Genomic DNA, 56,041 nt, shown 5'->3' with positions numbered 1-56,041 from the left:
CGCGAAATCACCAAGCCGGTGCTCGACTACGTGAAGCGGGTGCGGCGTGACTCACCGCGTGACGTGGTGACGGTGTTCATTCCGGAGTACGTCGTCGGTCACTGGTGGGAGCAGATCCTGCACAATCAGAGCGCATTGAGGCTGAAGAGTCGTCTGCTGTTCCAGCCCGGCGTGATGGTGACGTCCGTTCCGTGGCAGCTTCACTCTTCGGAGAAGGCGAGGCGAGAATCGATCGAGAACGCACCAGGTGCCTCGCGTCGTGGCTACGAGCCTCCATCGGGAAAGTGACCATGAGCGAGAGTTGGTTCGGTCAGACCTTCGAGGTGACACTCGGAGCTCCTGGCCACGGAGGATTCTGTGTGGCCCGGCACGACGGGCGCGTGATGTTCGTCCGACACGGATTGCCGGGGGAGGTAGTGCGTGCGAAGGTGACCGAAGACCGTGGCGGCTCGTTCTGTCGAGCGGATGCGGTCGAGATTCTGACGGGATCCGCGGACCGCATCCAACCCTTGTGCCCGATTTCAGGCCCCGGCGGATCCGGTTGCTGTGACTACTCGCACGCGACCCTTGCTGCAGGTCGGGCTATGAAGGCCGCCGTGGTGCAGGAGCAACTGCGCAGGGTCGCGGGCATCGACCGCGATGTGAGCGTGGAGGCACTTCCGCTCACCGAAAACGGAACCGGTTGGCGCAGCAGGATTCGGCTGGCGGTGGACGGTGCCGGTCGAGCTGGATTCCATCGTTATCGAAGTTCGACGATCCTGCCCGAGTTGGCATGTCCCCAGGCCGTTGCTGGTTCGTACGACGGTCTCGGCGACGCACAGTGGCGACCGGGCTCGGAGCTGACCGTCACCGTCGATGGTGCCGGTGAACGACATGTTGTCGAAATCGCCCCTGCAGCGTTGTCGCGTACCGGTCGTCGATCCCCTGGGCGGCGCGGCGCATCCGCACGTCGCGCGGCCTCGGTGCAGCCGAGAGCCGAGAAGGCCGTGATCGGTAGTGGGCGAGCACACGAGTTCGTCTCGGGCCGTGAATGGGCACTCGACGCCACCGGATTCTGGCAGGCACATCGAGGTGCTGCACAGGTGTACAGCGATCTTGTGGCCGAGTGGTCCGATGTCGGTGACGGCGACGTCGCCTGGGATCTGTACGGCGGCGTAGGGGTTTTCGCCGCCAGTCTGGCCGACGGTGTCGGGCCGAGTGGCCGAGTCGTGAGTGTCGAGTTCTCACGGCGAGCGGCCACCGATGGTGCACAGGCACTCCATGACCTGCCGCAGGTGCGGTTTGCGCCGGGGCGGGTCGAGCGCAGTGTCGAGGCATTACCCGTCCCCTCGGTCGTGGTCCTGGACCCGCCGCGCTCCGGGGCGGGCAAAGACGTCGTCGCGGCGGTGGCTGCTCGTGGCCCGGAGCGGATCGTGCACATCGGGTGTGACCCTGCCTCGTTCGCGAGAGATGCGAAGCTGTACGCGGACGCAGGGTTTCACCTCGACGACGTTCGCGCGTTCGACGCATTTCCGCTCAGCCACCACGTCGAGTGCATCGGACGTTTTGTCCGCTAGCCGGCTTCCACGACTGCAAGAAGGTTCTCTCCTCGTAGGGGCGCGAGAATTCGCTGCGCTCCGCACGAGCAGTGCTGGTAGCTGATCGTTCCCTCGCTCGTGCGATGGTGGCTCGCCGTCGTCCAGCCGTGTTGGTGTGTGTTTGTTGTCTCTGTCGTCGATGTGGGCATGTACACACTGTGATGTAATGGTCTTGTGCATATCAACCCTTACGGAACATATGCGGTGCAGTTGGGCGTGGACCTGTTCAACTCTCCGCCGAGCTCGGCCGCTGAATTGGGTCGCCGTTGTCTCGATGGGGGACTGGTGGTCGATACCGTCCCAACCGATGCCGACTTGACCGAGGCGGCGGCCTTTCTCGCCGAGTGGGTGAGGGTCGTGGACGCGGAAACCGACGAAACACGAGCGGATATTCTCAACGACCTGCTTGCGCGCGCGTCGGCCTACCCGAGGTTGACCAATCACGCCGGAGATGGCTGGCACATGCACTATCGCGATCCCAACATCCCGCTCGGATCCGTCATTCGAGCGTTGGTCAGCGTCGGGACCGCCCTACATCTGACCGGTCGCGGTATGAACCGACTCGGTCGGTGTGCAGCCGAGGATTGCGTGAAGGTGTTCGCGGACGTGTCGCGAACGGGCCGTCAGCGCTACTGCGGAACCGTGTGTTCGAATCGAGACGCAGTCCGCAGGCACCGGGCGCGCGCAAGCGCGGGATAGCCAACAGCTCCTGCTACGTCTTGCGGTTGTACAGCCGCATCGTGATCGGACCGAAGACGACCAGGAAACCCGCACACATCGCCGCAGTCACAACCAGCTTCGTAGCGTCGGGATCGCCGGCCATCAGCGACCTGATCGACGTAACGAGGAAGCTGACCGGATTGACTTCGACGAATGCTCGTAGCCATCCGGGCATCGTCTGTGGGTCCACGAAGATGTTGCTGGCGAAGGTCAGCGGGAAAAGTATGAACATCGACACGCCCATGACGGCTGCCTCGGTGCGCACGATCATTGCGATCATCGTCCACACCCACGACAGGCAGAACGAGAACACGAGCAGCAACGCGATCGACAGTACGACGCCGACGATGCCTCCGTCGGGCCGGAACCCGATGACGACCCCAAGGACCAACACGATCACCGACGCCAGCGAGTAGCGGACCACATCGCCGAGTAGTGCGCCGACCAGAGGTGACGGCCGCCAGATTGGAAGTGACCGGAAGCGGTCGAACACACCCTTCTCGATGTCCTTGTTGAGGGTCACACCGGTGTACATCGTGATCATCACGACGGTCTGAACCAGGATGCCAGGAAGCAGGAATTGGATGTACGCGCTCGTCGAACCTGCGAGCGCGCCGCCGAAAAGGTACGTGAACAACAGGGTGAACATGATGGGGAACATCGTGACGTCGAACAGTTGCTCGGGGACGTGCTTGATCTTCAGTAGCGCCCTCCAACCGAACGACAGCGAGGTCGACAGGGCATTCGGCTTCGGGGGACGCGATGCGCCGCTGACGAGTACATCCGCGACCGCGGCCGTGGCAGCCGCTTCCTTGGTCAACGAGGTGGTCATGATGCTGTCTCCGTCTCGATGTTCGATTCGTCTTGTGCTGTGTGCCCGGTGAGTGCGAGAAACACTTCGTCTAGGCTCGGTTGTCCGATTGCGAACGAGGCCACCGCAATGCCCGCATCCTCGAATGCCGGAAGCGCTGCAGCCACCGACGACGCCTGGTCCAACCGTGCCGACAGAGCGACCGGGTCGGCTTCTTCGATAACCGACTCGGAGAGGAGGGTTCGAAGGATCGCGGCGGCGTCGGCACGCCTACCCGGGTCCACGACGCGCACATGCAGCGATCCAGCGCCGACGGACGCCTTCAGTTCACCCGTGGTCCCTTCGGCGATCACCTTCCCTCGATCGATGACAGCGATTCGCCCGGCAAGCTGGTCTGCCTCGTCGAGGTACTGGGTTGTCAGAAGCACGGTCGTGCCGCCTGCGACGAGGGCACGAACGATGTCCCATACCTGATTACGGCTTCGTGGGTCGAGCCCCGTCGTCGGTTCGTCGAGGAAGATCAGTTCTGGTGTGACGATGATGCTCGCAGCGATGTCGATACGACGACGCATACCGCCGGAATACGTCTTGACCTGACGGCCGCCGGCGTCCGCGATGCCGAACGCGCTCAGAAGCTCATCGGCGCGTGAGCGTGCAGCCGGGCGGGAGTAGCCGTACAACCTGGCCAGCAACACGAGGTTCTCGGTGCCGGTGAGGTCCTCGTCGAGGGAGGCGAACTGGCCGGTGAGCGAGACCTTGCTTCGAATGCGGTCGGCCTCCGAGACCACGTCGTGGCCGAGCACCCGCGCGGAACCGCCGTCTATCGGGAGCAGCGTGGCGAGCATTCGGATGGTCGTGGTCTTGCCTGCTCCGTTCGGCCCGAGCACGCCGTACACACCACCACTCGGTACCGAGAGGTCTATTCCGTCCACTGCGACGTTGTCGCCGAACCGCTTGATCAGCCCCGATGTCTCGATGGCAGGCATGTGTCCCATTCCTCAAAGATTGTCCGAATCGGTCCTGAGGTGCAAATTCATTTTCGCGCGTAGCCATCCGTTACGCACCGTGTACCGAATATGTTGTGCGGCGGGAAAACGCGGAGGTTTCGGTGTGAGAGCGAGATGAGCACTACTCTCTTGATCAATGAACGTGATCAGAATCGAATCTGTTGGGACCTTGTTCCGGTGAGTGCCACCCCGAATTCGGGTTCGCCGTACGAAGGAACGCCGGATTCAGAAGTCGACCCGTCGGTGTCCCTTGGTGCGAATGGGTCCCTCGGTGAGGATGGCTCGGCATCGGACGGCGCAGCGTGCGCGGTTCCGAGCGCCCAATTGCGAAACTTGCGAGCGGACGAAGCGGAGAAGCTACGTCGGCTGATGGCTGCCGTCGCCTCCGGGGATCAGCGCGCTTTCGGTGAGTTGTACGACGCCACGAGCGCTCGTGTCTACGGCATGGTTCTTCGGGTACTGCGCGATCCCGGATACAGCGAGGAGACCACCCAGGAGGTTTTCCTTCAGATCTGGCGATCGGCTCCGAACTACGACCCGAACCAGGGAAGCCCACTCGCCTGGATCATGACTCTGGCGCATCGTCGCGCGGTCGATCGTGTGCGGTCCGAACAATCCGGTACCGATCGTGAAGCGGCGTACGGGGCGATCAGTCATTCCCCCGAGCACGACGAAGTGCTCGAGGCCGTGACGCAGCGACTCGAGTCCGACGCCGTGATCGCATGCCTCGACACATTGACCGATACGCAACGTGAATCGGTACGAATGGCCTACTACAGCGGTTGGACCTACCGCGAGGTGGCGGAACGGCTCGGTGTGGCGGTGCCGACCATCAAATCGCGAATACGGGACGGATTGATCAAGTTGAAGACATGTCTGGGGGTGACACCCTCATGAGCGAAGCATCGCGACAACGGTTGCTCGACGCCGCAGAGGTGTACGCCCTCGATGCCCTGAGCGCGGCCGAGTACGCCGAGATCGAGCAGGACCTCGAGTCGGTCGATTACACCTCTCGTGTCCAGTTCAACATCCTGGTCAGTGAGATCCAGGAAACGTTGGCCCTGGTGTCGGTCCTGGATGCGATCGAACCGCCGGAAGACCTGAAAACTCGTGTGCTCGACGAGATCCGGGCTACGACGCAGGTGACTCCACCGGCACCGCCCGCATCCACCGTGTCGAGCCTGAAAGGGCATCGCGATCGCCGAAGCAACCGATGGCGAACGACCATGATGGCCGCGGCAGCTGTGGTGGTCGTCGCAGTCGGCGGTGGCGTCGTCGTCGATCAAGTCCTCGGCAACGACCCGGTCCCCACGCAGGCCGAGCAGATCGCGGCTGCACCGGATGCCAGGACCACGACGGTTGACTTCCCGGGCGGAGGAACCGCAACCGTCTCCTACTCGCGCGAATCGGATTCGGTTGTCGTCACGCTCGACGGCGTCCCCGAACCCGCAGCCGGACAGGACTATCAGATGTGGTTCGTGGACGGCACGCCGCGATCGGTGGGTCTGGTGACTCCCGATCAACTCTCCGGCGGTGACGGTACCGTCATCGACGGCATGGGTGCGTCGACGAACTTTGCGTTCTCGCTCGAGCCCGCAGGCGGATCTCCTCAGCCCACCGAGGTGCTGACCATGCTGACCCTGTCGACGTAGCAGCAGTGCAGGACGTAGCAGCAGTGCAGTTCGTGCGGCCGTGCGGTTCGTGCGTCGGGTGGCCTACCTCCCGACGTCGAACTGCCCGAGGGACTTGATCGCCGTGTTCATCTGCATGTAAGCGCCCGTTGCCAACGACGTCAGCAACTGAAGCTTGACCTCCGGTGCGTTCTCGGTGAGCGACTCGAAGTCGTGCACCGAAATCACTGCCACCGACAATGGGGTGTCGGCACAGAAGTCGAGAATGAAGCGCGTCTTCGCAAGCAGCGGCATCTCGCCGAAACTCATTCCGGGGGACAACGTCGAAATGCGGTGGCGAGAACCGCCGGGCGCAATGAACGTCGAAGACACCTGTCCGGCAAGCACGAGAAACAACCCTGCTGCGGGCTGGCCACTCGCGACTACGACCTCGCCGCGGGCGTACCGTCTCGTGGTCAGAACGGACGCCACTCGCGCGTATTGCTGTTCGGTCAGCCCACTGAGAACCGGATGTTGTTGCGGCTCGATCACTTCCGGTTGACGCGGGCCGACGCAGTAGCGGTCGAGGAGAAGCTCTTCCGCCCACTGAATCGCAGATCCCAGATCGCCGAAGACCCGGCCGGCGACCGCGTCGGGATCGATACTCGAGGCGGTCTGACCCATCACCGCCCGGGGGTCGACGAGCGAGGCCCGGCATCCGCGGGCGGCCAGGTGACTGCGCAGACTGTCGAACATCGTCCTGGCGATATCGCTGACCTCGTCCACCCCACGGACATCGATGACGAGGGCATCGAGTTCCTCGTCGAGGTTGCCGATCTCGCGCACCGCTGTCTCGGCGCCGGAGAACAACAAGTCCCCGTGCAGTTCGTACACACGTGCCCGGGGACCGAACTGGGCGAGCGCAGCCTGTTCGACGTCCCCACGTCGTTTCCGGGAGGGGGCCTCGCCGACGGTGTACTTGCCTCGAATTGCCGATCGGGCGGCGCGGGTGACGTGGAGAAAATGCAGTTCGAGCTTTTTCGAGAGCTCACGGCATGCCGCGACACCGCGGACACTGTTTCCGTGGTGATCGAGCCGAGGTGAATAGACCGCAATACCCATCTGCCCTGGAAGCACCGCGAGAACCCCGCCGCCCACTCCACTCTTCGCAGGCATTCCGACCCGGGCGACCCAATCGCCGGCGCCGTCGTACATCCCGCAGGTGGTCATGACACTCAACACGCGCTCGACGAGGGCGGGTGCCAGCGCACGCTCCCTTGTCCGGGGGTTCAACCCGTTGTTGGCCATGGTTGCAGCCATCATCGCGAGGTCGACCGCCGTCACGTCGATCGAGCACTGTCGAAAGTACAGGTCCACTGCAGCTTCAGGATCGCTTTCGATGATGTCGAACGAGCGCAACATGTATCCGATTGCCCTGTTGCGGTTTCCGGTCCGGGCCTCGGACTCGTAGACGGCGGTGTTGAACGTCAGTTCGCGCCCCGCGTACCGCGAGTAGGCCCTCCGGATGCGTTCGAATCGTGCTTCCGGTGACGGGCCCGCGACAAGCGAGGCCGACGTGATAGCACCGGCATTGATCATGGGGTTGCGAGGACGCTCTGTGATCGGATCGAGGCTGATTTCGTTGAACGGCTCGCCGGACGGCTCGATGTCGATCTTCTGTGCAACTGCCGTTTCGCCACGGTCGGCGAGAGCGAGCCCGTAGGTGAACGGCTTGGAAATCGACTGGATGGTGAACGGAACTGCGGTGTCGCCTACTTGGTAGACGTACCCGTCGCTCGTTGCGAGCGCAATGCCGAAGCCGTCGGGAGTGACGTCGGCCAATTCTGGGATGTAATCGGCAACGCTTCCGGACTTGTCACCCTGACAGGCGTCGAACACGTGCTGAAGGATCTGATCCACGACGGTCGTCATGAGGGAACCCTATGCTCCGACCTCGGGTTTGACACGAAGTCGGCGCGGGTACCAGAGGGGCCAGCGGAACCAGATTTCTGGCGTGGTCCAGTTGTTGGGACTGGCAGCGTCTTCACAGTATTGTCGATCGGAAGGCCCCCGAACAGCTGTCACGGCAGCCACCTACGACAGACTACGTAGACTGAGGGGATCGAGAAGTTCGTGTCGATCGGCACAACTGCACGCAAGAAGATTTCCGGCCGGAGGGAGCGATCTCGTTGGGTGTTCTAGCTCGCGTTCAGACGCCCGAGGACCTGCGCCGTCTGGCCCCGTCCGAGGTAGTGGATCTCGCGGAGGAGATTCGCGAGTTCCTGGTGGAGACCGTGTCCGCGACAGGTGGGCACCTCGGTCCCAATTTGGGTGTCGTCGAAGTGACGCTGGCGGTCCACCGCATCTTCGAGTCGCCTCGCGATCCGATCATCTGGGACACCGGCCACCAGGCATACGTGCACAAGATGATCACCGGTCGCGCGGGTGCGTTCGATTCACTTCGAAAACAGGGCGGGCTGTCCGGCTACCCTTCTCGCGCCGAGAGCGAGCACGACTGGGTCGAGTCCTCGCACGCGTCGGCGTCGTTGTCGTACGCGGATGGACTGGCGAAGGCTTTCGAGCTCACCGGTCAGAAGGACCGTCACGTCGTGGCCATCGTCGGCGACGGCGCTCTTACCGGCGGCATGTGTTGGGAGGCTCTCAACAACATCGCGGCAGGCAAGGACCGTTCCCTGGTCATCGTCGTGAACGACAATGGCCGTTCCTACGCGCCGACCATCGGCGGCTTGGCCGAACACCTTGCCGCTCTTCGCCTGCAGCCGGGCTACGAGCGCATTCTCGACAACGGGCGACGTATCGTCCGCAAGATTCCGCTCGTCGGGAAGACTGCCTACGCGATGCTGCACGGCATGAAGGCTGGAGTGAAGGACGCGATCAGTCCACAAGTTCTCTTCACCGATCTGGGCATCAAGTACCTCGGGCCGGTCGACGGGCACGACGAGCAGGCTCTGGAGTCTGCACTTCGGCGTGCGAAGGCGTACGGCGGCCCGGTGATCGTGCATGCAGTCACGCGCAAGGGCATGGGATACGCGCATGCCGAGAACAACGTCGCTGATCAGATGCATGCCACGGGCATCATCAATCCACTCACGGGATTGGCGCGATCGAAGTCCGCGCCGGACTGGACGTCCGTCTTCTCCCGCGAACTCATCGATCTGGCAGCACAACGAGAGGACATCGTCGCGATAACCGCTGCGATGGCAGGTCCTACCGGTCTTGCGGCGTTCGGGGACAAGTACCCGGACAGGCTGTTCGACGTCGGTATAGCCGAGCAGCACGCGATGACGTCTGCCGCGGGCCTCGCGCTCGGTGGGCTTCACCCGGTCGTCGCGGTGTATTCGACCTTCCTCAATCGCGCATTCGATCAGTTGCTGATGGACGTAGCGTTGCTGAACCTGCCGGTGACGCTCGTTCTCGACCGGGCCGGTGTCACCGGGGCCGATGGTGCAAGTCACAACGGTGTGTGGGACATGTCGCTACTCGGGATAGTGCCGGGCATGCGGGTGGCAGCTCCACGCGACTGTGCGACGCTCCGCGAGGAATTGGCCGAAGCTCTGGCAACAGACGACGGGCCGACTGCACTTCGCTTTCCGAAGGGTGCTGTCACCGAGGACATCCCGGCACTCCGGCGCATCGACGGGATCCTGGACGTTCTTGCCGAGCCGGAGTCGACCGAGCGGGACGTCCTCATCGTCGCGGTTGGAGTGTTCGCGGCCTTGGCTCTCGACACAGCTGCTTCCCTGACACAACTCGGCCTGTCGGTTGCCGTCGTCGACCCCAGATGGGTGTTGCCGGTGCCCGAGTCGCTGCTCAAGCTTGCCGAGGACTACCAACTCGTCGTCACACTCGAAGACTCCGGCGTCCAGGGCGGCATCGGGTCCACCGTGTCCGCAGCAGTCAGGGCGGTCGGGGTCGACACCGTGTGCCGTGACGTGGGCGTGCCGCAGCAATTTCTCGACCATGCGTCACGGGATCAGATTCACCGCGAATTGGGATTGACGTCGGCTGACTTGACGCAGCGCATCGCAGGGTGGGTCAAGGCCCTGTAGAGCGTCAGGCGGGCGTCTCAGCCGCTGAATTCGCCCATCGCGGGCTTCCATTCGGTAATGCGGACGTCCTCGACGAGACCTGCGCGCGCGAACGGATCGTGGGCGAACACCCGGGCGACCGCGCCGGCATCGGATGCCGACACGATGAACATCGCTCCGCTGTGGTCGGCAAGAGGACCCGAGGAGCGGATGGTTTTTCTCCGCACCATCTCCAGAATCCATGCGCGGTGATCGGTGCGGTGATCGTCTCGGCCGCCCGACGTCTCGGCAGTGTAGGAATATTCGACGACGAACATCGGCATGACGGTTCCTCCTCGTACTTGTCAGGACCCCGGCCCTGCAGGAGCCCAGCTCTACAGGATCATGTCCTCGAGTTCCATGCCTTTGGTTTCGCGAATCTTGAACTTGACGAAGAAGAACGACAGCAGCGCGAAGAACGCGAAGAACGAGTAGATGAATCCCAGTCCGATCGACTCCGTAAGCGGTGGGAACGCAAGAGTGATCGAGAAGTTCGCCACCCAGTTGGCAGCGGTGCTGATCCCGAGTGCCACCGCGCGCATGTTGTTCGGGAACATTTCGCCGAGCATCACCCACATGATGGGACCCCACGTCGCCGCGAAGAAGATGACAAAAAGATTGGCGCCGATCAGGGCCACGGTGCCCCAGGGGGTGGGGAGTGTGAGCTCGTCACCGGATCCGACTGCCTGGGTGAACGCCACCGCAGCCATCACGAGTCCGACGAACATGCCGATCGATCCGATCTGAAGCAGGTTCTTTCGGCCGAACCTGTCTACGAACAGAATTGCGACGAACGTCATCGTGACGTTGATGACGGACGTGATCACCGAGGTGACGAACGACTGATTCTCGCTGAACCCGACCGACTTCCACAGTGTCGTCGAGTAGTAGAAGATGGCGTTGATGCCGACGAACTGCTGCAGAATTGCCATCGTGATACCGACCCACACGATCGGCTGAAGGCCGAACTTCGGGCCACGGATGTCGCTGAACGACGATTTCGCCTCACGTCTGAGGGTCAGTCGAATCTCCTTGACGCGTTCCTGTGGATCGACCTCTCCGGTGATTTCGCCGAGAACGCGGGCAGCCTCCTCGTCGAGGTGCTTGCCGACGAGATACCGAGGTGACTCGGGAATCAACGTTGCGAGGATGCCGTAGACGAGTGCGGGCACGACGCCGACGAGGAACATCCAACGCCAGGCTTCCATCCCGAACCACAGGTCGTTCGAGGGCCCGCCCGCCGCATTCTGCAGGACCGCGTCCGATAGCAACGCCGCGAAGATGCCGATCGTGATCGCGAGTTGTTGCAGGGATGCGAGTCCGCCGCGGTATCGGGCAGGTGCGATCTCGGCGATGTAAGCCGGCGCGATAACGGACGCGATACCGATGCCGAGGCCGCCGAGCACGCGCCACAACATGAGGTCCGGGATGCTGAACGCGAAACCGGAGCCGACGGAGGAAATGGTGAACAAAGCGGATCCGAGCAGCATGACGCGCTTGCGACCCCAGCTGTCGGCAAGTCGACCTGCGAACCACGCCCCGACAGCGCAGCCGAGCAACGCAATGGCCACCGCAAACCCGGTGACGAAGGAACTGAGGCCGAAGTTCTCCTGGATCGAGTCGACCGCGCCGTTGACAACCGAGCTGTCGAAGCCGAACAGGAAGCCGCCGACTGCAGCAGCGATGGTGACGCCGATGACTTTCGCGGTGTGATTGTCTGCAGGCTGCGTCATGAGAACCCAGCTTTCCGAGGTCGATACCAGCAACGATGATGGTCTTCGACATCATGAACCTGGGAACGCATGTCGGTGGTGGGAATTGCGGGATTTCATCCGAAGAGTTATGGGTGCCTGCTCACGCCCGCCGCGGCACGAGTCGAACGTTGACTGCGGATTGGCTCATGTGTGACGATAGCGTCAGTTTTCGGCATCTGTCGGGGCGGGTGAACATCGAAGAAGGACGCACACACCATGATCGATCGTCGCACCCTGCTCGGCGCGCTCGGCGCAGCAACGGTGTCCGGAGTCGCTTTGTCCGCCGTGACGGCCACCGCGGCGCCGCTTCCCGCTACAGGCGGGGTGGTGGATATCCACTCCCACATGGTGCCGGACTTCTATCTACGGGAGGCGCTGGCGTCGGGCATCGTTTTTCCCGACGGAATGCCGAAGTGGCCATCCTGGTCGGTCGGCGAGCACGTGCAGATGATGGATGGCTGCGGGATCGACACTGCGATCCTGTCCGTGTCCTCACCGGGCGTGCACTTCGGCGACGACGACAAGGCCGCCGAACTGGCCCGACGTGTCAATGATTTCGCCGCGGGTGCGGTCGCAGGGCAACCCCGACTCGGCTTCTTCGCGTCGTTGCCGCTGCCGAACGTGCTCGCATCCGTACTCGAGGCGGCCCGTGCGCTGGATCAGCTTGGGGCGGAGGGCGTTACGGTCATGTCGAACGCTGGGGGAATGTACCTGGGTGACGTCGCATTGACCCCGCTGCTGGCGGCGCTCGATGCTCGATCTGCGGTGGTGTTCGTGCACCCGACTTCGCCGCCGAATTCGTCGGCGGTGTCACTCGGTGTGCCGGCACCGATGATGGAATTCCTTTTCGACACAGCACGCACGGTGGTGAATTTGATCCTGCTGGGTGTGGTCGATCGGTTCCCGAACATTCGTTGGGTCTTCACCCATGGCGGCGGAGTGCTTCCGCTGCTAGCGGATCGAGTGGATTTCTTTCGGTCTCAGGTCGGCGTCGGTACCCCGACGACCCCGGACGTGTTGCGGCGGTTGTGGTTCGATCTCGCAGGTACGCCGGTTCCACGGCAACTACCAGCCTTGCTGTCGACCGTCGGCCAGGACCGGCTGGTGTACGGCAGCGACTACTGTTTCACTCCTGTTGCGGCCGTGCAGGAGCAGATGCGGGCCCTCGATTCCGGCGCTGCGCGCGGCGGATTCGAGAACTGGCGAGCTGCGACGTCGGACAACGCTCGACGATTGCTCGACCGCGCCTAGCGCCGAGATCGAAGTTGTGCGCGGTATTCGTTCGAAATCCGTGCACAACCTCGATCTCGGCGATCGGACGGGCTAGACGCTCGCTACGCCCGGGGCCAGGAATCGCTTGCCCGTCACCGCTTCCGAGGCGCCGGTGCGATCCAGGTACGGCGTTATGCCACCGTTCCAGAAACCGAAACCGCCACCGAGAAGCAGGCAGAGGTCGATGTCCTCTGCTGCGGCGACGACACCTTCTTCGAGCATGATGTTGATCTCGTCGGCGAAAGCTCGACGAGTGCGATCGAGGACCTGTTCGGCGGTCGAGGGTGAATCACCCTGTGGCCACAACGCAGCGACCTCGGGATCGACAACCTGGCCTTCGGGGCCATAGGTCCAAACGCCGGGCTTCTTCGCCTCGACGAGCGCACGGAATCCGGGAGAGTCCTTGAACCGCTCCGGGTATGCCTCGCCGAGGGTCTCGGCGGTGTGCAACGCCACGGCCGGGCCGACGAGTGCCAGCAGAGTCAGCGGGCTCATCGGCATACCGAGTTCGCCCACTGCGCCGTCGGCGATGTCGAACGGGGTGCCTTCGTCGATCGCGCTGATGATCTCGTTCGACGCGCGGGTGACGAGGCGGTTGAAGACGAACCCGGGAAGATCCGCCGACAGCACGGCCGACTTCTTGAGGGTCTTCGCCGTCGCAAATGCCGTTGCGAGAGTGGCGTCATCGGTCTTCTCACCTTTGACGACCTCGAGCAGGGGCAGAACTGCGACGGGGTTGAAGAAGTGGAAGCCGACGACGCGCTCGGGGTGCTTCAGATCCGCGGCCATCTTCGTGATCGACAGAGAGGAGGTGTTGGTCGCGAGAATCGTCTCGGCGGAGACGAATTCCTCGACCTCGGCGAACACCTTCTTCTTGACGTCCAGGTTCTCGAACACGGCCTCGATGACGAAGTCGGTATTCGCGAATGCGGACTTGTCGATCGATCCGGACACCAACGCCTTCAACCGATTTGCGGCGTCGGGGGACAGGCGCTTCTTGCCGAGCAGCTTGTCGATCTCGCTGTGAACGTAGCCGACACCCTTGTCGATGCGCTCCTGATCGATATCGGTGAGAATCACCGGCACCTTCAGCTGGCGCACGAACAGCAACGCCAGCTGGCTGGCCATCAGACCGGCGCCGACGATGCCGACGCCGGAGATCTTGCGGGCGAGCGACTTGTCGGGTGCACCGGCGGGACGCTTCGCGCGCTTCTGTACCAGATCGAAGGCGTACAGGCCTGCACGCAGCTCGTCCTTGACCAGCAATGTGGACAGGGCCTCATCCTCGGCGGCGAAGGCCTTGTCGAGCGATGCCGAGTCGGTGATGTCGGTGTTCTTGGCAAGCTCGAGCAGCTCCACCGCGGCGACGGGGCCAGGGGCGAAGTTGTTGGTCTTGCCCGCCACGATTCCCTTGGCGCGGGCGATGGCGTCGTCCCAGGCCTGGCCGCGGTCGATCTCGGGACGATTGGGGACGATCTCGCCCTTGATGACCTGAGCGGCCCACGCGAGGGACTGCTCGAGGAAATCGGCTCCACCGAAGAGGGCGTCGGCGATACCGAGGTCGAGTGCCTGCTGCGGCTTGAGGACGCGGTTCTGATTCAGTGCGTTCTCGATGACGACGGTGACGGCGTTCGAGGCTCCGATGATGTTGGGCAGCAACTGAGTTCCGCCCCAGCCGGGTACCAGGCCGAGGAAGGCCTCGGGCAGGCCCAGCGCGGCAGCGTTCTCTGCGACGGTCCGGTAGTGCGAGTGCAGGCCTACTTCGAGGCCGCCACCGAGTGCGGCACCGTTGATGAAGGCGAACGTCGGGATGGTGGACTCACGCAGACGCCGGAAGACCTTGTGGCCGAGCTGCCCGATCTGCAGCGCCTCGTCCTTGGTCTTGATGTTCGGCACACCGTTGAGGTCGGCACCGACAGCGAAGATGAACGGCTTACCGGTGACGGCGATGGCCACCGGGTTCGCTGCGAATGCCTCGTCGAGTGCGGCGTCGAACTTTGCGAGACCGCCGGGGCCGAAGGTCGACGGCTTGGTGTGATCGAAGCCGTTGTCGAGTGTCACCAGTGCGATGGAGCCCTCGAGACCCGGTACGGACACGATCTTGGTGAACGCGTTCGTGACTACCTCGTCGGTGAACGCCGTCGTGATGTCGCTCATGCCTTCGCTCCTGAATAGTCAGCGTGGTTGGGGTTCTCCCAGATGACGGTGCCGCCCATGCCGAGACCGATGCACATGGTCGTCAGGCCGTAGCGGACGTCGGGTGCCTGGGCGAACTGGCGGCTCAGCTGGGTCATCAGACGAACGCCCGAGGACGCGAGGGGGTGGCCGCACGCGATGGCCCCGCCCCACTGGTTGACGCGGGGGTCGTCGTCGGCGATGCCATAGTGCTCGAGGAATGCCAGCACCTGGATGGCGAAGGCCTCGTTGATCTCGAACAGACCGATGTCTTCGATACTCAATCCGGTTCGGCCGAGCAGCTTCTCGGTCGCGGGGACCGGTCCGATGCCCATGACCGCCGGGTCGACGCCGGCGAAGCTGAAGCCGACCATCCGCATACCGATGTTCAGGCCGAGCTTGTGGGCGGTGTCCTCACCAGCCAGGATTGCGGCGGTCGCACCGTCGTTGAGACCCGCGGCGTTGCCGGCGGTGACTCGACCGGCAGGCCGGAAAGGCGTCTTGAGCTTGGCCAGGTCTGAGGTGGTGGTGCCGGGACGCGGCGGCTCGTCCTCGGTGGCCAGGCCCCACCCTGCGGCGGACTTCGTGGCGACGGGCACGAGAGTGTCGGCGATGAAGCCGGCCTTCTTTGCGGCGTCGTACTTGTTCTGGCTGGCGACGGCATACGCGTCGGTGCGGTCCTTGGTGATGCTCGGGAACCGGTCGTGCAGGTTCTCGGCCGTGTTGCCCATCACCAGTGCGCTGGGATCGACGAGCTTGTCGGCGAGGAAACGCGGGTTGGGGTCGACGCCCTCACCCATCGGGTGGCGACCCATGTGCTCGACGCCGCCAGCGATGACGACGTCGTACTGCCCGAAGCCGATACCCGATCCGGTGGTGGTCACCGAGGTCATCGCGCCTGCGCACATCCGGTCGATCGCGAATCCGGGGACGCTGCGGGGGAGTCCGGCGAGCAGGGCGGACGTGCGGCCGATGGTCAGGCCCTGGTCACCGGTCTGCGTGGTCGCGGCGATCGCGACCTCATCGATGCGCTCGGGAGGGAGGTTGGGGTTCTTGCGAAGGAGCTCGCGGATTGCCTTGACGACGAGGTCGTCTGCGCGAGTGTCGGCGTACATGCCCTTGGGGCCTGCTTTGCCGAACGGGGTACGGATGCCGTCGACGAAGACAACATTCCTCTGTGAGCTGGTGGACGCGGGTACAGACACGCTTTTCGATCCTCCCGAGAAGATGCGGACTTCCAGCCCGGCCGACGCCGGGCTCTCGCCCACTGTAGTCGCTATTACCCGCCGGTAACTTGAGGAGGGGTCAAAGCGTCGGCGAGCACCGGTACGACCAGTTCACGTTGCCAGGTTCGCGCGCGTCCCTCGGTGAGTCTTGCGTCGATCGACACAAGCGCATCCGCCGGGGCGACTGGCGTCCAATCCCACACGAGGCGGCGTAGCACATCCGGCATCAACAGGTTCTCGACGGGGACGGACACTTTTTCGCTCAACTCGGTCATCGCAGCTCTGACGACTGTGAGTCGCTCGGCTGCGTCTGGGTCTCGACGCGCCCAGCGGTTCACCGGTGGCGGGCCTTCGAACGGCGCGGTCTTGGGAGGGAGCTCTGACGTAGGAAGTGCGCGCGCACGTTCGAGCGCGGACAACCAGACCGCCGCCGAACGGCGTTGCCGGGGTCCACCGAACACCGGGAGTGCGCGCAATTCGCCCTCGGTCTTGGGGTCTGCCGATGCCGCAGCGACGATGGCGGAGTCCGGTAGCACCCGGCTCGGTGCGATGTCGCGCCGCTGGGCCAACTCGTCACGGGCGTGCCATAGCTCGCGCACCGCGGCCAGAACTCGTTGGGACTTGACCGCGTGAATTCCCGATGTCCGACGCCAACGATCGATCTTCGGTTTCGGCGGTCCCAGCGTGAGGATGTGGGCGAATTCCTGTGCTGCCCACTCGGTCTTGCCCTGGCTTTCGAGTTCTGCGGCCATTGCGTCGCGGAGTTCGAGGAGTACCTCGACGTCGAGTGCCGCGTAGTTGAGCCACGTGTCGGGAAGTGGGCGGGTGGACCAGTCGGCAGCGCCATGGCCCTTTTGCAGCGACAGGCCGAGGGTGCGTTCGACGATAGGGCCGAGACCGACCCGCTCGAAACCGGCGAGCCTGCCTGCGAGCTCCGTGTCGTACAGCGTCGCTGGGACCAGGCCGAGCTCGGCGAGCCCCGGCAAGTCCTGGTCCGCCGAGTGCAGCACCCATTCGAGCGGGTTGATCACATCGGCAAGCGGACCGAGTTCTCCGGTGACCGGAATGGGGTCGAGAAGCACAGTTCCCGCGCCGCGCCGTCGGAACTGCAACAGGTATGCGCGCTGGGAGTAGCGGAACCCTGATGCGCGCTCGGCATCGACCGCGAGTGGACCGTAGCCGTTGGCCAGCAGCGCAGCGGCCTTCAATACGCCGTCGAGCGTCTGGGCGATCGTGGGGACGCCGTCGGCCGGCGCGAGAAGCGGTATCGCCGACGGTGCCTCGTCCGTTGCGTCTGAGGATGCATCGTCCGCTACATCCGACGGTTCACTGGAACTGGTCGCTGACATGAGAGGTGACTCTAAGCCTTCGGTGCCGCGCTGCGCGCGAACTACGTCCGGTTCGCCTCGCGGCTACGCAGCTCGGTGATCCCTGCCGGAGGCAAGCCTGCCGCATACGCGAGCACCTCGCAGAAGGCTTCGACATGCGCCGCCAGTTCCACCGATCCGGCCGTCCACGACGCCCGCAGTTCGAGTTGATGGGCCTTCGGAGGACCTGCAATGTCGCCGTATCGAACCGAACTCGTCGACGTCACGGTGCCTCCGAGAGCGGTATACGGTTCGGAACGGCTTTCCAGAGCGTCGACCAACCAACTCCACCCGACCTCGGGAAGCAACGGATCGGAGGCGAGGGACTCGTCCACGTCGGCTTGGATGTACGCCACCAGCCGCATGGTTCCGTTCCATGCTTCGTCCCCGTCGGGGTCGTACAGCAGAATGAGACGTCCGAAGGCGTCGCCGTCGGACTGTTCGCCGACATCGTCGCCGGTGGGATGCTGTACTTCGGCACCGATGGCATAGCTGAACGGCGCCAGCCGCTGCGGCGGTCTGATCGGACCGATTTCTATGGCTGGGTGCACGACTGCCCGGTGCATTGCCTCGACAGCCGATCGAAACGGCGCAGGCTCGGCTGGGGATCCGGGTGTGGTCACGACTTCGGACGTTAGACTTCTCACGTTCGTGTTCGTCGGAGGCGCGCCGAGTCGGATGCCTTCGAACGGGTATCACACCTGCGCAGAGGCGGCGACGAACATCTCCGGTGGCGGCTGCGCGGACGGCGCGTGGCAGCATGGACGACGATGAACACCGATACGCCTTCGTCCCGTCGTCATCTTCCCGACGCACCGCTGCTCGCAGCTGTAGCCGGCCGAGTGCCGACTCGGCGTCCGGTGTGGTTCATGCGGCAGGCCGGTCGTTCACTGCCCGAGTATCGGAAGATCAGGGCGGGCATCGGCATGCTCGACTCTTGCTTCGATGCCGACCTGGTCGCTGAGATCACGCTGCAGCCGGTGCGCAGGCACGGAGTCGATGCTGCAATTCTGTTCTCCGATATCGTGGTGCCGCTCAAGGCCGCCGGTATCGATCTGGACATCGTCACCGGAACCGGTCCGGTGGTGGCCAATCCCGTGCGGTCCGCCGCCGACGTCGCGGCTCTTCCGCGTCTCGACGCCGAGCAGGTGGCCCCGGTGGCCGATGCGATCGGCATTCTGACCAAGGAGCTGGGGGAGACAGCGCTGATCGGTTTCGCCGGCGCACCGTTCACGCTGGCGTCGTACCTCGTCGAGGGCGGTCCGAGTCGCAATCATGAGAAGACGAAAGCTCTGATGCGCTCGGATCCAAACACTTGGCACACACTGCTCGACACCCTGGCCGATACGACGATCACGTTTCTGCAGAGCCAGCTTGCTGCGGGAATCGACGCACTGCAACTCTTCGACTCGTGGGCAGGCGCGTTGTCGCTGGCCGACTACCGTGAGTTCGTCCTGCCACACTCGACCAAAGTATTCGACGCGGTGCGAGAAGCCGGAGTACCGAAGATCCACTTCGGCGTCGGCACCGGAGAATTGCTCGGCGCCATGGGCGACGCAGGTGCCGACGTCGTCGGGGTCGATTGGCGAATTCCGCTGGATGTCGCCGTGGAGCGCGTCGGGCCGGGTAAGGCACTGCAGGGCAACCTCGATCCCGCCGTCCTGTTCGCCGGATGGGACGCCGTCGAGAGCGAAGTCCGACGTATCGTGGCCGAGGCCGACCGAGCCATCGAGGCGGGGGCAGTAGGACACGTGTTCAACCTCGGTCATGGCGTGCTCCCTGACACCGATCCAGACGTGCTCACTCGAGTCGTGGAGTTGGTGCATTCCCTGTGACGCGGGCAGTGCCACGGGCAGCCGTCGTCGGAGGCGGAATCACCGGGCTCGTGGCCGCCTACCGACTGCGAACCGAGCTGGGACCCGAGGCGCAGATCACCGTCGTCGAGGAGTCGGATCGGCTCGGCGGCACCCTGCGGACCGTCGACCTTGCGGGTGGTCCGCTCGACGTCGGAGCCGAAGCGTTCATCGGCCGTAGGCCGGAAGTACCCGCTCTCATGGCCGAGTTGGGGATCGCCGATCAACTCGTGCATCCAGCAGGCAAACGACCGTTGATCTACTCTTCGGGCGAGCTGCACGCGATGCCGGCCGGAACGTTGATGGGCATCCCAGCCGGTGCCCAGTCGATCGAAGGGCTCGTCGATGCGGCGACGCTGCAGCAGATCGCCGTCGAGGCCGAGACCGCATTCGACTGGGACCCGAGCATCGATGTCAGCGTCGCCCAACTGGTGGGTGGTCGATTCGGTGAGCAGGTTCTGCGTCGGTCGGTGGATCCACTACTCGGAGGTGTCTACTCGGGCCTGTCCGATTCGATCGGAGTACGCGCCGCGCTTCCGACGCTCGCGGCAGCCCTCGACGCAGGGGCGACGAGCCTGTCGTCCGCCGTGGCGAGCGCGCTCCCACCCCCGAGTTCGGAGCCGGTATTCGGAGCGCTCCGCGGCGGCTACGGGGTGCTCGTCGACGCCTTGATCGCGGCGGCCGGAGCACGGATCGTGTTGGGTGCGCGAGTCGAGTCGATCTGCGGCGAGCGGAAAGGGTGGCGTGTCGATCCGATCGGTCACGTGGACCTCGTCGTTCTCGCGGTGCCGGCCCCCGCGTTGTCGGCGATTCTGGCCGACACGGTACCCGACGCGGCAGACGCGGCCGCCGACATCGAGCTCGCATCTTCCGTCGTGGTGGGCATGGCGTTGCCCAGCGACGTGGAGTTGCCGGACAACTCGGGAGTTCTCGTGGCCACCGACGCGGGCCTGTCGGTGAAAGCCTTCACGCTCTCCAGCCGAAAGTGGACTCACCTCGCCGACCGAGACTCCGTTCTGCTGCGCGCATCCCTCGGACGATTCGGAGACGACAGTCCCCTGGGCCTGAGCGATACGGAACTCGTTCGGACAGCGGTGCGCGATCTAGGGACTGTCACCGGGCTCGACGTCACCCCGACGGCGACCGTCGTGCAGCGGTGGCATGGAGGCCTTCCTCAGTACGCCCCCGGGCACCTCGATCGCGTCGCCGAGATCGAGTGTGCGGTGCGTGACGTCCCCGGCGTCGCGGTGGCGGGCGCCTGGAGCCACGGCGTCGGAGTGCCCGCCTGCGTCGCTTCGGCGACCAGAGCAGCCGCTGCAGTGTGCGAGGTGGCACGATAGGGGCATGGCACGCCTCGACTACTCTGCGCTCAATTCGACTCTCCGCTACCTGATGTTCTCGGTGTACAAGGTCACCCCAGGCGTTCTGGGCGACGACCGTGCCGACGCAGCCAAGGAAGCACGCGTTTTCTTCGAGAGCCAAGAGGACAAGGGTGTCGCAGTACGCGGCGTCTACGACGTGGCGGGCTTGCGGGCCGATGCCGATTTCATGGTGTGGACGCACGCCGAGCGCATCGAAGACCTGCAAGCGACGTATTCGGATTTTCGGCGCACCACTGCCCTCGGCAGGGCCAGCACGCCCGTGTGGAGCAATTCGGCACTGCACCGCCCGGCCGAGTTCAACAAGAGCCACGTGCCGGCCTTCATCGCGGGCGAGGATCCGGGCGACTACATCTGCGTCTACCCGTTCGTCCGCTCCATCGAGTGGTACCTCTTGCCGGAAGACGAGCGGCGCACGATGCTCGCAGATCACGGCATGGCAGCTCGCGGCTACAAGGACGTGCGGGCAAACACCGTCCCGTCCTTCGCGCTCGGTGACTACGAGTGGATCTTGGCGTTCGAAGCGCCTGAGCTGGACCGGATCGTGGACTTGATGCGTGATCTCCGTGCGACCGAAGCTCGCCGTCACGTGCGCGAGGAGACACCGTTCTTCACCGGTCCTCGCGTCGACGTCGAAGCTCTCGTGGCCGCCCTGCCATGATGGATGCGGTCATCTTCGACTTCTCCGGAACCCTGTTTCGACTCGACGAGGACGACTCGTGGTTCGACGGGGTAACGCATTCCGACGGCACGGCGGTGGACGGTCACCACGCGGCCGAGTTGATGCGCCGGATGACTGCGCCGGTCGGTGAGGTCGTCGAGTTCGACGATGTCACCCGGCATGCATGGCGGAACCGAGACCTCGATCCCGCGCTGCACCGGCAGGCGTACTTGCACGTTCTCCGTGAATCCGGTCTGGACAACCAAGACCACGCGGAGTCCGTCTACGGCAGGGTCATCGACCCGTTCTGCTGGACGCCATATCCGGATACAGCCGAGGTGCTGAAGGTGCTTGCGTCAGCATCGATCCCGGTCGCGGTGCTGAGCAACATCGCATTCGACATCCGACCGGCATTCGAGCGCCTCGGTGTCACCGATCTGATATCGGAATTCGTACTGTCCTACGAGGTCGGGTTCGTCAAACCTCAGCTCGAGATCTTTCGCTATGCGGTCGACAAGCTCGGCGTCGAGGCGAGTCGGACCCTGATGGTCGGCGACAGCGAGGAAGCCGACGGTGCTGCGCGGGCCATCGGTTGCTCGTTCGCGCTCGTCGACCCGATCCCGACCCCTGAGCGGCCCACTGCGTTGCTCGAGGCACTGGAGCTCAGCGGAATCACGCGGTGAGCCGCGACGCAGGTCCCGGTCGGCACACCCAGCATATGGCGCACTGGGGCATGTACAGTGCCTCGGCCGCCGACGGGGAAGTAGTCGACATTCGCCCCCACGCGGGCGATTCGAGCCCGTCGCCGGCTCTGGGAAACGTGCCGGGGTCGGTCAAGCATCGCTCCCGCATCACCGGACCGTCGGTGCGTCGTGGGTGGCTGGAGAACGGGCCCGGGCCGACCGATCGGCGCGGCAACGACGACTACGTGGCCGTGACGTGGGACGAACTGACGGATCTGCTGGCCGGTGAACTCCGACGAGTCATCGACCGTCACGGCAACGAAGCGATCTATGGTGGCTCGTACGGATGGGCGAGCGCAGGCCGATTCCATCACGCGCAGAGCCAGGTCCACCGCTTCCTCAACTGTCTCGGCGGATACACGCGGTCGGTCAACAGCTATTCCACCGGCGCTACCGGCGTCATCATGCCGCACGTCGTCGGCGCACACTGGAAGATGTTCTCGCGCTCCACGTCCTGGAAGGTCATCGCGGCCGAGACCGACCTGCTCGTCGCGTTCGGAGGTGTGCCGGCCAAGAACACCAGCGTCAATCACGGTGGTACATCCGATCATCCGACAGAATCAGCGCTCGACGCGCTTCGGGCGCGCGGCGGCGAAATCGTGTCCGTCAGTCCGCTCCGTGACGACATGCACGGCGCCGCGACGTGGCTTGCTCCCGTCCCGGGCTCCGATGTCGCCGTGATGTTGGGGCTCGCCTACGTGCTGGCTGTCGAAAATCTGCACGACACAAACTTTCTCGACAAGTACACCACCGGTTACGACACGTTCGAGCGGTACCTGCTCGGTGCCTCCGATGGCATACCGAAGACTCCGGAGTGGGCGTCTGCGAAGTCCGGTATCGCCGCCGAAGCCATCGTCGATCTGGCCAGATCGATGGCGTCGCGTAGAACGTTGATCACGGTGACGTGGTCACTGCAACGTGTGAAGAGCGGGGAACAGGCTCCGTGGATGGGGATTACGCTCGCGTCGATGCTGGGCCAGATCGGCATTCCCGGTGGGGGATTCGGGCACGGTTACGGGTCGATGAACGAGCCAGGGCTCGGGCCGGTGCCGTATCCGTTGCCGACCCTTCCACAGGGGCTCAATCCGATCACCGCGCACATTCCGGTCGCCGCTATCGCAGACATGTTGCTCGGACCGGGTACCGAGTTCGACTACAACGGTCGACGGATGACGTATCCGGACATCAAGTTGGTCCACTGGGCCGGCGGGAATCCGTTCCATCACCACCAAGATCTGGGCCGGCTTCGACGCGCATTCGGGCGGCCGGACACCATCGTCGTGCACGATCCGTATTGGACGCCGATGGCCAAGCACGCGGACATCGTCGTACCTTCGACCACATCGCTCGAACGAAACGACCTCAGCTGCACTCGAAACGATCCACTGTTGGTGGCGATGCAGCAGGCTGTCCCGCGCTATGCGGACTCTCGCGACGACTACGACACCTTCGCTGTGGTGGCTCGGAAGATGGGAGTCGCCGACGGTTTCACCGAGGGCCGGACGTCGGGGGAGTGGATCGAGCATCTGTACGACCAGTGGCGCGGCTACTTGAGATCGGCGAACGTCGAGACCCCCGAGTTCGACGAGTTCTGGCGAGCGGGTTCGGTGCGAATGGCCACCGAAGAGGACCTGACGTTGTTCGCGGACTATCGAGAAGATCCTGTAAGCAACGCCTTACGCACGCCGAGCGGACGCATCGAGATCTTCTCCGAGGTCATCGACGGCTTCGGTTACCAGGATTGCATCGGCCACCCGGCATGGTTCGAACCGGTGGAATGGCTCAACGGCGGACGTGCACAGCACTTCCCGCTGCACCTCATCGCGAACCAACCTCGCACTCGACTGCACAGTCAGCTCGATCACGGCGCCACAAGTCAGGCGTCGAAAGTGCAGGGTCGTGAGCCCATCCGAATGCACTCGGTGGCGGCTGCGGCGCGCGGGGTCACCGACGGTGACGTGGTCAGGGTGTTCAACGATCGAGGCGCATGCCTGGCGGGGGTAGTCGTCGATGACGGGATGCTCGACGACGTCGTCCAACTGTCCACCGGCGCCTGGTACGACCCGCTGGATCCAGCCGACACCAATTCTCTGTGCAAGCACGGCAATCCGAACGTATTGACACCCGACGTCGGCGCGTCGTCGCTGTCTCAGGGATCCACGGGGCAACACGTGCTGGTGCAGATCGAACGCTACGACGAGGCACTCCCGCCGATCACTGCGTTCGATCCGCCCACGATGACCGTTAGGTCGGTCGGCTAGAACACGATTCGGCTGATGATCTCGGCCACCAAAGCCGGCTTGTCCTCGCCTTCGATCTCGAGCGTGCATGCGGCGACGACCTGGAGGGCGCCGCCCGACGCGTCCTCGACCGAGGTCAAGGTGGTCTGCAGGCGGACGTGCGAACCGACCTTGACCGGATTGATGAATCGGACCTTGTTGGAGCCGTAGTTGATTCCGAGCTTGGTGTTCTCGATGGTGTAGATCTGCCAGTTCAACATCGATACCAACGACAGAGTCAGGAATCCGTGGGCGATGGGAGCACCGAACGGGCTTTCCTTCTTCGCACGCTCGACGTCCACGTGGATCCACTGGTGATCCCCGGTGGCGTCGGCGAACGTGTTGACCCGCTCCTGCGTGATCTGGAGCCAGTCACTCGTGCCGAGGTCCTCGCCGACGGCTGCTTTCAGTTGCTCTGCTGACGTGAAGGTGCGCATGGTTTCGATTATGCGCCGCACCGGAGTGTCCTGAGTCACCGCCCGACGCAACTACACCCAGAGGTGCTACTCAGCAGGCTTGAGGACCAGCGAGATCGAGTTGATGCAATATCTCTGATCCGTCGGCGTCGGGTAACCCTCGCCCTCGAAGACGTGTCCCAGGTGGCTGTGGCAGTTCTTGCAGATCACTTCTACCCGTCGCATTCCGAGCGAGGTGTCCTCGTTCAGGATTACCGCATCGCTGTCTGCCGGATCGAAGAACGACGGCCAGCCGCAGTGCGACTCGAACTTCTCGGTACTGCGGAACAACTCGGCGCCGCACGCACGGCACTCGTAGACGCCATCGGTCTTGGTGTCGGTGTATTCGCCGACGAACGGGCGTTCGGTGCCTGCCTCACGGAGGACGGCGAACTCCTCGGGCGTCAGCTTCTCGCGCCACTCCGCGTCGGTGTGCTGGACGGCGGGGGCAGGATTCTTGTCAGTCGCTGAACTCATGCCTCCACGCTAATACGATCAGCCGGTCTTCGTCGTCTTCGCAGCTCGAGAGTCTTCGAGCAGGTAGTCCGGTTCGATTCCGTCGTCGAGGCGACCATCTTTGCGCGCCGCCACGTAGCGGCCGATGAGCACAGCGAAGATGACGATGATGAGGAGACTCCACCCGAAGGTGGTCCGCATGTAATCCAGGGCGCGTCCTGTTTCGACGAAACGTCCGGACAGCCATCGATCGGCATTCATGAACCCATAGATGGCGAGCCACGCAGGCCAGTTCCGAATCAACGAATTCTTCAGTACAACTGTCATGAGCAGCGGGAACAGCATCATCGAGTAGTACATCTGGCCGAGTGATCCGAGTAGCCAGTGAGCAGTCAGAATCAGTCCCGATGCTGTGGCGAAGAAGAAGAGTCGATCCTCGCGGCAGTACCGGTAGAGCAGCCACAACGACACGAGAACCATGACGCCCAGTACGACGCGTATTGCGAGGAGCAACAGATCGGGAATGCCATAGTAGAGGCCGTTCCCGACAACGGCACTGTTGAAGTAGTCACGCGTCTGCAGTAGGTACGGCAGTGTGCGATCGATGAAGTCCATCGGGTCGACGGAGAGTGGCCACGCGATCGCCATCATCACCACGGGCACAGCAATCGAGGTGACGAATACCTTCCACTGTCTGGTCATCAACGGCAACAGCAGCAGCGGAGCGAGCATGGGCTTGATAGCGAGTGTCAGCCCCATCGCGACGCCCGCGGACAAGTCCTTTCGCTGCAACAGGAATCCGATGAACGCGACCTCGCCCAGCAACACGAAGCCGTTGAAATTGGTGAAGACGAGGGTGTTCGTCACCGTCTCGCTGACGAAGGCCGCCAGCAGAAGGGCCGGGGCGGCAACCGAATCGAGACGAAAACCGAAGATTCTGAGCAGGATGTACAGAGCGACAAGAATCGCGACGGTGCTGGCGATGATGAACAGCCAACGTGACCGTTCCGGATCGATGACGGCAAGCGGCGAGAGCAGCATCGTCGCGCTCGGCTGGTACAGGTAGTGCGGATCGACAGAATCGAAGTTGGCCGTGTAGACGGGCTGGCGGTTGAGGAATGCCAGCGCCGCGTTGTACACGGGGTTGAAGTCATTGGTGATATCGCCGTTGACTGCCTTGATCACAACCCTGTTGATCACCGTCATGATGGCCAGTGGCCACAGCGCGAATTTGACTACGTCAGCGGTGGACCGGCCGTTCCGCGGCTCGAGAAAGCTAAGTGACACCCGGGAACGGTACCTTGACCCCGGTCACCGATCACCGAGACACCCTCAGGCCGGGCAGACGCTACCGTCCGGCGGCAGTGTGCCGTCCTGAGCATAGGTGACCGCCGCAGACTGGATGCACTGTGAGCCGCCCAGTGCAGGGTGACCGGCCCCCTGCCATGTCATCGCGGAGGAACGCGCCCCAGTGGCAGCGACGATTCCGGTGACGCTCGCGAAACCGGCGTTACCGACCACCGAGTCTGCTGCGCCGCTGAGAAGCAGAACAGGAATAGGCACCGTGGAGGGGAGTGGCGCCGCAGGCGCCGTCGGCCACGACGAGCATGTCAGCGCGGCCAGGGCCGCATCGATTCCGAAGATCGGGTACAACTGCGCCCAGGACGTACCTACGTCGCGCACAGCCTGAGGTGACGGCCACTGTTGGCCGTCGGTGCACCGTGCGACGAATTGACCGTCGGTTCCGTAGGCATCGGATGCTCTCGACGCAAGTTCCTGGAGCGCGGCGGTGTTGCCGGATCGTGCCGACGACAAAGTGTCGGCGAGTTCGAGGGCGCGCTGCGACGGATCTCCGGTCGATGAAGTCAGCGCGTAGGCAATGCCATTGAGCAGGCCATGCGTCGATACGGGCGCGAGCGTGCCGGCGGCCGACTGCGCGACGAGATCGGCAACAGCTGCTCGTGGATCGTCACCGAGCGAGCAGTCGAGCGCTACGCACCGCCCGGAGAAGGCCGTGAACGCTGCTTCTCGACCCTGGGTTTTCTGTTCGGCCGCGGTCATCTGGTCGATGCCGAGTCCGTTCGGTGAGTCCAGAATCAGTCGCGCCACTCGATCGGGATGCTGCGCGGCGTAGGCGAGCGCTGTCGTCGCTCCGTTTCCGGTGCCGATGATCCCCAGGGCGTCGACGCCCCACCCGATGCGTAGTTGCTCCAGGTCGTCCGCAGCGTACGACGACGCGAACGCGAGTTCCTGTGGTTGCAGCAGGTCCGTGCATTCGATGGTGGCATCACGACCGGCGGTGACCGCTCTGTCGACCGAGTCACCGCCGGTCCTCTCGAATTGTCCGAGGTCGGCCAGTGCCGCGCGGGCATCGGACTTGGTGCAGTCGACTGCTGCGGATCGTCCGATCCCGCGACGATCGATCGCGACGATCGGGTGGGCCGCAAGGAACGTCGCCCCTTGGCCTGCCGCCATGTCGGTGAGCGTTTCGATAGAAGAACGATCCGACCCTGAAGTCAGAACCATCGGGGCGGCGTCCGCAGGTGTGCGGTCGAGCCGTGCGCGCATCGTTCCCACCGAGAACGACCCGAACATCTGTCCCGACGCATCGACCGGAGCCTCGAAGTCTGCGCACTCGAGGATCAGACCTGGCGTCCGCGGAGTGAAGTCGTACCTGTCGAGTGTCTCGGTCGTGCAGTCACGCCACGGCAGATCCGTGACGGGAACTTGCAGCGGCGGGATTGCAGGTTCGGTATCAGCGGGTTCGGTGTTCTCCGGCTGACCAGGGGAGTTCTGCAGGACGGCGACATCGGGTCGGCTGGACGGTCCGGCGCCGCACGCCGCTGTCAGCAGCGACAGGCACACGATGGACACGAGCAACGATCGATTCTGCATCACGTTGCGAGGCTATCTACTTCTGCGCGGTCGCGGCCGGGCACCTACCGCTCCGGGGCCTACGCGTCGCTGCGGTGTTTGACCCACCTGGTCAGCAGGGTCCCGTCGTCGTCCGCGAGAACGTGCGCGCGGGTCATTCGACGAACCGAGGCTGACGCGGAGTGCGAGATCCGCCCGGCAGATCCCGCGACCAGAACAGGTGACGTCGTGATGCAGACATCGTCGACGGCATCGTCGGCAAGAAGCTGGCCGAAGATGCCTGGTCCGCCCTCGCAGAGAATCCGATGGAGACCCAGATCGTCCAGGGTCGACAGGATGGATTCGGTCGTCACCGTGTTGCCGTCCGTCTCCACCACGCGAGCACCCGCGTCCGCCAACCTGCGTCGTGCCTCGGCAGGTGCGGACGAGGTGGTGAGGACGATCGGAGGAACGTCGGAGTCGGTGAATATCCGCGACTCCGGATCGAGATTCGCCGACGCGGTAACCACGACGAGCGGAGGAACGTCGGTCATACCGAGTGAGGCTCGCTCACTGCGAGTCGCGGCCGACAAGCTCACGCCGCCATAGTTCTCGGCACGCACCGTGCCCGCGCCGACGAGTACTGCGTCCGCCAACGTGCGCAGTACTGCGAACACGGCTTTGTCGGCAGGAGTGCCGAGACCAGCGGAAACGCCGTCCGCGGTGACCGCGCCGTCGATGCTGGCGACGAAGTTCACTCGGATCCAGGGCCGCCTCGGACGTGGCGGGTACGCGTACAGACGCGAGAGGTCGGCGTCCGCGAGCGGGCCTTTCGCTACGCGTGCCACATCACTTTCCGATGTGAAGTAGGTCGCAATATCCAGTAGCTGCATAAAGTAGATAACACCACGTCGTTAGGCTGATCCAATGCCTGAACGTCTTGTCGATCGAAATCCAGTCGTTCCATCCGACCAACTGATCGCGCAGATGGTGCCGCCGGCCATGTTCGACGACGTCAGCTTCTCCTCGTACATTCCCGACCCCAACGAGCCGAGCCAGGCCGAGGCGGTGAAGAAGGCCGAGGAGTTCTCGCAGAAGGTTGCCAAGATCCGCGGCAAGGGCGGCAAGCGTGGGCTGTTCGGCAAGAAGGCCCCCGCAACCGGCCTCGGCTTGTACCTCGACGGTGGATTCGGCGTCGGAAAGACACACCTTCTTGCATCGATCTTCCACAGCGTTCCCGAGCCCAAAGCGTTCGGCACGTTCGTGGAGCTGACGCACGTCGTCGGCGCACTGGGCTTCAACAAGGCGCTGGACGAGCTGTCGAACCACAGCGTGCTGTGCATCGACGAGTTCGAGTTGGACGATCCGGGCGACACGATGCTCGTCTCACGCCTGCTCTCGGAGTTGTCTGCACGCGGCGTTTCCATCGTCGCGACCTCGAACACGCTGCCCGGCCAGCTCGGCGAGGGACGGTTCGCGGCCGAAGACTTCATGCGGGAAATCAAGAAGCTCGGTTCCATTTTCGAATCGATTCGCGTCGACGGACCCGACTACCGTCACCGCGACCTGCCGCCCGCCCCCGACCCGACGTCCGAAGACGAGTTGATCGAGCGCGCAGGCCAGATCGACGGCGCAACTCTCGACGATTTCGACGAGCTGCTGGCGCACCTGAGCACGCTGCATCCGTCCCGATACGGGAAGCTCCTCGACGGTGTCGAGGCCGTGTTCTGGAAGAACGTGCACCCGGCCGCGGATCAGGCCGTCGCCCTGCGACTCGTTGTTCTCGCAGACCGGTTGTACGACGCCAGCATCCCGGTGACCTCGTCCGGTGCGAAGCTCGACGAGATCTTCACCGAGGAGATGCTGGCGGGTGGCTACCGGAAGAAGTACCTCCGCGCGACCTCCCGACTGCTCGCCCTGTCTCGGTTTGCTGCGGTCGGCTGACGCACCCGATTACAAGGACCGCTCCATGACGAAGTCGTCTTGGATGTCGTTGCCGAGTGCGAAGGTCTTGGTGCCGACCTTCACGAAACCCTGCTTTGCATAAAAGCGTTGGGCCCGGAGGTTCTGTTGGTTCACACCGAGCCATACTCCGGCACATCCGGCGCCTGAAGCGAGGGACAGGACCGAGGACATCAGTTCCGCGGATACTTCGCGACCATGGTGTCCGGGCAAGACGTACAGCTTGGACAGCTCGATGGTCGGTGACTTCGTGAGAGCGTGCGCGATGTCGGGGTCGGTTGGCTCGCCGTGGATGAGCATCGCGTAGCCGACGATCGAATCATCCTCTCGCGCAGCAAGTATGGTGCGATCGGGATCGTTCAGGTATTCGCCGAACTTCTCGTGGGAGAGCACGTCGTCGATGAATGCCTCGATCGATTCACGCGTCGACCCCGGAGGGCAGGCGAGCGGAAACGTCACGGCCGCGACGTCCGCCAATTGTTCGGTCTCCCAGATTCCGGCCGGTCCGACGGAGATAGTCACAGCCGGTCAACCGCTTCCTTGGCTTCGCGGAGTGAGAATCCGGTCCGCGCGCGTAGGAGCTTGATCGCGGCGATCGCCTTCCCTTCGTTCTTCAGCGCTCGCAACTTCGGAATGATGTCCTCCCATTCGCCGGTATCGAGCCCTGCGGTGTTCGTGAAAGCAGCGGGTGAGGGGAGTGGATTGCCTCGCTCCACCGACTCCACGATGTTCTTGGCTTCCTCGAGCCCGGAACCGGTGCGTTCGCGGAAGAGCTTGATCGCGTGGATCTTCTTCTTCTCTCCCACAAGCCGATAGATCTCTTCGCGTGCAGTGCTGTCCAGGCCGGCGAGCATGAGCTGCGCTGTGGCCGTTGGAGTCTTACGCGGGCTCTTGCGCGCGAGGAACCAGGCAGCGAGAACCGCAGTGTCGATGAGGACCAGCGCGACGATGAACCATCCCCAGGTGGGCATGGCATAAGTAGAACACTTGATCTGTTGCGGGCAGAAAACCGGTGCCGAACTACAGAGTCGTAGCAGTGTCCACGTCGATCCCGAACAGTGCGACCGCTGCATCCAGCGACCGCTCGGCGGTCCGGTGTTTGTGCGCCGACAGGTCATGTCCCGCGCCAGTGACCTCGACGAAGCTCGTCTGGGCAGGGATGAGACCTATCGCCTCGCGTAGCTCGGTCGGTGTCGCGAAAGGATCTTTGGTGCCGGCGACCGACAGTGTCGGGATCTCGATATCGGGCAGATGTGCGGTGCGAGCCTTTCCGGGCTTGCCCGGTGGATGAAGCGGATACGACAGCAGTAATAAACCTGCAGCGAGATCGTTGTCTTCCGCGACCGCCATCGAGGCCTGTCGACCGCCGTAGGAGTGACCGCCGACCAACACGGGTGCGGGCACGCGGTCACGGAGATATGTCACTGCGTCGCGGACGCTGTCTCGATCGCCGGGCGCTTTCGACGGGTGCGGGGGACCGGACTCTCTGGCCTGACGGAACGCCAGATCGAATCTCAGTACCGCGATTCCGTGGGCTGACCATGCTGTCGCCACATCGACGAGTAGTTTTGCGGTGCAGTTACTGCCGGCACCGTGGGTGAGCGCGAGTGATGCGACAGGGTCGCCGTCCGGGAGGTGAAGGAAGCCGCGTACGCCGCCTCCGTCGATGTACGCGGCCTCCTGTGTGCAGTCAGGCATCCGCTGAAGAGTCGCCTTTCATCTCGCCGTTTTCGTCCACCATGTCTGCGAACGCGGTACCGGAGACCATTCCGTTCGTCCCGGGCAATGTAACGGTCGGTCGTGCGCCCGGTTCGTACTTCTTGTCGATTCCGGCTACCTGTTCCTCCGCTTTCCGGCGAGTCTCGTCGTCGACCTGTACTTCGGTGGCATTTCCCTCGTGGCTGTCGTCCGCCATGGGTGGGCTTCCTTCCATTCGAGTGGGCTGCGTCTCCAGAGTGCACTTTTATGAGCTGAATCACCACCCACCTCGCGTGGTCTCCTGCTCATCACGGATTGCGGACGGGGGATGTCCTAGATCGTTGGCAAACTGATGGGAGTGCACAACGATCCTGGAGGAAACATGACCGCTTCGGAATCACAGTCATCGGTCTCCGCCCACCCCGCAACATGGAAGTTCGACTACCCGATAATCCACGCCGAGACGCGGACACAGTGGCGCACGTGGTTGAGCCGCAACCATGCGTCGGTCCGCGGGGTGTGGTTGTGCTCGTGGCGCAACGACACCGGTCGACCTCGCTGCCCGTACCCGGAGGCCGTCGAGGAAGCCATCTGCTTCGGTTGGATCGACTCCACCAGCACCATCCTCGACGAAGAGCGCAACTTGCAGCTGTTCACGCCGCGCAGATCCAAGAGTTCTTGGACCCGGCTCAACCGCGAACGTGCGGCCGATATGGAGGTGCGTGCCCTCATGACCGACGCTGGTCGCGACGCTATTGCTGCCGCGAAAGGCAACGGCTGGTGGACCATTTCCGACCAAGTCGAAGACCTCGAGGAACCGGCTGAATTGAAGGCAGCGCTGGACCTGGTCCCGCACGCTCGACGCAACTGGGACGGTTTTCCGCCCAGCGCCCGCAAACAGATGCTGTGGTGGATCGTCAGTGCCGCTCGAGACGCAACACGGGCCGCGCGAATCGCCCACATCGTCGATGAAGCGGCCAACGGCCGACGTGCCAAAGGTTGAGACAAGAAAGGCCCCCTCGAAAGGGGGCCTGACTTGGTCTGACTATGGTGCGCGATACTGGGATTGAACTAGCTACGTGCGTCACTGGGAACACGCCGACGGACCTGCTGAAATAGGTGTTTGAGCTGCGGAGATAGCACTCAGTATCGCGGGCCACGAGCGGACACGAATGGACCCCTGTAGCCTCAAGTGAGTTCACGAGGAGTTCACGAAAAGAGGCAGACATGGCGCGCGGCACCGGACGCAAGGATGCGAAGGCCGGAACCTTCGGCACCGTCCAGGAACTTCCCTCCGGAAGATTCCGCGCGCTGTACTGGCACGACGGGCGTCGGCACAAGGCGCCGACGACGTTCACGAGCAAGGTCGACGCGCGCGGGTGGCTGTCGCTGCAACAGGCGGACATAATTCGCGGCAAGTGGATCGAACCCACCGACGCAGCGCCGGGCCGGGCGAAGCGCGTCGTCTTCCACGAGTACGCAGAGGAATGGCTGGCACACCGCGACCTGAAACCGCGGAGTCGCGAGCACTACAGGAAGTTGCTGGACGTTCAGATCCTGCCGGGCCTGGGTTCGTTGCCGCTGAAGTCGATCACGCCGGACGATATCCGCGCGTGGTACGCGAAGCTGGACATGGCCACGCCGACGCTGCGATCGCACGCCTACGGCCTCGTTCGAACGATCCTGGCCACGGCGGCGTCGGACGGGAAGATCCCGAACAACCCGGCTCACATTCGCGGAGCTGGATCGGCGAAGCGTGTCCACAAGATCCGCCCGGCGACATTGCCGGAACTGGCCACGCTGACCGAAGCCATGCCGGAGCAGTACCGAACGATGATCCTGCTCGCCTCGTGGTGCGCCATGCGCTTCGGTGAGCTGACGGAGTTACGGCGGAAGGACGTTGATCTGAAGGACGAAGTCGTCCGTATTCGCCGCGCCGTCGTCCGCGTGGACGGACAGTTTGTCGTCGGGGATCCGAAGTCGGAAGCCGGATCGCGTGACGTAGCAATACCGCCACACCTCGTACCGGTCATCGCGGCCCACCTGAAGGATCACGTCGGACCCGGTAAAGACGCGCTGTTGTTCCCAGCTGTGAACGGCGGTCACCTACAGCCGTCCACGTTGTACCGGCGGTTCTACACGGCACGGGCGAAGGCCGGTCGTGACGATCTTCGGTTCCATGATCTTCGACATTCCGGCGCGGTACTCGCCGCGGCCACCGGGGCGTCACTGGCGGAATTGATGGGACGTTTGGGCCATTCCACGCCAGCCGCGGCGTTGCGTTATCAACACGTCGCTGGAGGTCGAGACAAGGCAATAGCTGCGGCATTGTCCGCGCTCGTGAATCCAAAATAGGGTACTAATAATCCGCTCGGTCTATGTCAACGTGAATTACGTCGGCGGGACAGGGATGGACAGGATTTAATCCGCCGTGTACTAATTGATTCACGGCGGGGATGACGTCCCCGAAATTATCGACACGCTATAGATCACATATATGCACGGTCACGAAACGACACGCCACGACATGCAACGGAACGCCATGGCCCTCGTCCCTCTGACCCACCGGAGATACCGTGTCAACCACTCGCCCCCGCCCGATTCGCGTTCGTCGTGAACTCATCACCCAGGCCAGCGCCGCGCAAGAGCTGGGTTGCTCCGTGCGCACAATTCGCAGGTACATCGCGTCCGGCCAAATTCCCGCCGTCCGACTGGGCCGGGAAATTCGCATAGACCCCGTGGACCTGGATGCATTCCTTCGCCCGGTCCGCTCGTGACACAAAAAATCCCCGGCTGTGAACCCGGGGATTCTTTGCGTAGTCGCTACCAACCACTACATGGCGGCACTAACGCCGTCTGCGACATTACCACCTTCGCGCGACGCCGTGAATTTCTGAATCCCATCTCAGAACGTCATGCAACGCAAATCGCCCACAGCGCGACCTGTGGGCGATTTGCAAAACGAAGGGAATCCGTTATGAGTTCAGAATACGCCATTGCTTCCGATTTGCGGGAATTGCTTATCGAAGCCAGGCAAACGCCCCCGTGGACGATGGACCTGGGACATACGATCTTCGAATCGAAAGCGTCACCATCGAAGACAATCGTGCTACCAGGGTGGAAGTCGGAGAAGTTCCTGGCCGCCGGTTTCGACGCTGTCGAGGCCATCGCCATGGAATACCCACGGGCGCACGGGGACCACGCGGACCCGGACGCCGTGGCGGCACTGCATGCGGCCCTCCTGCCGATCGGTGAACTGTTGACCGCACACGACGTCGCGTGCGGCGTTCCGCTGAACGTGGCGTTCCGGAACACCGCTCGGACGATCCGCTTCGGCATGGTCTCCGCCGCCGTGCAGGTGGTGGCAGCATGACCGACGACCCGGACTTCGCCGAGAAAATCATGTACACACTGTTCGAACAGTATGAGGCAGAAGCGAAGTCGTACAACTTCCGATACTACGACGGTGACGATTCCAAGGTACCGCCGTTCCTGAATCTTGCGAAAGCGTCGAAAGAAGCATGGTTGGTTATCGGTAAGAAGTTCCTCGCCGCGAAGACACCAGACGACCTGCCGCACTGGCTGCACACGGCGTACGGCGGTCCCTGGCGGTCGCTACAGCACGCCATCGACACGTTCCACCGATCGGCCGATCCGGTCAAAGACGGGTTCGATGACTTCGCCGAAGAAAGCCGTGTCTACGCGGAGACCCAGAAATACGTCACGCGTGAGCTGGCCAAGGTTCAGGGCCGGATGCAGCTCGACGCGGAAAAGAACGCGGACATGCTGGCCACGTTCGACGCCGCGTGGTTGGTGCGGGATCAGTTGGACCTGCTGCCGGACCCGGTACCGCTCGTCCCAGGAATGCTGTACCAACAGACCCTCGCGTTGCTCGTCGCAGCGCCGAAGTCGTTCAAGTCGTTTCTGGCTCTGTCCTGGAGTTGCTCGGTGGCCACGGGTACGCCCTGGCTCAGTAGGGACGTAGACCAGGGCGGCGTGCTGTACATGGTCGGTGAAGGCGCGCTAGGTGTGAAGAAACGCGTTGCGGCGTGGGAGACGTACCACGGAGTCCGCGCCGAGGCCCTGACGCTGTTCACGGAGACGTTCGATCTTGGCGTCGAAGAATCGATCCCGTTCCAACGGTTCCTGGATCGCGCGATCGAACTGAGACCGAAGCTGATCGTGGTCGACACGCTGAACCGGTACGCCGCCGGTCACGACGAGAACAGCGCCGCCGAAATGGCGATCGTGATCGTCAACCTGACCCGGCTGGTAAACGAGACCGGGGCGTCGGTCCTGCTCGTCCACCACGCCACCAAGGCCGGAGACAAGACGGGCCGCGGATCCTCCGCACTGTTCGCCGCGGCGGACGCCTCGTTCTTCCTGGACCGCCGGAACCCGAAGGGTTTGGCCGTGGCCCTGGAAACGACGAAGTCGAAGGATGACGCGGAGGGCGACCCGCTGCCGCTCCGCATGGAACCGTCGGCCGACAGCCTCGTGGTGGTCGAGGGCGACCCGTTCGAAGACGACGACAGCGATACGGAGGCCGCGGCGGATCTGGCGGTACTCACTGCGGTGATGAATCAGCCCGGACTGCCGAAACGGGAGTACTCACGAGGCGAAGCTGCGCCGGGATCGATCGGTCGACGTGACGCCGAGGTCGCCCTGGCCCGGCTCGAAAACACGGGACGGATCCACGCGATACCGGGTCCGAAACGGGCGAAGCTCATGTATCCGGGGCCTCGTCCGCTGACCGCCGACGAGCCGTTCGGCGACGTTCCTGAGGCCCCGAAGTGATGTCCGTTTCGCCCGGTTCTGTTGACCCACGCGCCCCCCGTTTCGGGCAGTCCCGTGGGTCAACAGAAATCGTTCTGTCGACCCAGCGGTCTGGGTCAACAGAAATCGCTGTGACCTGGGCCGATGAGGTAAACGACCCAGTTGACCCAGGCGGTGGGTCAACAGCCGGGACAACAGGTTAGGCAGTTGACCCAGTTGCCCCCGGGCCGTAGGACCGGGGCGATTGGGTCAGCTAACGGGGACCACAGGAATTAAAGAAGAAGAACCTATCGAACGGAGACAGATCGATGACCGAACCAACCTCGCCCCGGATACCTGATCCTTCACGTGCTGCTTGCGTAGGGCAATGGCAACTGTTCGACCCACCGGGCGAAGACGAGCTACGCAAGCACGTGCAGGAACGCTGGAACCGTGCGGTGGCCGTGTGTGCCGGTTGCCCGGTGATCGATCAGTGCCGGGAGTACGTGGACGAGCTACCCGGCCGACTCGTCTATGGAGTGTTCGCGGGAACCCGGTACGGCCACACAACGAACAAAGCGCCGCGGCCGTTGGAGGCGTCGGCGTGAAGAAGCCGTGTACCGAATGCGGCGAACCGCACGAGGGGCAGGGCCGCTGCGACGTGTGCGCTCGTGTGGCCGACGCAGCACGTGAGCGGCCCAGTACGAAGTCGCTGGGCTACACGGGGCCATGGCGTCGGTTGTCGAAGCGTGCGCGGTCGCTGCAACGGTTCTGCTCGGTGTGCGGGGCGACGACGGACCTTACGACCGACCACAGCGAAGAAGCGTGGCGTCGACACAACGCCGGTCTTGCGATCCGTCTGTGTGACGTGGACGTGCTCTGTAGGCCCTGCAACGCCCGTAAGGGCACGGCCCGGACCCAGGGGGATAGCCCCTGGTCAACGGGCTAGGCGACTCCGACGGTTAGCCCCGGTTGGCGTTACACACTGCTAACGACTCTCACATTGTGGGATGATCTGCCCAGGAGGTAGGACGAAGTGAAAGCTGGACCGAAGGCGGCGGTAGACGACTCGCCCGTGCCGTTCAACTCACGGACGAAGGGCGCGAAGCGGTTCGCGGCCTGGGCAACGAAGTACATCAAGACGCCGAAGGGGACCGGCGCGCTGAAGGCGATGAAACTGCGGCCCTGGCAGGTCGACCTCGTGGGGTCCGTGCTCGACGCCCCGGTGCAACCACGGACCGCTGGCTGGATGCTTCCCCGTGGACAGGGTAAGTCCACGCTCATGGCCGCTTTGGGCCTATACGAGCTGTTCCAGGGGCCGGAAGGCGCGAACGTCGTCGTGGTCGCGGTGGACGAACGGCAGGCTGGAATCGTGTTCGGGATTGCCCGGCGCATGGTGGAACTGGACGACGCCCTGGCCAGCCGGTGCCAGGTATTCAAAGAACGCCTTGTTATACCCGGCCGCAACGCTGAATTCCATTGTCTACCAGCGGAACCCAAACGATTGGAAGGTCTGGACTACACGCTGGCCATCTTGGACGAAGGCGGCGTCGTCAGCCGGGATACGTACGAGGTTCTGACGTTGGCCCAGGGCAAGCGGGAACGTTCTTCGCTCGTGGTGATCGGAACGCCGGGACCGAACCCACACGACAACGTTCTGGCCGATCTTCGCCAGTACGCCGCCGAACACCCGGACGATACGACCCTGGTCTGGCGGGAATTCTCCGCCGACGAGTTCATCGATCACCCGGTCGATTGTCGGCACTGCTGGCAACTGGCGAACCCGGCCCTGGGTGACTACCTCCACGAAGACGCATTGGTGGCCCTGCTGCCACCGAAGACGCGGGAAGCGACGTTTCGCCGCGCCCGGCTGTGTCAGTTCGCCAGTGAGACCGACGGGTCGTTCCTGCCGCGTGGCGTGTGGGACGGGCTGGACACGGGCTTAGAGCGTGTCTCTTAAATTGGGTCCGTTTTCGTTTTCATCGCCGGGCGGTGGTTGTGGTTGCGGGAGTGCAGAACTGCCGCGCACAGGACAACGCCCCCGAGGAATGTCATGGCGTACTTGTCATATCGAGTGGCCACACCACGCCACTGTTTGAGCCGCCCGAAGCCACGCTCGACGGTGTTGCGGTGCTTGTACATCGTCGGATCGAAACCCGGTGGACGACCACCGGCGGACCCCTTGTCGGCCCGTCGCTGCTTCTGGTCGCTGCGCTCGGGAATGGTGTGTTTGATCTTGCGGCGACGCAGTTCGGTGCGGGTACTGGGATGGGTGTACGCCTTGTCGGCGAGCAATCGGTAGTCCTGGTCCCCACCGGCAGCTCGGTGGGCATCGAGCAACGGCACCAACTGTGGATTGTCCCCGGCTTGCCCACCGGTCAGCAGCATCGTCACCGGCGAGCACGTCAGGTCGGTCAGTGCATGGATCTTCGTGGTGAATCCTCCGCGAGATCGACCCAACGCGTGGTCAGCGGGTTCGTCGACGGATTTCTTGTAATTCGACAAGGCCCCCTGTGAGAGTGTCGGCTCGCGCACCGGCCGCATGCTGATGCGCCCGGACGCTGGTCGAGTCGATCGAGAGCACCGCCCCGATATCGCCGTCGAGTTCTTCCGGGTCGAGACCGAACACCTCGGCCACCGCGGCAAGCATCTCGTCGTAGGTGCCATCGAAGGACCATCGGTGGTGGCGTTTCCACACCGTCTGCCACGGACCGAAGTCCTCCGGCAGATCTCGCCACGGACACCCGGTACGGAATCGGTATGCGATGCCCTCCAGAATTCGCCGGTGCTCGGCGAACCGCCGCCCACGTTTTCCCACGTCGGTGGGTATCACTGGCTCGACGATCTCCCAGAACTCGTCACTGATCACTCCCACGCGCGTCATCGAAATATCATCGCTGACAGCACCTCTCAAATTTGGGAGACACGCTCTAGGTGTGCCGGACGGGGCGGAGGTAGTGCTGTCGCTGGACGGATCGTTCTCCGACGACACGACGGCGTTGCTCGTGGGTACCGTCTCGCCGACGCCGCACTTCGACGTCGTCGGTGTGTGGGAACGCCCGACAGGGGACGAGTCGTATCGGATCCCGGTTGCCGAGGTCGAACAGTTGGTTCGTGATTCCTGCAAGCGGTGGCGGGTCGTGGAAATCATCGCTGACCCGTTCCGGTGGACCCGGACCCTTCAGGCGTTGGAAGCCGAAGGGTTGCCAGTGGTGGAGTTTCCGCACAGTCCGTCGCGGCTGACTGCGGCAACGGGGGACTTGTACAGTGCCGCAACGTCTTCGGCCATGACTCACAGCGGCGACCCGCGACTGTCCGCGCACATCGCGGCGGCCGTGATCGTGGAAGACGGGCGCGGAATGCGCTTGGCCAAAGCCTCACGTCGTCGCAACGCCCGGAAGATCGACCTAGCTGCATGTTTGGTGATGGCACATTCTCGCGCTACCTGGCGCGCCACTCGTAAGAAGACGAAACGTCGCGTTCGATCGTTCGCGGCATAGGAAGGAAGAACCGATGACAGAACCGAGTTACCTGGAACTGGACCGGGCGCTGGACGTGCGCGCGGCCCGGATGCACCTCTTGGAGCAGTACTACCGCGGCGAACAGGCGTTGGCGTTTCTCAGTCCCGAAGCGAAGAAGGCACTAGGGCAACGGTTCGATCGGCTTGCGGTGAACCTTCCACGCCTAGCCGTGACGTCCATTGCGGAGCGGCTGCGGCTGACTGGGTTCGACGTGGACGGAGTCCGGTCCGCGGATCTGTGGAAGGCGTGGCTGCGGAACGATCTGGACCAACACGCCCCGACGGCCCACCGCGAAGCCCTGGCGCTCGGTGAGGCTTCGGCGATCGTATGGGGACGGAACAAGCGCGCCGTTGTGACAATCGAATCGGGCCATCAGGTGGCCGTGTATCGCGACGCTGGAAGCGGTGAAGTCCTGGCCGCTATCAAACGGTGGTCCGTCCTGGCCCCGGATGGAACTGCGAAACAGACGAAGTGGGTCTGCTATCGACCCGACCGGATCGAACGACTTACCGGCGACGGTTCAGCGATCACGGCGGCGACGGTGGACGAGACGATCGACAACCCGTTGCTGGCGGTTCCCGTTGTGCCACTGACGAACTCGGACCGTGTGCTGGACACGAACGGGGCGTCGGAGATTACCGATCTGATCCCGATCGTGGACGCGCTGAACAAGATCACCGCCGACATGCTGACCGGATCGGAGTACGGAGCGCGGCCCCGGCGATGGGCAACGGGTCTGGAACTGGAAGAACGGCCAGCCGTGAACGACGACGGAACGCCGGTTCTCGAAGACGGGGAACAGGTCATGGAAGCGGTGAACCCGATTTCGGAGACCGACCGGATGATGGTGAACGAGGCCGAAGGCGGCAAGTTCGGCCAACTGCCCGGCGCTGACCTGACCGGCTACGAGACCGCGGTGAACATTTTGTTGCAACAGGCTATGGCCGTGTCGGGTCTGCCTGCCCACTACGTCGGCGTCTTCGGTGCCAACCCGGCCAGTGCCGACGGGATCCGCGCCGCCGAGGCCGCACTGACGGCACGGGCGGAGTCGAAACAGGGACCGTTCGGTAGGGCCTGGGAACAGGTGGGCCGTCTGATCCTGGCCGTGGAGAACAGCGGGGAAGTGGCCGACTACAACGTGCGTGTTCGGTGGGCCGACCCGGCCACGAGGTCGAAGGCCCAGGAAGCCGACGCCACGGTGAAGCTGCACGCCGCCGGGATCATCACCACGGCGGAGGCTCGTGAATCGCTCGGAATCGAAAACCCGGAAGCCGGACCGACTCCGGTAGCTATCGCAGGAGGGAACGCAGCATGACCGCACCGACACCGAAGAAGCCGGACGAGGATCCGGCAACCGACCCGGCAACGCCGACGGACCCGGTACCCACGGATCCGACACCGACCGATCCCGTACCCGCCGATCCCGTACCGACTGATCCGGCACCGACCGACCCCGCACCGGACGGGGATACGTTCCCGCGCTCGTACGTCGAAGAACTACGCGGTGAGTCCGCCGGATATCGGACACAGCTCCGTACCGTCCAGGAACAACTGCACCGTGTGCTTGTGGAGAAGAACGGGGGACTGGCCGACGCGTCGGACTTGCCGTTCGACCCTGCCCATTTGGACGACCCGGAGGCGCTACAGGCCGCCATCGCCGCGGTGGTCGAAGCGAAGCCGCACCTGAAAGCGCGGAAATTTGCCGGGGACGTAGGGCAGGGTGGGCGTACCTCCGCACCCGCGGAGGTCAACCTGCTCGGCATGCTTCAGGGAAGGGTCTAGAAATGCCCGAAACATCGGAATCAGCGAAACACGACTTCGCATCTGACCGGCTCGTGGTCAGCAAGTGCGCGGAGTGCGGTCGTAGCTACGCGGACGACGTCCACCATCCCGACTTCGATCCGATGACGGCAAAGTTCTAGGCCACAACCAAATTGCGTGCCGGGTCAACTCGAAGGGAACGGCAATGAGCGAGAGCGCACAGACCGCAAGGCAAAAGTGGGAAACGGCGGTCAAATCGGTCCTGGACCGGATCGAGAACGGCGGCGTGGCGTCGCAGGATAAAGAGTGGGCCGAGGCCTATTCGCTACTCATCAGCGCGCCCCCGTTCAAAATCGACAACTGACGCAATATCCCCGAACCGGGCCTGATTCCCATATAGTGGGATCAGGCCCGGTGCCGTTTCTGCTGTATCGCAAGTGAGCCAGGCGCTCCGATCGCGTGAATTCTGTTCATTCACTTCGTCATTGGAGCGCCGTCATGGTCGAAACAACCACCGCAAACCCGACCCTTCTTCAGGAACAGGTCGCAAGCCTTCTCGTTCAGCCGCTCGAAAAGCAGTCCGTAGTGCTGGCGGCCGGGCCGAAAATCTTCGACACGTCCAGCCCGCTCCGAATCCCGCGCCTGACCTCCGGTGCGGCCGTCGGGTTCGTTGCCGAGGGCGCGGCGATCCCGGAAGGCGACGTCTCGTTCGATGAGGTCAAACTGCTGCCGTCGGACCTGAAGTCGCTGAAGGTGATCGTCCGGTTCACGAACGAGCTGATCCGTCAGTCCGTGATCGGTCTCGACGCGGTCCTGAAGACGCGGCTGGTCACCGACGTGTCCAACGCCCTGGATACCGCGCTGTTGTCCGGCACCGGGGCGACGAAGACGATCCGGGGAATCATCAATCAGCCTGGCGTCCAGACCGGCGTGCTTCAGGCCGCAGACCCGGACAGCTACCTGGACGCGATTGCCAAGGCCCACGCCCAGGAAGTGACGCCTAACCGTTGGTTCATCAACAGTCAGGACTTCATCACGCTCCGTAAGGCGAAGGATTCCCAGGGTCGATACCTGCTGGAATCGGATCTGACGAGCGAAGCGACCTACAAGCTGTTCGGTATCACCGTGACGCCGACCAACAAGCTGGCACCCGGTAAGGCCGTTCTACTCGACATCAATCAGGTTGCTGTCGCTCGTGACCTGGCCCCGTCGGTGACCCTCCTGCCGGAGCTGTACGCCGCGACCGACGAAACGGCCATTCGCGTGGTCGCTCGTTTCGATCTGGGTCTGTTGCATGCCGAAGGCGTCGTCGTTCTGACTGCCGCGTAATTCACCGACTCCGCCCCGGATTGGCCCTACCTCCTGCATGGTGCCGGTCCGGGGCGGTTCCCATCAGGAGGGGACACCCATGGCAGTAACGAACACGGAACTGGTCAAGTGGTTGGGACAACCGACGACCGACACCGATCTGATGGCCCAGGCGGCCCAGGCCGTCACCCTGGCCACGGCGATGATCGATGCATATTGCCGGGGCGCCCACATCAGGAAGCCGTCCACGGCGACGAAACCGGGAATCGACGCGGTCACCCTGATGGTCGCCGCCCGGATGCTGGCCAACCCGGAAGGTCTTCGCTACTCGACGGGCGTCGTCACGTTCAACGATGCGTTCCAGGGTTTCACCCTGGCCGAACTGTCGGTACTGAACCGATACCGGAAACGGGCGACGTGATGCCGCGCCTACTGCTTCGGGACACCGTCACGCTGAAGATCGGAGGCGGGATGGACGAGAACGACGATCCGATCCCGGCCCAGAATCTTCCGGTCCGCGCCGAAGTGATCCCGATTTCCGGTGACGAACAGGCCGCACGTGGCCGCATGATGACGTCGGTGGAGTACCGGCTACTCGTTGCCGACAAGCGGATCGAAACCGTGACGCAGGCAACCTGGCGCGGCCTCGTCTACACATTTCAGGGGAAGGTCATGGCCTACCGGATCGGTGGCCGCGTCCACCACTACGAGGTAGTCATGCGTACCGGCACGGGGTAGCAGTTCACGACTAGTTCACGACACAGAAAAGGCCCCCTCGAAAGGGGGCCTGACCTGGTATTTCCGTGGTGCGCGATACTGGGATTGAACCAGTGACCTCTTCCGTGTCAGGGAAGCGCTCTCCCGCTGAGCTAATCGCGCAAGTACTCGAATCGAAGGCCGGGAGCCTCGAAACGTCAACACTAACTTCACAAACGAGGTGGAGACGGGAATCGAACCCGTGTGCACGGCTTTGCAGGCCGTTGCCTCACCACTCGGCCACTCCACCATGGGCCTATGGTTCCTTGGCTGCCCTGGTCCTCGAGCGGATGACGGGATTCGAACCCGCGACCCTCACCTTGGCAAGGTGATGCGCTACCACTGCGCCACATCCGCATGCGCCTCGGTGACATTCGCTGTCTCCGTGGTGCGGTGAAAACATTAGACTAACTTCTCGCGAACTCACAAATCAGGTGGTCAGGCGTGCTTTTTGTCGGCAGTGGCCCGCGTTCGACCCGAGTTTCGGTGTGTCGGTGGGACTCGGAAGGGGCAGATGGGGCGATTCGAGATCATCGAGGGCCGCATGTTAATGTTTTGCCTCGTCCGGTCCCGTGGCTCAGTGGAAGAGCGTCCGCTTCACACGCGGAAGGTCGCTGGTTCGATCCCAGCCGGGACCACAGAGATAAGAAGCCTCATGCCCCCGGGCATGGGGCTTCTTTCGTTGAACCGCCGGTAGCCTGGTGCAGTGACTACTGACGAGGCTCGCGCTGACGAGAAGAATCGCGACAGCACGGACGAGGACGGTGTCTTCGACCGCATGGGCGATCGGCGGCGTCGGCTTCGCGCGAAGATCTCCGCAAATCCCACGCTCGAGCTTGCATACCGGATCACGGTGGCGGTCGTCGGACTGATCGTTCTGGGCCTCGGCATCTTGGCCATTCCGTACCCGGGTCCGGGTTGGTTGATCGTCTTCGCAGGTCTCGGCATTCTGGCCTCCGAGTTCACCTGGGCACATCGGCTTCTGAAGTTCGCTCGCGCGCGATACGACCGCTTCATGGCGTGGTTTTCTCGCCAGTCGATCGTCGTCAAAGCGGCAAGCTCACTGCTGACGATGCTCATCGTGCTGGCGACGCTGTGGCTGCTGGGTACCTTCTCGCTCGTGGGCGGATGGTTCGGTCTGGACTGGACCTGGCTGGCCAGTCCGCTCTGATCGCGCTGTGCGGTGTGACGGCGAGTGAGTGGCCGACAGCCGATAGGCTGTCATCGGTCTTCCGACCGCGTCAGGACAATCGAGGAGTACATCGCCGTGACCATGCCCGTAACCGCCGTCTCGCTCGCCCGCATCATGGTGCCGGCAGGAACGACCGCCGGAACGGCGCTTCGAGACACGGGGCTCCCGAACAAGGGTCCCGACGCGATCGTCGTGGTCCGCGACGTGGACGGCAAGCTTCGTGACCTCTCGTGGGCGCCAGAGTCGGACGCCGAGGTCGAACCGGTCGCAGCGAACACCGAAGACGGACGAAGTGTCATCAGGCATTCAGCCGCGCACGTTCTGGCTCAGGCCGTTCAAGAGCTCTTTCCGAGCGCCAAGCTCGGCATCGGCCCCTTCATCAAGGACGGCTTCTACTACGATTTCGATGTCGAGCAGCCGTTCACTCCCGAGGATCTGACCGCCCTCGAGAAGAAGATGAAGCAGATCGTGAAGGCGGGACAGCGATTCTCTCGGCGGGTCTACTCGTCGATCGAGGAAGCACGCGAAGAACTCGCGAACGAGCCGTACAAGTTGGAGCTGGTCAACGACAAGTCCGGCATCGACGATCCCGAGATCATGGAAGTCGGTGGCGGCGAGCTGACCGCATACGACAACCTGAACCCCCGGACCGGAGAACGGATCTGGGGTGACCTGTGTCGAGGCCCGCACATCCCGACCACGAAGTACGTACCTGCGTTCAAGTTGACTCGTAGTTCCGCGGCGTACTGGCGCGGAAACCAGGACAACGCCGATCTGCAGCGCATTTACGGAACCGCGTGGGAGTCGGCCGAGGCACTCGATGCGCATCTCGAACTGCTGGCCGAGGCGGAGCGTCGCGATCATCGCAAGCTCGGTTCCGAACTGGACCTGTTCAGCTTTCCCGACGAATTGGGCTCCGGACTTCCGGTGTTCCATCCGAAGGGTGGCGTGATCCGCAACGAGCTCGAGAACTACTCCCGCCAGCGGCACATCGAAGAGGGCTACGAGTTCGTCAACACCCCGCACATCACCAAGGGTCATCTCTACGAGGTCTCGGGTCACCTCGACTGGTACCGCGACGGCATGTTCCCGGCGATGCACCTGGACGCCGAACTCGACGAGAACGGCGATGTGCGCAAGCCCGGCCAGGATTACTACCTCAAGCCGATGAACTGCCCGATGCACAACCTGATCTTCCGTTCCCGCGGGCGCTCGTACCGTGAATTGCCGCTACGCCTCTTCGAGTTCGGTTCGGTCTACCGCTACGAGAAGTCCGGCGTCATCCATGGTTTGACCCGCGTGCGCGGTATGACCCAGGACGATGCGCACATCTTCTGCACCCGCGAGCAGATGCGCGGCGAGCTCACCAGCACCCTCGAATTCGTTCTCGGTCTGCTGAAGGACTATGGTCTCGACGACTTCTATCTCGAGCTCTCCACCAGAAACCCGGACAAGTCCGTCGGCAGCGACGAGGTCTGGGAAGAGGCCACGAACACCCTTGCCGAGGTGGCGGCCGCGTCGGGCCTCGACCTCGTGCCCGACCCCGGCGGCGCTGCGTTCTACGGCCCCAAGATCTCTGTTCAGGCGAAGGACGCTCTCGGCCGGACCTGGCAGATGTCGACCATCCAGCTCGACTTCAACCTTCCCGAGCGCTTCGAGCTCGAATACACCGCATCGGGCGGGACGAAGGAACGCCCGGTGATGATCCACCGTGCGCTGTTCGGTTCCATCGAACGATTCTTCGGAGTGCTGACCGAGCACTACGCCGGTGCCTTCCCCGCCTGGCTCGCACCCGTGCAGGTGGTCGGCATCCCCGTCGCCGAGGTCCACCAGGACCATTTGTCCGTGGTGGTGAAAGAGCTGAAGAAGCGTGGCATCAGAGCCGAGGTCGATGCCAGTGACGACCGGATGCAGAAGAAGATCTTCAACCAGACAGCGCAGAAAGTCCCGTTCATGCTGCTCGCCGGTGAACGGGACGTCGAAGCCGGGGCCGTCAGCTTCCGTTTCCGTGACGGCAGCCAGGTCAACGGAGTCCCGACGGCGCGCGCCGTGAACCTCGTCGCCGATTGGATCTCCGCCCGCAACAACGCATCTCCCACTGCCGCGCTCTTCAGTGAAGATCAGGAGTGAGCTGACCATGCCCGAACAGGACGGTTCGATCGTCGACACCGGCTTCGGTGATCCCGACCGGCTCCAGCGACTGTGGACACCGCACCGAATGTCCTACATCGCGGAAGCGCCGGGCGCGAAGAACAAGTCCAGCGAACCGTTCTCGGATATTCCGCACATGAGCGACGAGGACGGACTGGTCGTGGCGCGCGGCGAGCAGGTGTATGCGGTACTCAACCTGTACCCCTACAACCCGGGGCACATGATGATCGTGCCCTACCGCCGGGTCGCCGCCCTCGAAGATCTCACGCCCGCCGAGAGCGCGGAGCTGATGTCGTTCACCCAGCACGCGATTCGAACCATCAAGAGTGTGTCCAATCCGCACGGTTTCAACGTCGGGCTCAACCTGGGGGCCGCTGCGGGTGGTTCCCTCGCCGAGCATCTGCACCAACACATCGTGCCGCGGTGGGGTGGCGACGCGAACTTCATCACCGTCGTAGGTGGCGCCAAAGTCATGCCACAGTTGCTCCGCGACACGCGCGCGCTGCTGGCCGCGGCCTGGGCCGAATGATCCGCTTCGGAGTGAACAACAGAACTCGAAAGGAGGGTTCGCGGTGCTGAGCTTCTTCGGGCGCGCTCCGGTATCGAAAGTGACTGCGCCGCTCGGCCGGGCACTCAACAGCACCGGTCTGACGCCCAACTCGGTGACCCTCATCGGCACCGTTGTCACCGTCGGTGCTGCGGTGACGATGTATCCCGCGGGTTACCTGTGGTGGGGATCTGTCGTCATTACAGTATTCGTCCTCTTCGACATGCTCGACGGTGCCATGGCGAGGGCGCGCGGAGGTGGCACCAAGTACGGCGCCGTACTCGATGCGACATGTGACCGCGTCGCAGACGGTGCAATCTTCGCTGGTCTTGCGTGGTGGGCCGTCTACAGCGAGCAGAACAAGCTGCTGTTGATCGCAACCATCATCTGTCTCATCACCTCGCAGGTCATCTCCTATGCCAAGGCACGAGCAGAAGCCAGCGGGCTGTCCGCAGACGGCGGATGGATCGAGCGCGCCGATCGTCTGGTATTCGTCTTGGTCGGTGCAGGCCTCACTGGCATCGGACGGCACTACGACATTCCGTGGCTCGACAGCGTGATCTACCCGGCAATGTGGGTACTTGCGGCTCTGAGCATCGTGACGGTGTTTCAGCGCGTGCTTGCGGTGCGCAGCTCCGAGGGTGCCCGCGACATCATCGTCAAGTCGACGACGACGCCGCCGCCGCCGAGCGACGAACCCGAGCCGTCGTGACGTTCGCCGAACGGGCCAGCGATGTCGGTTATGCCGCAGGGTGGCGCGTCGTTCGCGGTTTGCCCGACGGCATGGCCCGCACGCTCTTCGACAGGGGTGCAGACTTCGCAGCGGCCCGCGGCGGTGGACCGCAGCAGTTGCGTCGCAACCTCGCTCGCGTACTCGGTGTACCTGCGGACAGTGTGCCGGACGAGCTCATTCGGTCCAGCGTCCGCTCGTACGCGAGATATTGGCGCGAAGCTTTTCGTCTTCCGTCCATGAATTTGGACGCGCAGGCTGCGGTTATCGACAAGTGCGTACACGGTCGCGAGCATCTCGACGCCGCCATTGCCGAGGGCGTCGGCGCTGTTCTGGCGCTTCCGCACAGCGGCAACTGGGATATGGCGGGTATGTGGCTCGTTCGGTACTACGGACGACTCGCGACGGTGGCCGAGCGGTTGAAGCCGGAGTCGCTCTATCAACGGTTCGTCGACTACCGAGAAAGTCTCGGTTTCGAGATCTTTCCTCTCAGCGGAGGCGAGGTCCCGCCGTTCGCGGCGTTGTCGGATCGTCTACGTGAGAACAAGATCGTCTGTCTTCTCAGCGAGCGGGATCTGGCGAAGCACGGTGTGCCGGTGACGTTCTTCGGCGAGGAAACACGGATGGCAGCTGGTCCGGCAAAACTCGCGATCGACACCGGCGCACATCTTCTTGCGGTGCACTGCTACTTCGACGGCGATGGATGGGGATTCACGATCTCACCGCGTATCGACGTCGACGGGGGAGTGCAGAAGGCGACGCAGGAGTTGGCGGATCGGTTCGCGTCCAACATCGCCGCTCATCCCGAGGACTGGCACATGCTGCAGCCTCTGTGGCTTGCAGACCTGTCCGATGCGCGGCGCGCGAGGATCGAGAACTCGTGAAGATCGGGATGGTGTGCCCCTATTCGTTCGACGTGCCCGGCGGAGTGCAGGCGCACGTCGAGCAATTGGCCGAGGTGTTCATCGAGCGCGGCCACCGCGTCAGCGTTCTCGCTCCTGCGTCCGACGAGACGGTGCTGCCCGACTTCGTCGTGTCCGCCGGTGAGGCGTTGGCAATTCCGTACAACGGATCGGTTGCTCGATTGCGATTCGGGCCGATCACCTACTCGAGGATCCGAAAGTGGATCGCCGAGAACGACTTCGACGTCCTGCATATCCACGAACCGAACGCGCCGAGCCTGTCGATGCTTGCGCTGAAGGCCGCCGAGGGTCCAATTGTGGCGACCTTCCATACGTCCACCACGAAGTCGTTGGTGCTCAGCACGTTTCAAGGTGTCCTGCGGCCCTATCACGAGAAGATCAGTGGTCGCATCGCCGTGTCGGAGTTGGCGCGACGATGGCAGGTCGAGGCTCTGGGCAGCGACGCCGTCGAGATTCCCAATGGCGTGGACGTGCAGGCATTTGCCCGCGCGCCGATGCTTCCCGGTTACCCGAGGGCAGGGGGGACCGTACTGTTCCTCGGCCGCTTCGACGAGCCACGAAAGGGCATGGCGGTGCTGTTGTCGGCTCTGCCTGAGCTGGTCGGCCGCCACCCGGACATCGAAATTCTCGTGGTCGGCCGAGGCGACGAGGACAAGTTACGCAAGGAAGCCGGATCGTTGGCTTCGCACCTGACGTTCCTCGGGCAGGTCGACGACGCGGAGAAGGCATCCGCATTGCGGAGCGCCGACGTGTACTGCGCGCCGAACCTCGGCGGCGAAAGCTTCGGCATCGTGCTGGTGGAGGCGATGGCGTCGGGAACCGCAGTGGTCGCCAGCGAGCTCGACGCGTTCCGTCGAGTGCTTCGAGACGGCGCTGCAGGATTGCTGGTGCCTGTCGGTGACTCCGCTGGATTGGCAGCCGCGCTCGACTCGCTCCTGTCCTCCGAGGAGACGAGGGCAGGACTCGTTGCAGCGGCGTCCAGCGCCGTGACGGACTACGACTGGCCCGTCGTTGCCGAGCAGATCATGCGGGTCTACGAGACCGTGACCATCGGTGGCCAGAAAGTGCGGGCTGCAAGCTGATGACGTTGTCTGCTCTGACCATTCTTGTCGTCGGTGTCGTGGCCGTTCTGGTCCTGGTGATCGGTCTGTGGGCCTATGCAACGGCGAATCGACTCGATCGGTTGCACGTCCGATCGGATCTGGCCTGGCAGTCTCTCGATTCGGCGTTGGCCAGGCGCGCTGTCGTTGCCCGTGCGGTGTCTGCCGCGACACGCAGCAGTCTCGAGGAGAGTCGACGGCTCGCCGCGCTGGCGGACACAGCGGAGCGAGCCGACCGTGCACATCGTGAAGTAGCGGAGAACGCGGTGTCGGTGGCGTTGGCAGCGCTCGACCCAGCCGACCTACCTCCCAGGCTCGTCGCCGAGCTCGCCGACGCGGAAGCGCGTGTGCTGATCGCGCGACGATTCCACAACGACGCGGTACGTGACACCCTCGCGCTTCGGACGACGGCGCCCGTGCGGCTGCTTCACCTCGGTGGAACCGCGCAGTTGCCCACCTACTTCGAGATCGCCGAGCGCTCGGCGTCCGAGACGTTCGGACACGAGGGGCGCGCAGTTCAGCGCACCTCTTCGCGTGTCGTCCTTCTCGACGAGCGGGGCAGGGTGCTGTTGCTGCGCGGACACGACCCCGCCGTTCCCGATGTCTACTTCTGGTTCACTATCGGCGGTGCCGTGGAATCGGGTGAGAATCTGCGCGAAGCGGCAGTGCGGGAGGTGCTCGAAGAAACAGGACTGACGGTGGCCGCGGCGGATCTGAAGGGCCCGCTATGGAGGCGGGTGGTGACCTTTCCGTTCAACGGAACGTTGCTGCGGTCCGAGGAACTGTTCTTCGCGTACCGCACTCAGGAGTTCGAACCCGAGCACGCGGGGTTCACCGATCTGGAACGACGAACGGTGACTGGGTATCGGTGGTGCACGGAAGATGACATCCGATCCCTCTCCTCGACCGGAGAAACCGTGTATCCGCAGGATCTCGCGGAGTTGCTGGACGAAGTGAACATCGTGCTGGCTCGTCGCGTTGAGCCGGATGTGCGCGCTATCCGCTGAAAGGTCCAGCACTCTCGGACTGGCTATGGGAACAAGCGCCAGTTCGGCCTATCATCGAGCGCGCTCCAAAGGAGCCAGACTGTCCCCACACCCCAGGAGTTCGCTGTGACCAGCCCCATCGTGCCCGCATCACAAGCTTCCGACAGTAGCGGTGCATCGGAAGGATTCGGAAGAGGAACAGCTCGGGTCAAGCGCGGCATGGCCGAGATGCTCAAGGGCGGCGTGATCATGGATGTGGTCACCGCCGATCAGGCGAAGATCGCCGAGGACGCAGGCGCCGTCGCCGTCATGGCGCTCGAACGGGTTCCCGCAGACATCCGCGCGCAAGGCGGGGTCTCGCGGATGAGCGATCCGGACATGATCGACAGCATCATCGCCGCGGTATCCATCCCGGTCATGGCCAAGGCTCGAATCGGTCACTTCGTCGAGGCTCAGATCCTGCAGAGTCTCGGGGTCGACTACGTGGACGAGTCCGAGGTGCTGACACCAGCCGACTACGCCAACCACATCGACAAGTGGAACTTCACCGTTCCGTTCGTCTGTGGTGCCACCAACCTCGGGGAGGCACTGCGTCGCATCACCGAAGGTGCCGCGATGATCAGGTCGAAGGGTGAGGCAGGAACGGGCGACGTCTCGAACGCGACGACACACATGCGCAAGATTCGCGACGAAATCCGTCGTCTGACTTCGCTCCCCGAAGACGAGTTGTACGTCGCTGCCAAAGAACTTCAGGCACCGTACGACCTCGTCGTCGAGGTTGCTCGCGCCGGCAAGCTCCCGGTCACGTTGTTCACCGCGGGCGGCATCGCGACGCCGGCAGACGCAGCGATGATGATGCAACTCGGTGCGGAAGGCGTCTTCGTCGGATCCGGAATCTTCAAGTCCGGCAACCCGAAGGAACGCGCCGAGGCCATCGTGAAGGCCACGACGTTCCACGACGATCCTGACGTGCTCGCCAAGATCTCCCGCGGGCTCGGCGAGGCGATGGTCGGTATCAACGTCGACGATCTCCCCGTCGGTCACCGGCTCGCCGAGCGCGGTTGGTGACCCGTCGGGCTTATCTGCGGGCGAGCACCGCGGGTTTGTCCGGGTGGTCCCACCGAACGGTGAAGTCGGGCTGGACCTCGATGTCGGCGTAGTAGGTGAGGATCGGCTGGATCGTCCAGCTCGACGCGGCCGGTGTTCGTCTGCGGAGCGCGCCTTCACTCAGCTTCAGGTGGACGGTCACCGCGGCGTCGTCGATACGGCCGAGGATCGTCGGCCCCGCGATTACGAGTACTTGATCCGAAGCCGCGTCGACGAGTCGAGCGCGCGCTGAGCGATCGGTCGCTTCGTCCCAGAGCCGGGGAAGATAGCGGCCTCGGCCACCGGCGCGCAGCGGGCCCACCACTTCGCGTTCGACGGCATCGAAGTCGAACCATGCTGTCCTGTAGGTCAATTCGTCGTTTCTCGAGTATTCGAATCGCAGTGACGCGGGGCGTACATAGTCGTGAAGGTCGATTACGTCACAGGAACGTCCGGATGATCGAACTCGTTCGCGGATCCGATGAGCGAACGCGACGGGCTCGGCGGCGTCCGCGCCGTCGACCACACCGATTGCCCGACGGCCGAGTGGAATTCGATCGCAGATCCTCGCCACGAGCAGGTCGGGAAATATCGGAGCAGCGGCCGAAGAATCGTGGTGGGGCACCAGCCCATCTTGCCTGCCGACTGGCTTGTTAGCCTTCACCAGCAGTGACGAGAAAGGTGACCAATGGCCAGTATCGAGGACATTCTCGAACTCGAGCGCATAGAGAACGACATCTTTCGTGGTCGGACGTTCCCGAGTCTGTTGCAACGGACGTTCGGCGGCCAAGTCGCCGGCCAAGCTTTGGCATCCGCTGTCAACACCGTCGACGAGCAGTATCGGGTGCATTCGCTGCACGGCTACTTCATCCGGCCCGGCAATCCGACCGAACCGACGGTCTACATGGTCGAGAGGATCCGCGACGGTCGTTCGTTCTGTACTCGGCGAGTGACCGGCATCCAGGACGGAAAGGCGATCTTCACCATGTCCGCGTCGTTCCACGTCGAAGATTCCGGGATTTCGCACCAGGACACGATGCCGCGCGTCGTCGAACCCGAGTCCCTCCCTGATCCACGCGATCTTCCCAACTTCGACAATTCGTTCTACGAAGAGTGGAAAGAGTGGGACATACGCAGGATCCCGGACGATCAGACCGAGAAGCACGCGAGTTTCGCCGCGCAGCAGCGAGTGTGGTTCCGGTACCGGGATCACCTTCCGGACAGTCAGGTGTTTCACGTGTGCACCCTCGCGTACATGTCTGACATGACGCTGATCGGTTCGGCGAAAGTTCCCCATCGCGACGTCGTCACGCAGACGGCGTCACTCGATCACGCGCTGTGGTTCCTGCGGCCATTCCGTGCGGACGAGTGGTTGCTGTACGACCAGACGTCGCCGTCCGCCGATTTCGGTCGAGCACTGGCGCAGGGAAGAATCTTCGACAGACAGGGGCGAATGGTCGCGGCAGTCGTGCAGGAAGGACTCATGCGCATCGAGCGCGATACGTCTAAAACGATCACCGATCCGTTCGCCCCCAAATGAGTGGCCCGACTATCGGTGTCCTTGCGCTGCAGGGTGACGTCCGCGAACACTTGGACGCACTGACGGCGAGCGGCGCGACCGGAGTCACCGTGCGACGCCCGTCCGAACTGGATGCGGTGGATGGACTCGTCATTCCCGGCGGGGAGTCGACCACCATGAGCAACTTGCTGTCGGTATTCGATTTGCTCGAGCCGCTGCGCGCGCGACTGAAGGACGGCCTACCGGCCTACGGTTCGTGTGCAGGCATGATTCTGCTCGCCACCGAGGTGCTCGACACCCGGCCGGACGCGCAGCATCTCGACGGACTCGACATCACCGTCCGGCGCAACGCGTTCGGTCGTCAGGTCGACTCGTTCGAAACGGATCTCGAGTTCGCCGGGATCGACGGTGATGCTGTGCGAGCAGTGTTCATTCGCGCTCCATGGGTCGAACGAGTCGGAGACGACGTCGAGGTACTTGCGGTGGTTCCGGCGGGCCCTGCAGCAGGCAAGGTCGTTGCCGTCAGGCAGGGCGTGGTCATGGCCACGAGTTTCCATCCCGAGGTGACCGGTGATCGACGTGTTCATCAGCAGTTCGTGAACCTGGTTCGGGCGGCGTAACACCTCTATTTCGAGCGTGGTCGAGCCATCTGGAGTCGACCACCGCAACGCACGCGTAAACTACGAACACTTGTTGTATGTACGAAAGGGGCTCCATCGCATGAGCGGCCACTCCAAATGGGCCACCACCAAGCACAAGAAGGCGGTGATCGACGCCAGGCGCGGCAAGTCGTTCGCCAAACTCATCAAGAACATCGAGGTGGCGGCCCGTACCGGTGGTGGCGATCCGACGGGAAATCCGACGTTGTTCGACGCCATTCAGAAGGCGAAGAAGACCTCGGTGCCCATCGACAACATCGAGCGGGCCCGCAAGCGCGGCGCCGGTGAAGAAACCGGTGGCGCCGACTGGCAGACGATCATGTACGAGGGCTATGGACCCAACGGCGTGGCAGTACTGATCGAGTGTCTGACGGACAACCGTAATCGTGCAGCCGGTGAAGTGCGCGTTGCGATGACCCGTAACGGCGGCAACATGGCCGATCCGGGATCGGTGTCCTACCTGTTCTCGCGCAAGGGACTGGTCACCCTGGAGAAGAACGGTCAGAGCGAAGACGACGTCCTGATGGCAGTGCTCGACGCGGGCGCCGAGGAAATCACCGACAACGGCGACACATTCGAGATCGTCAGCGAGCCCACCGATCTCGTCGCAGTGCGTTCGGCGCTGCAGGAGGCGGGCATCGACTACGACTCCGCCGAGGCGAGCTTCCAGGCTTCGGTCAGCGTGCCGGTCGACGCCGACGGCGCACGCAAGGTGTTCAAGCTCATCGACGCTCTCGAAGACAGTGACGACGTGCAGAACGTGTACTCCAACGTCGAACTGTCCGATGAGGTACTGGCCGAGCTCGAAGAAGACTGACACCGATCCGTCGAGCGGGTGTCGCAGCCGCCAGCCGCGGTAGTCCTCCGCTACGCTATCGAACAACAGTTCGTAAGCGGAAGGTGGCAACAGTGCGCGTCATGGGCGTCGATCCCGGCTTGACCCGGTGTGGGTTGAGCTTGATCGAGGGCGGGGCAGGGCGCAGCGTCATCGCACTCGATGTGGACGTGGTTCGAACGCCCGCTGACATGGACCTCGCGCAGCGGTTGTTGCGGATCGCGGAAGCAGCGGAGTACTGGCTGGACACCCATCGGCCGGATGTC

At 63.5% G+C, this 56,041-nt stretch carries 57 protein-coding genes, 4 tRNA genes and 3 pseudogenes (2 of these 64 only partly in view); 41 read left to right on the top strand and 23 right to left on the bottom strand.

Annotation, left to right across the window (positions count from 1 at the left end):
• The 3 genes from WDS16_RS10675 to WDS16_RS10665 form a co-directional block, all read left to right on the top strand.
• Positions 1–288: the 3' end of an APC family permease gene (locus tag WDS16_RS10675; RefSeq protein ID WP_338892617.1), read on the top strand. It extends 1,710 nt beyond the left edge of the window; 288 of the gene's 1,998 nt are visible here — the last part of the coding sequence; its start codon lies beyond the left edge, outside the window; it ends in the stop codon at positions 286–288.
• A 2-nt stretch (positions 289–290) separates the two neighbouring features.
• Positions 291–1,556, top strand: coding sequence for a class I SAM-dependent RNA methyltransferase (locus tag WDS16_RS10670; protein WP_338892615.1), 1,266 nt, complete (start codon positions 291–293; stop codon positions 1,554–1,556).
• Between the two features lie 195 nt (positions 1,557–1,751).
• Positions 1,752–2,276, top strand: a complete 525-nt coding sequence (locus tag WDS16_RS10665; RefSeq protein ID WP_338892613.1) for a CGNR zinc finger domain-containing protein — start codon at positions 1,752–1,754, stop codon at positions 2,274–2,276.
• Positions 2,277–2,289: 13 nt separating this feature from the next.
• Here WDS16_RS10665 and WDS16_RS10660 read toward each other — a convergent pair whose 3' ends face one another.
• Together WDS16_RS10660 and WDS16_RS10655 are read right to left on the bottom strand one after the other, a co-directional pair.
• Entirely contained in the window at positions 2,290–3,129 is an 840-nt protein-coding gene (locus WDS16_RS10660; protein ID WP_338892611.1) for an ABC transporter permease, read from the bottom strand.
• Positions 3,126–4,094 carry an ATP-binding cassette domain-containing protein gene (locus WDS16_RS10655; protein WP_338892610.1) on the bottom strand — a complete coding sequence of 323 codons (969 nt, stop codon included), beginning with the start codon at positions 4,092–4,094 and terminating at the stop codon, positions 3,126–3,128. Before WDS16_RS10655 ends, WDS16_RS10660 begins: the two co-directional genes overlap by 4 nt.
• A 135-nt stretch (positions 4,095–4,229) precedes the next feature.
• On the opposite strand from WDS16_RS10655, the gene WDS16_RS10650 reads away from it, so the two are divergent.
• Together WDS16_RS10650 and WDS16_RS10645 are read left to right on the top strand one after the other, a co-directional pair.
• Complete coding sequence (locus tag WDS16_RS10650) at positions 4,230–5,012, top strand: sigma-70 family RNA polymerase sigma factor (protein ID WP_338892608.1); 783 nt, start codon at positions 4,230–4,232, stop codon at positions 5,010–5,012.
• Positions 5,009–5,767: an anti-sigma factor gene (locus WDS16_RS10645; RefSeq protein WP_338892606.1), complete on the top strand. Its 759-nt coding sequence runs from the start codon at positions 5,009–5,011 to the stop codon at positions 5,765–5,767. The genes WDS16_RS10650 and WDS16_RS10645 overlap by 4 nt, the downstream gene beginning before the upstream one ends.
• Positions 5,768–5,830: 63 nt before the next feature.
• On the opposite strand, the gene glsA is transcribed toward WDS16_RS10645, so the two are convergent.
• Complete coding sequence (glsA, locus tag WDS16_RS10640; protein WP_338892604.1) at positions 5,831–7,657, bottom strand: glutaminase A; 1,827 nt, start codon at positions 7,655–7,657, stop codon at positions 5,831–5,833.
• Positions 7,658–7,914: 257 nt separating this feature from the next.
• On the opposite strand from glsA, the gene dxs reads away from it, so the two are divergent.
• Positions 7,915–9,795, top strand: coding sequence for a 1-deoxy-D-xylulose-5-phosphate synthase (gene dxs / locus WDS16_RS10635; protein WP_338892602.1), 1,881 nt, complete (start codon positions 7,915–7,917; stop codon positions 9,793–9,795).
• A 17-nt stretch (positions 9,796–9,812) separates the two neighbouring features.
• Here dxs and WDS16_RS10630 read toward each other — a convergent pair whose 3' ends face one another.
• Together WDS16_RS10630 and WDS16_RS10625 are read right to left on the bottom strand one after the other, a co-directional pair.
• Positions 9,813–10,097, bottom strand: coding sequence for a YciI family protein (locus WDS16_RS10630; RefSeq protein ID WP_338892600.1), 285 nt, complete (start codon positions 10,095–10,097; stop codon positions 9,813–9,815).
• Between the two features lie 51 nt (positions 10,098–10,148).
• Positions 10,149–11,546 carry a sugar porter family MFS transporter gene (locus tag WDS16_RS10625; protein ID WP_338892599.1) on the bottom strand — a complete coding sequence of 466 codons (1,398 nt, stop codon included), beginning with the start codon at positions 11,544–11,546 and terminating at the stop codon, positions 10,149–10,151.
• Between the two features lie 237 nt (positions 11,547–11,783).
• Between WDS16_RS10625 and WDS16_RS10620 the strand changes: the two genes are divergently transcribed.
• Complete coding sequence (locus WDS16_RS10620) at positions 11,784–12,818, top strand: amidohydrolase family protein (protein WP_338892598.1); 1,035 nt, start codon at positions 11,784–11,786, stop codon at positions 12,816–12,818.
• A gap of 72 nt (positions 12,819–12,890) precedes the next feature.
• Here the strand turns inward: WDS16_RS10620 and WDS16_RS10615 are convergent, their stop codons facing one another.
• The 4 genes from WDS16_RS10615 to WDS16_RS10600 form a co-directional block, all read right to left on the bottom strand.
• Entirely contained in the window at positions 12,891–14,996 is a 2,106-nt protein-coding gene (locus WDS16_RS10615) for a 3-hydroxyacyl-CoA dehydrogenase NAD-binding domain-containing protein (RefSeq protein ID WP_338892596.1), read from the bottom strand.
• Positions 14,993–16,219, bottom strand: a complete 1,227-nt coding sequence (locus WDS16_RS10610) for a thiolase family protein (RefSeq protein WP_338892594.1) — start codon at positions 16,217–16,219, stop codon at positions 14,993–14,995. The genes WDS16_RS10615 and WDS16_RS10610 overlap by 4 nt, the downstream gene beginning before the upstream one ends.
• 74 nt (positions 16,220–16,293) lie before the next feature.
• Positions 16,294–17,589, bottom strand: coding sequence for a ribonuclease D (locus tag WDS16_RS10605; RefSeq protein WP_338892593.1), 1,296 nt, complete (start codon positions 17,587–17,589; stop codon positions 16,294–16,296).
• Between the two features lie 41 nt (positions 17,590–17,630).
• Positions 17,631–18,230, bottom strand: coding sequence for a DUF3000 domain-containing protein (locus tag WDS16_RS10600; protein ID WP_338892590.1), 600 nt, complete (start codon positions 18,228–18,230; stop codon positions 17,631–17,633).
• 147 nt (positions 18,231–18,377) lie between these two features.
• On the opposite strand from WDS16_RS10600, the gene hemE reads away from it, so the two are divergent.
• The 5 genes from hemE to WDS16_RS10575 are packed head-to-tail and all read left to right on the top strand — an operon-like array spanning position 18,378 to position 24,504.
• Complete coding sequence (gene hemE / locus WDS16_RS10595) at positions 18,378–19,442, top strand: uroporphyrinogen decarboxylase (protein WP_338892589.1); 1,065 nt, start codon at positions 18,378–18,380, stop codon at positions 19,440–19,442.
• A complete protein-coding gene (locus WDS16_RS10590) occupies positions 19,439–20,800 on the top strand; it encodes a protoporphyrinogen oxidase (protein WP_338892588.1) in 1,362 nt (453 codons plus the stop codon). The genes hemE and WDS16_RS10590 overlap by 4 nt, the downstream gene beginning before the upstream one ends.
• Before the next feature lie 4 nt (positions 20,801–20,804).
• Positions 20,805–21,500, top strand: a complete 696-nt coding sequence (hemQ, locus tag WDS16_RS10585; RefSeq protein ID WP_338892586.1) for a hydrogen peroxide-dependent heme synthase — start codon at positions 20,805–20,807, stop codon at positions 21,498–21,500.
• The gene (locus WDS16_RS10580; protein ID WP_338892583.1) at positions 21,497–22,183 is read left to right on the top strand and encodes an HAD family hydrolase; all 687 of its coding nucleotides are present in this window, start codon (positions 21,497–21,499) and stop codon (positions 22,181–22,183) included. The genes hemQ and WDS16_RS10580 overlap by 4 nt, the downstream gene beginning before the upstream one ends.
• A 35-nt stretch (positions 22,184–22,218) precedes the next feature.
• Entirely contained in the window at positions 22,219–24,504 is a 2,286-nt protein-coding gene (locus tag WDS16_RS10575; protein ID WP_338893334.1) for a molybdopterin-dependent oxidoreductase, read from the top strand.
• Here the strand turns inward: WDS16_RS10575 and WDS16_RS10570 are convergent.
• The 5 genes from WDS16_RS10570 to WDS16_RS10550 all read right to left on the bottom strand — a co-directional run bounded on the left by WDS16_RS10570 (position 24,501) and on the right by WDS16_RS10550 (position 29,179).
• Positions 24,501–24,959, bottom strand: coding sequence for a MaoC family dehydratase (locus tag WDS16_RS10570; protein WP_338892581.1), 459 nt, complete (start codon positions 24,957–24,959; stop codon positions 24,501–24,503). The genes WDS16_RS10575 and WDS16_RS10570 overlap by 4 nt on opposite strands.
• Positions 24,960–25,025: 66 nt before the next feature.
• Complete coding sequence (gene msrB / locus WDS16_RS10565) at positions 25,026–25,454, bottom strand: peptide-methionine (R)-S-oxide reductase MsrB (RefSeq protein ID WP_338892580.1); 429 nt, start codon at positions 25,452–25,454, stop codon at positions 25,026–25,028.
• Between the two features lie 18 nt (positions 25,455–25,472).
• The gene (locus tag WDS16_RS10560) at positions 25,473–26,720 is read right to left on the bottom strand and encodes a glycosyltransferase family 87 protein (RefSeq protein WP_338892578.1); all 1,248 of its coding nucleotides are present in this window, start codon (positions 26,718–26,720) and stop codon (positions 25,473–25,475) included.
• Positions 26,721–26,765: 45 nt separating this feature from the next.
• The gene (locus tag WDS16_RS10555) at positions 26,766–28,328 is read right to left on the bottom strand and encodes an alpha/beta hydrolase (protein ID WP_338893333.1); all 1,563 of its coding nucleotides are present in this window, start codon (positions 28,326–28,328) and stop codon (positions 26,766–26,768) included.
• A 59-nt stretch (positions 28,329–28,387) separates the two neighbouring features.
• Positions 28,388–29,179 carry a pyrimidine reductase family protein gene (locus tag WDS16_RS10550; RefSeq protein WP_338892576.1) on the bottom strand — a complete coding sequence of 264 codons (792 nt, stop codon included), beginning with the start codon at positions 29,177–29,179 and terminating at the stop codon, positions 28,388–28,390.
• 34 nt (positions 29,180–29,213) lie between these two features.
• On the opposite strand from WDS16_RS10550, the gene zapE reads away from it, so the two are divergent.
• Positions 29,214–30,230, top strand: coding sequence for a cell division protein ZapE (gene zapE, locus WDS16_RS10545; protein ID WP_338892574.1), 1,017 nt, complete (start codon positions 29,214–29,216; stop codon positions 30,228–30,230).
• Positions 30,231–30,239: 9 nt separating this feature from the next.
• Here the strand turns inward: zapE and WDS16_RS10540 are convergent, their stop codons facing one another.
• From WDS16_RS10540 to WDS16_RS10525, 4 genes are read right to left on the bottom strand one after another with little or no spacing between them, the layout of a single operon-like run.
• Positions 30,240–30,770, bottom strand: coding sequence for a GNAT family N-acetyltransferase (locus WDS16_RS10540; RefSeq protein WP_338892572.1), 531 nt, complete (start codon positions 30,768–30,770; stop codon positions 30,240–30,242).
• The gene (locus WDS16_RS10535) at positions 30,767–31,219 is read right to left on the bottom strand and encodes a ribosomal protein L7/L12 (RefSeq protein WP_338892570.1); all 453 of its coding nucleotides are present in this window, start codon (positions 31,217–31,219) and stop codon (positions 30,767–30,769) included. Before WDS16_RS10535 ends, WDS16_RS10540 begins: the two co-directional genes overlap by 4 nt.
• 49 nt (positions 31,220–31,268) lie before the next feature.
• Positions 31,269–31,946 (bottom strand): alpha/beta fold hydrolase, encoded by a 678-nt coding sequence (locus WDS16_RS10530; RefSeq protein WP_338892568.1) that lies wholly within the window; start codon positions 31,944–31,946, stop codon positions 31,269–31,271.
• Positions 31,939–32,163 (bottom strand): hypothetical protein, encoded by a 225-nt coding sequence (locus WDS16_RS10525; protein ID WP_338892566.1) that lies wholly within the window; start codon positions 32,161–32,163, stop codon positions 31,939–31,941. The genes WDS16_RS10530 and WDS16_RS10525 overlap by 8 nt, the downstream gene beginning before the upstream one ends.
• Before the next feature lie 165 nt (positions 32,164–32,328).
• On the opposite strand from WDS16_RS10525, the gene WDS16_RS10520 reads away from it, so the two are divergent.
• The 7 genes and pseudogenes from WDS16_RS10520 to WDS16_RS10495 form a co-directional block, all read left to right on the top strand.
• Positions 32,329–32,949: a YdeI/OmpD-associated family protein gene (locus WDS16_RS10520; protein ID WP_338892565.1), complete on the top strand. Its 621-nt coding sequence runs from the start codon at positions 32,329–32,331 to the stop codon at positions 32,947–32,949.
• Between the two features lie 224 nt (positions 32,950–33,173).
• Positions 33,174–34,301: a site-specific integrase gene (locus tag WDS16_RS10515; protein ID WP_338892562.1), complete on the top strand. Its 1,128-nt coding sequence runs from the start codon at positions 33,174–33,176 to the stop codon at positions 34,299–34,301.
• Between the two features lie 221 nt (positions 34,302–34,522).
• Positions 34,523–34,723: a helix-turn-helix domain-containing protein gene (locus WDS16_RS28230; RefSeq protein ID WP_422395776.1), complete on the top strand. Its 201-nt coding sequence runs from the start codon at positions 34,523–34,525 to the stop codon at positions 34,721–34,723.
• Positions 34,724–34,923: 200 nt separating this feature from the next.
• The gene (locus tag WDS16_RS10510; protein ID WP_338892561.1) at positions 34,924–35,319 is read left to right on the top strand and encodes a hypothetical protein; all 396 of its coding nucleotides are present in this window, start codon (positions 34,924–34,926) and stop codon (positions 35,317–35,319) included.
• Positions 35,316–36,743 carry an AAA family ATPase gene (locus WDS16_RS10505; protein WP_338892559.1) on the top strand — a complete coding sequence of 476 codons (1,428 nt, stop codon included), beginning with the start codon at positions 35,316–35,318 and terminating at the stop codon, positions 36,741–36,743. Before WDS16_RS10510 ends, WDS16_RS10505 begins: the two co-directional genes overlap by 4 nt.
• Before the next feature lie 287 nt (positions 36,744–37,030).
• Positions 37,031–37,309: a WhiB family transcriptional regulator gene (locus WDS16_RS10500; protein ID WP_338892557.1), complete on the top strand. Its 279-nt coding sequence runs from the start codon at positions 37,031–37,033 to the stop codon at positions 37,307–37,309.
• Positions 37,310–37,737: 428 nt separating this feature from the next.
• Positions 37,738–38,643 (top strand): annotated as a pseudogene (locus WDS16_RS10495) (terminase large subunit domain-containing protein); the annotation flags it as partial.
• Positions 38,644–38,657: 14 nt separating this feature from the next.
• Here the strand turns inward: WDS16_RS10495 and WDS16_RS10490 are convergent.
• Positions 38,658–39,585 (bottom strand): annotated as a pseudogene (locus tag WDS16_RS10490) (IS5 family transposase).
• Between the two features lie 52 nt (positions 39,586–39,637).
• Here WDS16_RS10490 and WDS16_RS10485 point away from each other — a divergent pair.
• From WDS16_RS10485 to WDS16_RS10450, 8 genes and pseudogenes are all read left to right on the top strand, one after another.
• Positions 39,638–40,201, top strand: a pseudogene (locus WDS16_RS10485) (terminase); the annotation flags it as partial.
• Between the two features lie 13 nt (positions 40,202–40,214).
• On the top strand, positions 40,215–41,537 hold the full coding sequence (locus WDS16_RS10480) for a phage portal protein (RefSeq protein WP_338892555.1): 1,323 nt from the start codon (positions 40,215–40,217) through the stop codon (positions 41,535–41,537).
• A complete protein-coding gene (locus tag WDS16_RS10475; protein WP_338892553.1) occupies positions 41,534–42,004 on the top strand; it encodes a hypothetical protein in 471 nt (156 codons plus the stop codon). Before WDS16_RS10480 ends, WDS16_RS10475 begins: the two co-directional genes overlap by 4 nt.
• A 2-nt stretch (positions 42,005–42,006) precedes the next feature.
• Complete coding sequence (locus tag WDS16_RS10470) at positions 42,007–42,144, top strand: hypothetical protein (RefSeq protein WP_338892551.1); 138 nt, start codon at positions 42,007–42,009, stop codon at positions 42,142–42,144.
• A 44-nt stretch (positions 42,145–42,188) separates the two neighbouring features.
• On the top strand, positions 42,189–42,347 hold the full coding sequence (locus WDS16_RS10465) for a hypothetical protein (protein ID WP_338892549.1): 159 nt from the start codon (positions 42,189–42,191) through the stop codon (positions 42,345–42,347).
• Between the two features lie 134 nt (positions 42,348–42,481).
• Positions 42,482–43,312, top strand: a complete 831-nt coding sequence (locus tag WDS16_RS10460; RefSeq protein WP_338892547.1) for a phage major capsid protein — start codon at positions 42,482–42,484, stop codon at positions 43,310–43,312.
• A gap of 79 nt (positions 43,313–43,391) precedes the next feature.
• Positions 43,392–43,712 carry a hypothetical protein gene (locus WDS16_RS10455; protein ID WP_338892545.1) on the top strand — a complete coding sequence of 107 codons (321 nt, stop codon included), beginning with the start codon at positions 43,392–43,394 and terminating at the stop codon, positions 43,710–43,712.
• A complete protein-coding gene (locus WDS16_RS10450; protein ID WP_338892543.1) occupies positions 43,712–44,029 on the top strand; it encodes a hypothetical protein in 318 nt (105 codons plus the stop codon). Before WDS16_RS10455 ends, WDS16_RS10450 begins: the two co-directional genes overlap by 1 nt.
• Positions 44,030–44,095: 66 nt before the next feature.
• On the opposite strand, the gene WDS16_RS10445 is transcribed toward WDS16_RS10450, so the two are convergent.
• From WDS16_RS10445 to WDS16_RS10435, 3 genes are all read right to left on the bottom strand, one after another.
• Positions 44,096–44,170 (bottom strand) — tRNA-Val (locus WDS16_RS10445).
• A gap of 56 nt (positions 44,171–44,226) precedes the next feature.
• Positions 44,227–44,297, bottom strand: a tRNA-Cys gene (locus tag WDS16_RS10440).
• Positions 44,298–44,332: 35 nt separating this feature from the next.
• A tRNA-Gly gene (locus tag WDS16_RS10435) sits at positions 44,333–44,404 on the bottom strand.
• A gap of 209 nt (positions 44,405–44,613) precedes the next feature.
• Here WDS16_RS10435 and WDS16_RS10430 point away from each other — a divergent pair.
• The 9 genes from WDS16_RS10430 to pdxS all read left to right on the top strand — a co-directional run bounded on the left by WDS16_RS10430 (position 44,614) and on the right by pdxS (position 52,744).
• Positions 44,614–44,685: transfer RNA gene (locus tag WDS16_RS10430), tRNA-Val, on the top strand.
• Positions 44,686–44,825: 140 nt separating this feature from the next.
• Complete coding sequence (locus WDS16_RS10425) at positions 44,826–45,218, top strand: TIGR02611 family protein (RefSeq protein WP_338893332.1); 393 nt, start codon at positions 44,826–44,828, stop codon at positions 45,216–45,218.
• A 102-nt stretch (positions 45,219–45,320) separates the two neighbouring features.
• Entirely contained in the window at positions 45,321–47,369 is a 2,049-nt protein-coding gene (gene thrS / locus WDS16_RS10420; protein ID WP_338893331.1) for a threonine--tRNA ligase, read from the top strand.
• Between the two features lie 7 nt (positions 47,370–47,376).
• Positions 47,377–47,919, top strand: a complete 543-nt coding sequence (locus tag WDS16_RS10415; RefSeq protein WP_338892541.1) for an HIT domain-containing protein — start codon at positions 47,377–47,379, stop codon at positions 47,917–47,919.
• A gap of 43 nt (positions 47,920–47,962) precedes the next feature.
• Positions 47,963–48,649, top strand: a complete 687-nt coding sequence (gene pgsA / locus WDS16_RS10410; protein ID WP_338892539.1) for a phosphatidylinositol phosphate synthase — start codon at positions 47,963–47,965, stop codon at positions 48,647–48,649.
• Positions 48,646–49,551 (top strand): phosphatidylinositol mannoside acyltransferase, encoded by a 906-nt coding sequence (locus tag WDS16_RS10405; RefSeq protein WP_338892537.1) that lies wholly within the window; start codon positions 48,646–48,648, stop codon positions 49,549–49,551. The genes pgsA and WDS16_RS10405 overlap by 4 nt, the downstream gene beginning before the upstream one ends.
• Positions 49,548–50,672, top strand: coding sequence for a glycosyltransferase family 4 protein (locus WDS16_RS10400; protein ID WP_338892535.1), 1,125 nt, complete (start codon positions 49,548–49,550; stop codon positions 50,670–50,672). Before WDS16_RS10405 ends, WDS16_RS10400 begins: the two co-directional genes overlap by 4 nt.
• The gene (locus WDS16_RS10395; protein WP_338892533.1) at positions 50,672–51,697 is read left to right on the top strand and encodes an NUDIX hydrolase; all 1,026 of its coding nucleotides are present in this window, start codon (positions 50,672–50,674) and stop codon (positions 51,695–51,697) included. Before WDS16_RS10400 ends, WDS16_RS10395 begins: the two co-directional genes overlap by 1 nt.
• A gap of 120 nt (positions 51,698–51,817) precedes the next feature.
• Entirely contained in the window at positions 51,818–52,744 is a 927-nt protein-coding gene (gene pdxS, locus WDS16_RS10390; RefSeq protein ID WP_338893330.1) for a pyridoxal 5'-phosphate synthase lyase subunit PdxS, read from the top strand.
• 10 nt (positions 52,745–52,754) lie between these two features.
• Here pdxS and WDS16_RS10385 read toward each other — a convergent pair whose 3' ends face one another.
• Complete coding sequence (locus WDS16_RS10385; RefSeq protein WP_338892531.1) at positions 52,755–53,387, bottom strand: hypothetical protein; 633 nt, start codon at positions 53,385–53,387, stop codon at positions 52,755–52,757.
• Positions 53,388–53,450: 63 nt separating this feature from the next.
• Here WDS16_RS10385 and WDS16_RS10380 point away from each other — a divergent pair, with 63 nt between their 5' ends.
• The 4 genes from WDS16_RS10380 to ruvC all read left to right on the top strand — a co-directional run.
• On the top strand, positions 53,451–54,302 hold the full coding sequence (locus WDS16_RS10380) for an acyl-CoA thioesterase II (protein WP_338892529.1): 852 nt from the start codon (positions 53,451–53,453) through the stop codon (positions 54,300–54,302).
• Positions 54,299–54,901 (top strand): pyridoxal 5'-phosphate synthase glutaminase subunit PdxT, encoded by a 603-nt coding sequence (pdxT, locus tag WDS16_RS10375; protein ID WP_338892527.1) that lies wholly within the window; start codon positions 54,299–54,301, stop codon positions 54,899–54,901. The genes WDS16_RS10380 and pdxT overlap by 4 nt, the downstream gene beginning before the upstream one ends.
• A 100-nt stretch (positions 54,902–55,001) precedes the next feature.
• Entirely contained in the window at positions 55,002–55,757 is a 756-nt protein-coding gene (locus tag WDS16_RS10370) for a YebC/PmpR family DNA-binding transcriptional regulator (RefSeq protein ID WP_068376024.1), read from the top strand.
• Between the two features lie 92 nt (positions 55,758–55,849).
• Positions 55,850–56,041, top strand: partial view of a crossover junction endodeoxyribonuclease RuvC gene (gene ruvC / locus WDS16_RS10365; protein ID WP_338892524.1) — the beginning only. 438 nt of this gene lie beyond the right edge of the window; 192 of the gene's 630 nt are visible here — the first part of the coding sequence; the start codon lies at positions 55,850–55,852; the stop codon falls past the right edge of the window.

The organism is Rhodococcus sovatensis (assembly GCF_037327425.1).
Lineage (GTDB): Bacteria > Actinomycetota > Actinomycetes > Mycobacteriales > Mycobacteriaceae > Rhodococcoides > Rhodococcoides sovatense.
This window is presented reverse-complemented; position numbering and strand designations above follow the sequence as displayed.

What these genes read in the sequence shown, in the direction of transcription:
- WDS16_RS10670 (WP_338892615.1), top strand. Translation starts at nt 291, where the DNA reads ATGAGCGAGAGTTGGTTCGGTCAGACCTTCGAGGTGACACTCGGAGCT.
- WDS16_RS10660 (WP_338892611.1), bottom strand. Translation starts at nt 3,129, where the DNA reads ATGACCACCTCGTTGACCAAGGAAGCGGCTGCCACGGCCGCGGTCGCG.
- WDS16_RS10655 (WP_338892610.1), bottom strand. Translation starts at nt 4,094, where the DNA reads ATGCCTGCCATCGAGACATCGGGGCTGATCAAGCGGTTCGGCGACAAC.
- WDS16_RS10650 (WP_338892608.1), top strand. Translation starts at nt 4,230, where the DNA reads ATGAGCACTACTCTCTTGATCAATGAACGTGATCAGAATCGAATCTGT.
- WDS16_RS10645 (WP_338892606.1), top strand. Translation starts at nt 5,009, where the DNA reads ATGAGCGAAGCATCGCGACAACGGTTGCTCGACGCCGCAGAGGTGTAC.
- glsA (WP_338892604.1), bottom strand. Translation starts at nt 7,657, where the DNA reads ATGACGACCGTCGTGGATCAGATCCTTCAGCACGTGTTCGACGCCTGT.
- WDS16_RS10630 (WP_338892600.1), bottom strand. Translation starts at nt 10,097, where the DNA reads ATGCCGATGTTCGTCGTCGAATATTCCTACACTGCCGAGACGTCGGGC.
- WDS16_RS10625 (WP_338892599.1), bottom strand. Translation starts at nt 11,546, where the DNA reads ATGACGCAGCCTGCAGACAATCACACCGCGAAAGTCATCGGCGTCACC.
- WDS16_RS10620 (WP_338892598.1), top strand. Translation starts at nt 11,784, where the DNA reads ATGATCGATCGTCGCACCCTGCTCGGCGCGCTCGGCGCAGCAACGGTG.
- WDS16_RS10615 (WP_338892596.1), bottom strand. Translation starts at nt 14,996, where the DNA reads ATGAGCGACATCACGACGGCGTTCACCGACGAGGTAGTCACGAACGCG.
- WDS16_RS10605 (WP_338892593.1), bottom strand. Translation starts at nt 17,589, where the DNA reads ATGTCAGCGACCAGTTCCAGTGAACCGTCGGATGTAGCGGACGATGCA.
- hemE (WP_338892589.1), top strand. Translation starts at nt 18,378, where the DNA reads ATGAACACCGATACGCCTTCGTCCCGTCGTCATCTTCCCGACGCACCG.
- hemQ (WP_338892586.1), top strand. Translation starts at nt 20,805, where the DNA reads ATGGCACGCCTCGACTACTCTGCGCTCAATTCGACTCTCCGCTACCTG.
- WDS16_RS10580 (WP_338892583.1), top strand. Translation starts at nt 21,497, where the DNA reads ATGATGGATGCGGTCATCTTCGACTTCTCCGGAACCCTGTTTCGACTC.
- WDS16_RS10575 (WP_338893334.1), top strand. Translation starts at nt 22,219, where the DNA reads ATGGCGCACTGGGGCATGTACAGTGCCTCGGCCGCCGACGGGGAAGTA.
- WDS16_RS10570 (WP_338892581.1), bottom strand. Translation starts at nt 24,959, where the DNA reads ATGCGCACCTTCACGTCAGCAGAGCAACTGAAAGCAGCCGTCGGCGAG.
- msrB (WP_338892580.1), bottom strand. Translation starts at nt 25,454, where the DNA reads ATGAGTTCAGCGACTGACAAGAATCCTGCCCCCGCCGTCCAGCACACC.
- WDS16_RS10555 (WP_338893333.1), bottom strand. Translation starts at nt 28,328, where the DNA reads ATGCAGAATCGATCGTTGCTCGTGTCCATCGTGTGCCTGTCGCTGCTG.
- WDS16_RS10550 (WP_338892576.1), bottom strand. Translation starts at nt 29,179, where the DNA reads ATGCAGCTACTGGATATTGCGACCTACTTCACATCGGAAAGTGATGTG.
- zapE (WP_338892574.1), top strand. Translation starts at nt 29,214, where the DNA reads ATGCCTGAACGTCTTGTCGATCGAAATCCAGTCGTTCCATCCGACCAA.
- WDS16_RS10535 (WP_338892570.1), bottom strand. Translation starts at nt 31,219, where the DNA reads ATGCCCACCTGGGGATGGTTCATCGTCGCGCTGGTCCTCATCGACACT.
- WDS16_RS10530 (WP_338892568.1), bottom strand. Translation starts at nt 31,946, where the DNA reads ATGCCTGACTGCACACAGGAGGCCGCGTACATCGACGGAGGCGGCGTA.
- WDS16_RS10525 (WP_338892566.1), bottom strand. Translation starts at nt 32,163, where the DNA reads ATGGCGGACGACAGCCACGAGGGAAATGCCACCGAAGTACAGGTCGAC.
- WDS16_RS10520 (WP_338892565.1), top strand. Translation starts at nt 32,329, where the DNA reads ATGACCGCTTCGGAATCACAGTCATCGGTCTCCGCCCACCCCGCAACA.
- WDS16_RS10515 (WP_338892562.1), top strand. Translation starts at nt 33,174, where the DNA reads ATGGCGCGCGGCACCGGACGCAAGGATGCGAAGGCCGGAACCTTCGGC.
- WDS16_RS10510 (WP_338892561.1), top strand. Translation starts at nt 34,924, where the DNA reads ATGAGTTCAGAATACGCCATTGCTTCCGATTTGCGGGAATTGCTTATC.
- WDS16_RS10505 (WP_338892559.1), top strand. Translation starts at nt 35,316, where the DNA reads ATGACCGACGACCCGGACTTCGCCGAGAAAATCATGTACACACTGTTC.
- WDS16_RS10500 (WP_338892557.1), top strand. Translation starts at nt 37,031, where the DNA reads ATGACCGAACCAACCTCGCCCCGGATACCTGATCCTTCACGTGCTGCT.
- WDS16_RS10480 (WP_338892555.1), top strand. Translation starts at nt 40,215, where the DNA reads ATGACAGAACCGAGTTACCTGGAACTGGACCGGGCGCTGGACGTGCGC.
- WDS16_RS10475 (WP_338892553.1), top strand. Translation starts at nt 41,534, where the DNA reads ATGACCGCACCGACACCGAAGAAGCCGGACGAGGATCCGGCAACCGAC.
- WDS16_RS10470 (WP_338892551.1), top strand. Translation starts at nt 42,007, where the DNA reads ATGCCCGAAACATCGGAATCAGCGAAACACGACTTCGCATCTGACCGG.
- WDS16_RS10465 (WP_338892549.1), top strand. Translation starts at nt 42,189, where the DNA reads ATGAGCGAGAGCGCACAGACCGCAAGGCAAAAGTGGGAAACGGCGGTC.
- WDS16_RS10460 (WP_338892547.1), top strand. Translation starts at nt 42,482, where the DNA reads ATGGTCGAAACAACCACCGCAAACCCGACCCTTCTTCAGGAACAGGTC.
- WDS16_RS10455 (WP_338892545.1), top strand. Translation starts at nt 43,392, where the DNA reads ATGGCAGTAACGAACACGGAACTGGTCAAGTGGTTGGGACAACCGACG.
- WDS16_RS10450 (WP_338892543.1), top strand. Translation starts at nt 43,712, where the DNA reads ATGCCGCGCCTACTGCTTCGGGACACCGTCACGCTGAAGATCGGAGGC.
- WDS16_RS10425 (WP_338893332.1), top strand. Translation starts at nt 44,826, where the DNA reads ATGGGCGATCGGCGGCGTCGGCTTCGCGCGAAGATCTCCGCAAATCCC.
- thrS (WP_338893331.1), top strand. Translation starts at nt 45,321, where the DNA reads ATGCCCGTAACCGCCGTCTCGCTCGCCCGCATCATGGTGCCGGCAGGA.
- WDS16_RS10415 (WP_338892541.1), top strand. Translation starts at nt 47,377, where the DNA reads ATGCCCGAACAGGACGGTTCGATCGTCGACACCGGCTTCGGTGATCCC.
- WDS16_RS10395 (WP_338892533.1), top strand. Translation starts at nt 50,672, where the DNA reads ATGACGTTGTCTGCTCTGACCATTCTTGTCGTCGGTGTCGTGGCCGTT.
- WDS16_RS10380 (WP_338892529.1), top strand. Translation starts at nt 53,451, where the DNA reads ATGGCCAGTATCGAGGACATTCTCGAACTCGAGCGCATAGAGAACGAC.
- pdxT (WP_338892527.1), top strand. Translation starts at nt 54,299, where the DNA reads ATGAGTGGCCCGACTATCGGTGTCCTTGCGCTGCAGGGTGACGTCCGC.
- WDS16_RS10370 (WP_068376024.1), top strand. Translation starts at nt 55,002, where the DNA reads ATGAGCGGCCACTCCAAATGGGCCACCACCAAGCACAAGAAGGCGGTG.